At 41.1% G+C, this 57442-nt stretch carries 56 protein-coding genes (1 of these 56 cut by a window edge); 32 read left to right on the top strand and 24 right to left on the bottom strand.

Annotated elements, in window-relative coordinates:
- Positions 1-272, bottom strand: partial view of a PilZ domain-containing protein gene (locus FLL46_RS19360; protein ID WP_142933003.1) — the 5' portion only. It extends 97 nt beyond the left edge of the window; the window shows 272 of its 369 coding nt (coding positions 1-272); it begins with the start codon at positions 270-272; its stop codon lies beyond the left edge, outside the window.
- Positions 273-607: 335 nt separating this feature from the next.
- On the opposite strand from FLL46_RS19360, the gene ylqF reads away from it, so the two are divergent.
- The 4 genes from ylqF to FLL46_RS19340 all read left to right on the top strand — a co-directional run bounded on the left by ylqF (position 608) and on the right by FLL46_RS19340 (position 4748).
- A complete protein-coding gene (gene ylqF / locus FLL46_RS19355) occupies positions 608-1552 on the top strand; it encodes a ribosome biogenesis GTPase YlqF (RefSeq protein ID WP_142933002.1) in 945 nt (314 codons plus the stop codon).
- Positions 1552-1773, top strand: a complete 222-nt coding sequence (locus FLL46_RS19350) for a DUF3820 family protein (RefSeq protein WP_142933001.1) — start codon at positions 1552-1554, stop codon at positions 1771-1773. The genes ylqF and FLL46_RS19350 overlap by 1 nt, the downstream gene beginning before the upstream one ends.
- Positions 1774-2202: 429 nt before the next feature.
- Positions 2203-3681: a glutamate-cysteine ligase family protein gene (locus tag FLL46_RS19345; protein ID WP_142933000.1), complete on the top strand. Its 1479-nt coding sequence runs from the start codon at positions 2203-2205 to the stop codon at positions 3679-3681.
- Positions 3682-3722: 41 nt separating this feature from the next.
- Entirely contained in the window at positions 3723-4748 is a 1026-nt protein-coding gene (locus FLL46_RS19340; protein WP_168204245.1) for a M14 family metallopeptidase, read from the top strand.
- 21 nt (positions 4749-4769) lie between these two features.
- Here the strand turns inward: FLL46_RS19340 and FLL46_RS19335 are convergent, their stop codons facing one another.
- Positions 4770-6491: a peptidylprolyl isomerase gene (locus tag FLL46_RS19335; protein ID WP_142932998.1), complete on the bottom strand. Its 1722-nt coding sequence runs from the start codon at positions 6489-6491 to the stop codon at positions 4770-4772.
- A gap of 99 nt (positions 6492-6590) precedes the next feature.
- On the opposite strand from FLL46_RS19335, the gene ettA reads away from it, so the two are divergent.
- Positions 6591-8255 (top strand): energy-dependent translational throttle protein EttA, encoded by a 1665-nt coding sequence (gene ettA, locus FLL46_RS19330; RefSeq protein ID WP_142932997.1) that lies wholly within the window; start codon positions 6591-6593, stop codon positions 8253-8255.
- Positions 8256-8304: 49 nt separating this feature from the next.
- Here ettA and murI read toward each other — a convergent pair whose 3' ends face one another.
- On the bottom strand, positions 8305-9060 hold the full coding sequence (gene murI, locus FLL46_RS19325; RefSeq protein WP_281281995.1) for a glutamate racemase: 756 nt from the start codon (positions 9058-9060) through the stop codon (positions 8305-8307).
- A 201-nt stretch (positions 9061-9261) separates the two neighbouring features.
- Between murI and FLL46_RS19320 the strand changes: the two genes are divergently transcribed.
- Positions 9262-9885 (top strand): transglycosylase SLT domain-containing protein, encoded by a 624-nt coding sequence (locus FLL46_RS19320; RefSeq protein ID WP_246119357.1) that lies wholly within the window; start codon positions 9262-9264, stop codon positions 9883-9885.
- Between the two features lie 79 nt (positions 9886-9964).
- Positions 9965-11371, top strand: coding sequence for a 1-acyl-sn-glycerol-3-phosphate acyltransferase (locus FLL46_RS19315; protein ID WP_142932995.1), 1407 nt, complete (start codon positions 9965-9967; stop codon positions 11369-11371).
- 95 nt (positions 11372-11466) lie between these two features.
- On the opposite strand, the gene FLL46_RS19310 is transcribed toward FLL46_RS19315, so the two are convergent.
- Together FLL46_RS19310 and FLL46_RS19305 are read right to left on the bottom strand one after the other, a co-directional pair.
- On the bottom strand, positions 11467-13011 hold the full coding sequence (locus FLL46_RS19310; RefSeq protein WP_168204243.1) for an N-6 DNA methylase: 1545 nt from the start codon (positions 13009-13011) through the stop codon (positions 11467-11469).
- Positions 13012-13064: 53 nt separating this feature from the next.
- Entirely contained in the window at positions 13065-13679 is a 615-nt protein-coding gene (locus FLL46_RS19305) for a restriction endonuclease subunit S (protein WP_142932993.1), read from the bottom strand.
- Between the two features lie 1519 nt (positions 13680-15198).
- On the opposite strand from FLL46_RS19305, the gene FLL46_RS19300 reads away from it, so the two are divergent.
- The 3 genes from FLL46_RS19300 (at position 15199) to FLL46_RS19290 (ending at position 16962) form a co-directional block, all read left to right on the top strand.
- A complete protein-coding gene (locus FLL46_RS19300) occupies positions 15199-15528 on the top strand; it encodes a hypothetical protein (protein ID WP_142932992.1) in 330 nt (109 codons plus the stop codon).
- Between the two features lie 562 nt (positions 15529-16090).
- Positions 16091-16483 (top strand): hypothetical protein, encoded by a 393-nt coding sequence (locus FLL46_RS19295; RefSeq protein ID WP_142932991.1) that lies wholly within the window; start codon positions 16091-16093, stop codon positions 16481-16483.
- 161 nt (positions 16484-16644) lie between these two features.
- On the top strand, positions 16645-16962 hold the full coding sequence (locus FLL46_RS19290) for a hypothetical protein (protein WP_142932990.1): 318 nt from the start codon (positions 16645-16647) through the stop codon (positions 16960-16962).
- Between the two features lie 33 nt (positions 16963-16995).
- Here FLL46_RS19290 and FLL46_RS19285 read toward each other — a convergent pair whose 3' ends face one another.
- The 5 genes from FLL46_RS19285 to FLL46_RS19265 form a co-directional block, all read right to left on the bottom strand.
- Positions 16996-17682, bottom strand: coding sequence for a response regulator (locus tag FLL46_RS19285; protein WP_142932989.1), 687 nt, complete (start codon positions 17680-17682; stop codon positions 16996-16998).
- Complete coding sequence (locus FLL46_RS19280; RefSeq protein WP_168204242.1) at positions 17675-18061, bottom strand: response regulator; 387 nt, start codon at positions 18059-18061, stop codon at positions 17675-17677. The genes FLL46_RS19285 and FLL46_RS19280 overlap by 8 nt, the downstream gene beginning before the upstream one ends.
- Positions 18062-18355: 294 nt before the next feature.
- Positions 18356-18697 (bottom strand): hypothetical protein, encoded by a 342-nt coding sequence (locus FLL46_RS19275; protein ID WP_142932987.1) that lies wholly within the window; start codon positions 18695-18697, stop codon positions 18356-18358.
- A gap of 96 nt (positions 18698-18793) precedes the next feature.
- Positions 18794-19471: a hypothetical protein gene (locus tag FLL46_RS19270; RefSeq protein WP_142932986.1), complete on the bottom strand. Its 678-nt coding sequence runs from the start codon at positions 19469-19471 to the stop codon at positions 18794-18796.
- A gap of 48 nt (positions 19472-19519) precedes the next feature.
- A complete protein-coding gene (locus FLL46_RS19265) occupies positions 19520-20458 on the bottom strand; it encodes a bifunctional helix-turn-helix transcriptional regulator/GNAT family N-acetyltransferase (RefSeq protein ID WP_142932985.1) in 939 nt (312 codons plus the stop codon).
- A gap of 458 nt (positions 20459-20916) precedes the next feature.
- Between FLL46_RS19265 and FLL46_RS19260 the strand changes: the two genes are divergently transcribed.
- Positions 20917-21207, top strand: coding sequence for a hypothetical protein (locus FLL46_RS19260; RefSeq protein ID WP_142932984.1), 291 nt, complete (start codon positions 20917-20919; stop codon positions 21205-21207).
- 26 nt (positions 21208-21233) lie between these two features.
- Here the strand turns inward: FLL46_RS19260 and FLL46_RS19255 are convergent, their stop codons facing one another.
- Positions 21234-21674 (bottom strand): hypothetical protein, encoded by a 441-nt coding sequence (locus FLL46_RS19255; protein WP_142932983.1) that lies wholly within the window; start codon positions 21672-21674, stop codon positions 21234-21236.
- A gap of 75 nt (positions 21675-21749) precedes the next feature.
- On the bottom strand, positions 21750-23333 hold the full coding sequence (locus tag FLL46_RS19250) for a serine hydrolase domain-containing protein (protein ID WP_142932982.1): 1584 nt from the start codon (positions 23331-23333) through the stop codon (positions 21750-21752).
- 282 nt (positions 23334-23615) lie between these two features.
- Here FLL46_RS19250 and FLL46_RS19245 point away from each other — a divergent pair, with 282 nt between their 5' ends.
- Complete coding sequence (locus FLL46_RS19245; protein WP_142932981.1) at positions 23616-24023, top strand: BlaI/MecI/CopY family transcriptional regulator; 408 nt, start codon at positions 23616-23618, stop codon at positions 24021-24023.
- On the top strand, positions 24024-25226 hold the full coding sequence (locus FLL46_RS19240; RefSeq protein WP_142932980.1) for a M56 family metallopeptidase: 1203 nt from the start codon (positions 24024-24026) through the stop codon (positions 25224-25226).
- 69 nt (positions 25227-25295) lie between these two features.
- Here the strand turns inward: FLL46_RS19240 and FLL46_RS19235 are convergent, their stop codons facing one another.
- Positions 25296-27281 carry a methyl-accepting chemotaxis protein gene (locus FLL46_RS19235; protein ID WP_142932979.1) on the bottom strand — a complete coding sequence of 662 codons (1986 nt, stop codon included), beginning with the start codon at positions 27279-27281 and terminating at the stop codon, positions 25296-25298.
- A 483-nt stretch (positions 27282-27764) separates the two neighbouring features.
- Complete coding sequence (locus FLL46_RS19230) at positions 27765-29495, bottom strand: type IV pilus assembly protein FimV (RefSeq protein WP_168204241.1); 1731 nt, start codon at positions 29493-29495, stop codon at positions 27765-27767.
- A 1001-nt stretch (positions 29496-30496) separates the two neighbouring features.
- Between FLL46_RS19230 and glyA the strand changes: the two genes are divergently transcribed.
- The 7 genes from glyA (at position 30497) to nusB (ending at position 36688) form a co-directional block, all read left to right on the top strand.
- Positions 30497-31750 carry a serine hydroxymethyltransferase gene (glyA, locus tag FLL46_RS19225; protein WP_142932977.1) on the top strand — a complete coding sequence of 418 codons (1254 nt, stop codon included), beginning with the start codon at positions 30497-30499 and terminating at the stop codon, positions 31748-31750.
- Positions 31751-31905: 155 nt separating this feature from the next.
- Complete coding sequence (nrdR, locus tag FLL46_RS19220) at positions 31906-32361, top strand: transcriptional regulator NrdR (protein ID WP_142932976.1); 456 nt, start codon at positions 31906-31908, stop codon at positions 32359-32361.
- 97 nt (positions 32362-32458) lie between these two features.
- Positions 32459-33628: a bifunctional diaminohydroxyphosphoribosylaminopyrimidine deaminase/5-amino-6-(5-phosphoribosylamino)uracil reductase RibD gene (gene ribD, locus FLL46_RS19215; protein WP_142932975.1), complete on the top strand. Its 1170-nt coding sequence runs from the start codon at positions 32459-32461 to the stop codon at positions 33626-33628.
- A gap of 31 nt (positions 33629-33659) precedes the next feature.
- The gene (locus tag FLL46_RS19210; RefSeq protein WP_142932974.1) at positions 33660-34313 is read left to right on the top strand and encodes a riboflavin synthase; all 654 of its coding nucleotides are present in this window, start codon (positions 33660-33662) and stop codon (positions 34311-34313) included.
- A 196-nt stretch (positions 34314-34509) separates the two neighbouring features.
- On the top strand, positions 34510-35625 hold the full coding sequence (ribBA, locus tag FLL46_RS19205) for a bifunctional 3,4-dihydroxy-2-butanone-4-phosphate synthase/GTP cyclohydrolase II (protein ID WP_142932973.1): 1116 nt from the start codon (positions 34510-34512) through the stop codon (positions 35623-35625).
- Positions 35626-35770: 145 nt separating this feature from the next.
- Positions 35771-36235 (top strand): 6,7-dimethyl-8-ribityllumazine synthase, encoded by a 465-nt coding sequence (gene ribH, locus FLL46_RS19200; protein ID WP_142932972.1) that lies wholly within the window; start codon positions 35771-35773, stop codon positions 36233-36235.
- A gap of 6 nt (positions 36236-36241) precedes the next feature.
- A complete protein-coding gene (nusB, locus tag FLL46_RS19195) occupies positions 36242-36688 on the top strand; it encodes a transcription antitermination factor NusB (protein ID WP_142932971.1) in 447 nt (148 codons plus the stop codon).
- Positions 36689-36697: 9 nt separating this feature from the next.
- Here nusB and FLL46_RS27875 read toward each other — a convergent pair whose 3' ends face one another.
- Entirely contained in the window at positions 36698-36826 is a 129-nt protein-coding gene (locus FLL46_RS27875; RefSeq protein WP_281281984.1) for a hypothetical protein, read from the bottom strand.
- A gap of 154 nt (positions 36827-36980) precedes the next feature.
- Here FLL46_RS27875 and thiL point away from each other — a divergent pair, with 154 nt between their 5' ends.
- From thiL to FLL46_RS19175, 4 genes are all read left to right on the top strand, one after another.
- The gene (thiL, locus tag FLL46_RS19190) at positions 36981-37937 is read left to right on the top strand and encodes a thiamine-phosphate kinase (RefSeq protein WP_142932970.1); all 957 of its coding nucleotides are present in this window, start codon (positions 36981-36983) and stop codon (positions 37935-37937) included.
- A 58-nt stretch (positions 37938-37995) separates the two neighbouring features.
- A complete protein-coding gene (locus FLL46_RS19185; RefSeq protein WP_142932969.1) occupies positions 37996-38478 on the top strand; it encodes a phosphatidylglycerophosphatase A family protein in 483 nt (160 codons plus the stop codon).
- Entirely contained in the window at positions 38469-39164 is a 696-nt protein-coding gene (locus FLL46_RS19180; protein WP_142932968.1) for a retropepsin-like aspartic protease family protein, read from the top strand. Before FLL46_RS19185 ends, FLL46_RS19180 begins: the two co-directional genes overlap by 10 nt.
- Positions 39165-39277: 113 nt before the next feature.
- Positions 39278-39826 (top strand): GNAT family N-acetyltransferase, encoded by a 549-nt coding sequence (locus FLL46_RS19175; protein WP_142932967.1) that lies wholly within the window; start codon positions 39278-39280, stop codon positions 39824-39826.
- Here the strand turns inward: FLL46_RS19175 and FLL46_RS19170 are convergent.
- Positions 39768-40442, bottom strand: a complete 675-nt coding sequence (locus tag FLL46_RS19170) for a DUF3379 family protein (protein WP_142932966.1) — start codon at positions 40440-40442, stop codon at positions 39768-39770. The genes FLL46_RS19175 and FLL46_RS19170 overlap by 59 nt on opposite strands.
- Positions 40435-40947, bottom strand: coding sequence for a sigma-70 family RNA polymerase sigma factor (locus tag FLL46_RS19165; RefSeq protein WP_210418763.1), 513 nt, complete (start codon positions 40945-40947; stop codon positions 40435-40437). The genes FLL46_RS19170 and FLL46_RS19165 overlap by 8 nt, the downstream gene beginning before the upstream one ends.
- A gap of 196 nt (positions 40948-41143) precedes the next feature.
- On the opposite strand from FLL46_RS19165, the gene FLL46_RS19160 reads away from it, so the two are divergent.
- Both FLL46_RS19160 and FLL46_RS19155 read left to right on the top strand, forming a co-directional pair.
- Complete coding sequence (locus FLL46_RS19160) at positions 41144-41872, top strand: HvfC/BufC family peptide modification chaperone (protein ID WP_142932964.1); 729 nt, start codon at positions 41144-41146, stop codon at positions 41870-41872.
- Positions 41873-41998: 126 nt separating this feature from the next.
- The gene (locus tag FLL46_RS19155; RefSeq protein WP_142932963.1) at positions 41999-42850 is read left to right on the top strand and encodes an AraC family transcriptional regulator; all 852 of its coding nucleotides are present in this window, start codon (positions 41999-42001) and stop codon (positions 42848-42850) included.
- A 71-nt stretch (positions 42851-42921) separates the two neighbouring features.
- Here the strand turns inward: FLL46_RS19155 and hemL are convergent, their stop codons facing one another.
- The gene (gene hemL / locus FLL46_RS19150; protein WP_142932962.1) at positions 42922-44205 is read right to left on the bottom strand and encodes a glutamate-1-semialdehyde 2,1-aminomutase; all 1284 of its coding nucleotides are present in this window, start codon (positions 44203-44205) and stop codon (positions 42922-42924) included.
- A gap of 85 nt (positions 44206-44290) precedes the next feature.
- A complete protein-coding gene (locus FLL46_RS19145) occupies positions 44291-45313 on the bottom strand; it encodes an aspartate carbamoyltransferase (protein ID WP_142932961.1) in 1023 nt (340 codons plus the stop codon).
- 315 nt (positions 45314-45628) lie between these two features.
- Here FLL46_RS19145 and FLL46_RS19140 point away from each other — a divergent pair, with 315 nt between their 5' ends.
- On the top strand, positions 45629-46951 hold the full coding sequence (locus tag FLL46_RS19140) for a hypothetical protein (protein WP_142932960.1): 1323 nt from the start codon (positions 45629-45631) through the stop codon (positions 46949-46951).
- Positions 46952-47003: 52 nt separating this feature from the next.
- On the opposite strand, the gene FLL46_RS19135 is transcribed toward FLL46_RS19140, so the two are convergent.
- The gene (locus FLL46_RS19135; protein ID WP_425456749.1) at positions 47004-47474 is read right to left on the bottom strand and encodes a CopD family protein; all 471 of its coding nucleotides are present in this window, start codon (positions 47472-47474) and stop codon (positions 47004-47006) included.
- Entirely contained in the window at positions 47446-49227 is a 1782-nt protein-coding gene (locus FLL46_RS19130; protein WP_142932959.1) for a chloride channel protein, read from the bottom strand. The genes FLL46_RS19135 and FLL46_RS19130 overlap by 29 nt, the downstream gene beginning before the upstream one ends.
- 452 nt (positions 49228-49679) lie before the next feature.
- Here FLL46_RS19130 and FLL46_RS19125 point away from each other — a divergent pair, with 452 nt between their 5' ends.
- From FLL46_RS19125 to FLL46_RS19110, 4 genes are all read left to right on the top strand, one after another.
- Positions 49680-50384, top strand: a complete 705-nt coding sequence (locus tag FLL46_RS19125; protein WP_142932958.1) for a DUF6776 family protein — start codon at positions 49680-49682, stop codon at positions 50382-50384.
- 15 nt (positions 50385-50399) lie between these two features.
- Positions 50400-50912: a bactofilin family protein gene (locus tag FLL46_RS19120; protein WP_142932957.1), complete on the top strand. Its 513-nt coding sequence runs from the start codon at positions 50400-50402 to the stop codon at positions 50910-50912.
- A gap of 197 nt (positions 50913-51109) precedes the next feature.
- Entirely contained in the window at positions 51110-51475 is a 366-nt protein-coding gene (erpA, locus tag FLL46_RS19115; RefSeq protein WP_425456748.1) for an iron-sulfur cluster insertion protein ErpA, read from the top strand.
- 86 nt (positions 51476-51561) lie between these two features.
- Positions 51562-52404: an RluA family pseudouridine synthase gene (locus FLL46_RS19110; protein ID WP_142932956.1), complete on the top strand. Its 843-nt coding sequence runs from the start codon at positions 51562-51564 to the stop codon at positions 52402-52404.
- Between the two features lie 30 nt (positions 52405-52434).
- Here FLL46_RS19110 and FLL46_RS19105 read toward each other — a convergent pair whose 3' ends face one another.
- The 3 genes from FLL46_RS19105 to FLL46_RS19095 are packed head-to-tail and all read right to left on the bottom strand — an operon-like array spanning position 52435 to position 55385.
- On the bottom strand, positions 52435-52731 hold the full coding sequence (locus FLL46_RS19105) for a TfoX/Sxy family DNA transformation protein (RefSeq protein WP_142932955.1): 297 nt from the start codon (positions 52729-52731) through the stop codon (positions 52435-52437).
- Positions 52732-52736: 5 nt separating this feature from the next.
- A complete protein-coding gene (locus FLL46_RS19100; protein ID WP_142932954.1) occupies positions 52737-53936 on the bottom strand; it encodes an anhydro-N-acetylmuramic acid kinase in 1200 nt (399 codons plus the stop codon).
- Between the two features lie 45 nt (positions 53937-53981).
- Positions 53982-55385, bottom strand: a complete 1404-nt coding sequence (locus FLL46_RS19095; RefSeq protein ID WP_210418762.1) for a peptidoglycan DD-metalloendopeptidase family protein — start codon at positions 55383-55385, stop codon at positions 53982-53984.
- A gap of 338 nt (positions 55386-55723) precedes the next feature.
- Between FLL46_RS19095 and tyrS the strand changes: the two genes are divergently transcribed.
- Positions 55724-57019, top strand: a complete 1296-nt coding sequence (tyrS, locus tag FLL46_RS19090; protein WP_142932953.1) for a tyrosine--tRNA ligase — start codon at positions 55724-55726, stop codon at positions 57017-57019.
- Positions 57020-57442 lie beyond the last annotated feature (423 nt).

Below are 57442 nucleotides of genomic sequence, written 5' to 3'. Positions count from 1 at the left end.
TCCAGGTCGATATTTGTGCACATTAATCCCAGACCATTTTCGTTTTGATGCATTAACTCAAGTTCCATCGCAATCAATTCGTTGTCTTCGCCGAGTGGTATTTCTATCTGGTAGGTTGAACCGATTTCTGTATCAAATATCCCCATCAACTTAAGTAACACGCCGTGAAGTGACAAGTCGACAATCTGGCACTCTGTTTCAAGCTTGTCGATGGTCAAAGTTGCGACTGTGTTAAAAGCGACTCGATTAAATTGGCGGCGCTCGTCAATCATTGTTGTTTCTCTTTTGGGTGCTGTTATAAGCGATTGTCGATAGGGTAAATGTAGCACAATGTGAGCGCGACTGCTTGGATTGCTGTTTTTGAGATTTCTTAATTGCCGTTTTACTCGCCTTTTGCACACGGCGTTTAAATAAATGTCTCATTAATTGAGTTAGGGGATTATTTGGTTAAAACGGGCGAGTTGAAACCCAAGATTCAGAGGTGCTCACCTGACTGATAGAAGATGGCATTGTTAATAAAAATAACCGCTGCATTTTCTGATTAAGTTTCCCTCGAATATCCGATTTGTATAAAATGACCTTTTGGATCTAAAAATACGAACTGATAATGACCATCCAATGGTATCCCGGGCACATGCACAAGGCCCAGAAAGAAATCAAACAGGCCTTACCCAAAGTCGATTTAATTATTGAAGTATTGGACGCGCGTATTCCCTACAGCAGTGCCAATCCGGTTATTGCTGAGTTATCAGATTTTAAGGGAATGATAAAACCTGTTATTAAGATTATTAACAAGAACGATCTGGCTGATCCCGAAATGACCCGCCGGTGGTGCGAATACCTGGAATTACAGCAAAATACCAAAGCATTGCCACTCAATGGTCAACAAACCGCTGAACTGTCAAAAATCACAGAATTGGCGCGTAAGCTGGTGCCGGAGCGAGTTGCCCGCGAGCAACCGATCAAAGCGATGATAATGGGAATTCCAAATGTGGGGAAATCTACCATTATCAACGGTCTTTCCGGCAGAAAAATCGCTAAGGTGGGAAACGAGCCTGCGGTAACTCAACGTCAGCAACGAATTGATCTACCGAGCGGATTAACTCTGTTTGATACGCCTGGCATTCTCTGGCCTAAAATCGAAAACCAGCATAGCAGTTATCGCCTGGCAATTTGTGCGGCAATTAAAGACACCGTTCTGGATTATGACGAAATTGCTTTTTACCTGGTTGAATATCTCATCGCCAATTATCCCAGCAAACTAAAAGAACACTACCAATTGGATGAGTTAAATCAACAAACCATTGATATTATTGAAATGATTGGTCAACGGCGAGGTTGTCTTAAAGCCGGGGGGCGAATTGATCTGGATAAGGTGAGTAAAATTATTATCAATGAGTTTCGTAATGCCATATTGGGTCAAATTACGCTGGAAACGCCGCAAATGGTCGAAAAAGAGCTGATTGAGGTGGCGGAAAAGATTCGTTTAAAAGAAGAAAAACAAGCTGCCAGGAAAAAAGCAGGAAAAAAAACGGGTAAAAAGAAACGCTGATGTTTGAGCCGGAAAATCTTGTCAAAATCGCCAATATGAAAATGCCGTTTGGTAAATACCAGGGGAGAGCATTGATTGAGTTGCCTGAACCTTACCTGGTATGGTTTTCTAATCAGGGTTTTCCAAAAGGGCAGCTCGGCGAGCTATTGCAATTAACCCTTGAAATTAAGGTGAACGGTTTAGAAAAGCTGGTAACTCCTTTAATTGGTCGACAAATGTAGCAAACAGCCGGTTAGCAAGAGTCTGGCGTTTATAGACGCGCTTGGCGATGATTCGGCTGTTTTCCACCTTACCACAGCTCAATTTACTTGCTTGGTTTTATTGCGCAGGGCTACTTTGACGAGCTATAAGTCACCGTATTAGCCAAATCCGGCTTTGAAAAGCAAATTAGATGGGATTCTCTTGATTCAGATTAGTTTTTGCACTATTGCTCTAATATATTCTTGATTAAACAGCCCGGAGTTTGTACAAATAGTAAAGGGATGACGAAAACACAGAAATATTCACAAATGTTGCTGCTAGTCAAAAGTAGTAACCTGATAAAAGTACCAAATTAAAAGAATCTGGAATCTATAAAGAAACAACAGTTTAAAAACACGGATCTTAACAGTCGAGATCTTATAGAAAAGTGATCAGTCCGAGGGAAACTTATGGGTAGAGAGCTAGATGAAAGAGAATATTCCGCCGATGATTTTGAACAATTCAATCGTCGAATTCACGACCAGGTTGACATACTGAAGGAGGTTATTACCAGGCCGAAATTCGGCAAAGAAAAAACCTGCATAGGAGCCGAGCTCGAAGTCTATCTGATGGACGAACAGGGCGATGTTAGTCCGGTAAATCTTCAGCTGCTAAAAATGCTAAAGGATGAGCAATTTCAATCAGAGCTGAACAAGTTTAATCTCGAAATCAACTTATCTCCCGTTAAAGCCAAAGGAAAACCTTTCACTCAGATCGCCACCGAAATGTGTGAGAAATTTGATTACCTCTGGTCTGTCGCAGAAAAAATAAAAACACGACCACTCGCAGTCGGCATTCTACCAACGCTTCAGGAAAAGCACCTCACTAACGAATATATGACCGACTTAGGTCGCTACAAAATACTTGCTCGCGAATTGTTAAAACAACGTGGCGCACCATTTCATATTAAAATTGATGAAGGTGAGGAAGCCGTTGATTTTCTGACAACCGAACTTTGTGTCGAAGGGGCAAACACGTCATTTCAAGTTCACCTGATGGTTGAACCCGAGCGTTTTTCTAATACTTTCAATACGGCACAGCTGACCTTGCCAATGGCTTTAGGGGTTTCCGCGAACTCCGGTGTATTGTTGGGCAAATGTTTGTGGGATGAAACGCGTGTTGTGCTATTTAAGCAATCAGCGGACAGTCGCATGCCCGACGCTTCAGGGTGGCGGCAACCTTCCAGAGTCACATTTGGGCATGGTTGGGTTCGAAAAAGTGCTTGGGAGTTATTTTCAGAAACTGTTAACCTGTATCAACCGATATTTCCTGAATTATTTTCGGAAAAAAGCAAAACCAAACTACCGGAGTTACCGGAGTTAAACTTACATATGGGATCGACCTGGCCGTGGAACAGAGCCGTATATTCCCATCACGGAAACGGCCATCTCCGCGTTGAGTTTAGAGCGCTACCTGCCGGCCCGACTGCACTTGATATGGCTGCCAATGCGGCTTTTTCAATTGGTATGGCTGTCGGCCTGGAAGAAAAAATTGATGAATATATGTCGCGAATTCCTTTTCAATTTGCAGAGTATAATTTTTATCGTGCCGCTAAACTTGGGCTAGATGCCACGATATTGTGGCCACAGAATTACCAAAATAAACCAGTAGAAGTACCGATTAAAAATATTATCGACGATATGTTGCAAGTCGCTAGTGACGGTTTAAGTAAACTCGATGTTGACAGGGATGAAAAGGATAAATATTTGACCATTATTCAGCGTCGTTTAGCGACTGGAGTTACCGGGGCGCGCTGGACCAAACAAACCTTACGTTGTTTGAGAAAGTCGATGTCTAATGAAAAAGCTTGCGCTAAGTTACTCGATATGTACTTCGAAAATCAAATGGAAGGTCGCCCGGTTAGTGAATGGGATTGTTGTTGGAAATAAATACAAAAAAAATTTTAAAGGAAGTTGTAATGGGAGCGAAAATGAATCTGCTAAATCCGGAAGTCAAGTATTTTGATGATGATTTTCGAAGTCAGATTGAACCAACGGCATTAGGTTTTTTACGTCAACTGAATGGACTGACTATTTTCGATCTAAAGGGAAAAGATACAAGTCGCACCCGGGTGATAACAACTTTAATCCACGGCAATGAACCTTCTGGATTTATTGCCAGCCACTTGTGGCTACGCAGCAAAAGTGTGCCGTTAACCAATATACGCATTGTTATTTGTAATCCTGAGGCAGCACGTACAAAACCCATTTTTACCAATCGTTATTTGGCGCGCAGTCAGGATTTGAACCGCGTTTTTTCTGCGGCAGAGTCTGATACCTCAGAAGTGGCTAATCGGGCACGACAAATTAAACGAGTTGTGTCGGAGGTTTCTCCTGAAGCGATTATTGATATGCATAATACTTCAGGAGTCAGCCCAGCCTTTGGCGTCGCAGTTAACGATAGTGAGCAGGTGCTAGATCTTGTTTCTTTGTTCACGAATAAATTAATTCTGACTGGCTTGAGTATCGGTGCAATTATGGAAGAGTCATTCAACGCGCCGATTGCTACCATTGAATGTGGTGGCTCTAACGATATTTATTCACACCAGGTTGCAACCGATGGTTTACATGAATATTTTACTCGTGAAAATATTTTTGACCAACATGCCGACCGGGTGCAGGTTCACCGCCATCCTATTCGAGTTGAGCTGGTTGGTGATGCGTCCGTTGGTTTTTCCCATCATAGTTTACCAACCACAGACATTACACTACGTGCTGATATCGAGCAATTAAACCGGCAAATTACACCCGCAGGAGAATTTATCGGGTGGTGTTCACCCGAACAGGCTTTGCCATTAAAAGCGATTGATGAACAGGGTGTTGATCAAATAGAGCAACTTCTCGAGTTAAAAAACGGTTGCTTATTTGCCAAGCAAAATATGCATATGTTTATGATTACCACCACGCTTGAAATCGCTACCAATGATTGTTTGTTTTATGCCACGCTAGAAGAGTAGGCTTTTTAAAGCTGATATTCTCTATTCAACCAAAACTTTCAAAACTTTAACGCCATGAGTCATTTTCATCGCCACATCTTGTCCGTCGATAACCTTACCGAAAATGGTATAGCTTCGATCAAGGTGTAAGTTCCGTGCTGTGTTAATAAAAAATTGTGAAGTGCCGGTATCCTTACCTGCGGTTGCCATTCCTACAGTCATTGGTTCGTGCGCGAGAAAATTAATTTCTTCTCTGATTGTTTCGTCGCTAGAGCCGCTTCTGTCACCAATTGAATCGCCTCCTTGAGCGACAAAATTTCCGATCACTCGACTAAAGTAACTGTTGTCAAAGTTGCCCAGTTTCGCATTGTTTATAAAATGCCAACTGGTATAAGGTGCGTCTGCAAGCAATTGTATTTTAATGTCACCAATGGTGGTTTTCAGGGTGACTTTTTTTCGAGCTGCTTTGATTGCTAAAGTGTATGATGGTGATTGAGCTATTGATTCATCACTCGCATCGTCAGCCTTAAGCAGGCGCTTGGCGTAACGACTGACTTCCTGTTCCGGGTCTTTGGTAAAATGTTTGATCAGATTATCAAAATTTGAATCAGGTTTGTTTTTTAACATATCTAACAATCGGATTTTAACATACGGAGAAGGATGGCCGAACAAGTTAACGATCCAACTCATTTCTTCTTTCTTCTGCCGCTTAACCATTCCTGATATGGCTTCTACCACCATCGACGGCGTTTTACTTTTAAGTTGCTTTTTAAATAACTGCAACACTTCTTTAGTATTTAACTCAGAATCCGCGAGGACTTTTAATGCGGTTTGCGCAACAACAGGATTAGGCGATATGTGTAGTTTACCTAACTGAATTAAGGCTTGTGGAAACTGCACCAGGTTTCCTAATATGCGAGTGCTTTCTAACTGAACACCCAGATCGCTTGACTCAGATTGTTCAATTGCCCAGGCGAGAAGCTCTCGGTTAAGTGTATGTTGCTTTAATGTGGTCTTAGCAATCAGCTTGGCAAGAATAGCGGTGGCGTAAGGCGACATCTTTTTAAGGGTTAAGGGGTGTAAATCTTCAGCTGTAATAAAGGATTCAATTTCCGGCACTCTGGTCATAAATAGTCCAGCCAGCGCAGAAAAATCATCTCCTTCCGAGAAATGATTCAATACCTTGCTGAAGTCGATCTCAGAATAATTTTTGAGTTGTTCTCGGTGGAAGGTGGCTCCAATTGTCAAACATTGAAACAGGTAAGCTGCCGATTCTCTGGAAGTCTCCCGATCCAATCGTTGCATCATCTTGTTGAGTAAATTCTCTTCGCCTAACTTCCCCAGACTAAGGTATAGTTCTTTTTTTACCAGAGTTGATTTCTCTTTTTCTAATCTGGGCCAAAGGTGTTCGGCTGCTGGCTTATGTGCGCTTTGTCCGATTGCAAACGCGGCTAGCCTTCGAAGTTGCTCGTCTTTATGTTCGATAAATGGTAGAGCTTTATCCGCAGCGCCTTCGCCGCCAATTCTTCCTAAGCCCATCAATGAGGCCCTGACTATCTCCGAATCAGAATGCTGTAAAGCCTGATCAAAAACTGCAGAATTCAGGTTTCTTTGATCAACAAGTTCGTAAATTTGATGTATGATCGAGTCATTATCATTTATCGGTGAAGATTCACCAGAATCAGATGCGAGGTTAGTCGCCAATAATGTCGGTGATGACGGCAAGCTGATAGATAAAATGATTAGCAATAACGAAAGACGCATTTTGAGTTCCCTGATGGTTATTCTGTTTTTTATATTGTCTGACAATTGATGACAGGCTACAAGGTCAGGGCCGATGATTTTTAAAAGGTAACAATCCGCATGGCACAATACATTTATTCAATGAATCGGGTCAGTAAAATTGTCCCACCGCAAAAAACAATTCTGAAAAACATTTCCCTTAGTTTTTTCCCTGGGGCGAAAATTGGAGTTCTCGGTTTAAACGGGGCGGGTAAATCAACCCTGTTACGAATAATGGCCGGTATCGATAAAGACATTGAAGGTGAAGCCATTCCTTTGAAAGGGATCAACATTGGTTACTTGCCCCAGGAACCAGAGTTGGATGAGAGCAAAGATGTTCGAGGCAATGTTGAAGAAGGTATCGCAGAAATCAAGCAGGTATTGAACCGGTTTGAGGAAGTGAGTAACGCTTTTGCTGATCCCGATGCTGATTTTGATGCGTTGTTGAAAGAGCAAGCAGAGCTGCAGGATAAAATTGATGCAGTTGGCGGTTGGGAAGTTGATAGAATGTTAGATAAGGCTGCTGAAGCCTTGCGTTTGCCACCATGGGAGGCTGAGGTAAAACATCTATCGGGTGGAGAAAAACGCCGTGTCGCTTTGTGTAAATTGCTCCTGTCCAAACCTGACATGTTGTTGTTAGACGAGCCAACTAACCATCTGGATGCAGAATCGGTTGCCTGGTTGGAACGCTTTTTACAGGACTTTAAAGGTACCGTTGTTGCCATTACCCATGATCGTTATTTTCTGGATAATGTCGCCGGTTGGATTTTAGAACTTGACCGCGGTGAAGGGATCCCCTGGGAAGGTAATTATTCTTCATGGTTAGAGCAAAAAGAGAAACGCCTCGAAATTGAAGAGAAGCGAGAGACTGCTCGCATCAAATCTATGAAAGAAGAACTCGAGTGGGTTCGTTCCAACCCGAAAGGACGGCAAGCCAAGAGTAAGGCCCGTTTAGCCCGGTTTGAAGAAATATCATCACAAGATTATCAAAAGCGCAATGAAACCCGCGAACTCTATATTCCGCCGGGACCAAGATTAGGTAACCTGGTGGTTGAGGCTGACCATATCCAAAAAGGCTTTGGCGAAAAGTGCCTGGTAGACGACTTGAATTTCCGTCTTCCTCAAGGTGGCATTGTCGGAATTATCGGACCCAATGGCGCAGGTAAATCGACCCTGTTTAAGATGTTAGTGGATCTGGAAAAGCCTGATGCTGGTGAGCTGCGTGTTGGTGAAACTGTCGAGGTTGCCTATGTTGATCAATCAAGAGATAGCTTAAATGGCGATAACACAGTTTGGCAGGAAATCTCCGATGGTTCAGACGTGATCACCGTTGGCAATTACCAAGTTCCATCACGCCAATACGTGGGACGTTTTAACTTCAAAGGCGGCGACCAGCAAAAATTTATCAAGGACTTATCTGGTGGAGAAAGAAATCGTGTTCATCTGGCCAAGTTGTTAAAAAGCGGCGGTAACCTGTTGTTATTGGATGAGCCCACCAATGATTTAGATGTTGAAACTTTGCGGGCGTTAGAGGATGCGTTGCTAGCATTTCCTGGTTGCGCAGTGGTTATTTCCCATGACCGCTGGTTCCTGGATCGTGTAGCAACCCACATTTTGGCCTATGAAGGTGATAGTAAAACAGTTTGGTTTGAAGGTAACTACGCTGATTATGAAACTGATCGCAAGCGTCGTTTGGGAGCTGATGCGGATACGCCTACTCGGATTAAGTATCGTAAGATTGGTTAGTTGATTAAAAGTTCCTTGAGGAAGCTTGAGTCGGTATCAATGAAAATCGCTAAAAAAGATCGATGTCGACCTTTTGTTTTAATAACAAATTAAAAGTTTCCTGGGCTTTATCTGGCGCACTTGAAAGATAATTTATCCAGCCACTATCTGGCTGAGAATTTAAATTATTTTCAATGCGCCTTTTTACTTCTCTCGCAACAGGCATCGCACTTTCAAACAAAGTTACCTCTGGCCCCATAATCTGACTAATCACAGTCGTCAGAAATGGAAAATGAGTACAACCCAAAACTAAGGCTTCAACCTTCGCCTTTTTAAAAGGTTGTAATTCAGCTTCGATCATCGCCACCTGTTCAGTACCTATTTCTGGCGCACTTTCAACCAGCTCAACAAATAACGGTGAAGCTTTTTCAATAATATCGGCATGTTCGATAAAACGAGATCGCAACGCCTGATATTTCTGACTATCGAGAGTAGACTGCGTTGCCAATACGCCGACTTTTTCACTACTGGAAAATTCGACCGCTGGTTTTAAGGCCGGTTCAAGTCCAATAATCGGAATATCGTATTTTTCTCTTAAAGAATGAACGCCGGCAGCAGTGGCTGTATTGCAGGCTACAACGAGTGCTTTAACGGGGCGCTCAACTAAAAACTGAGCGATGGTGTGGACTCTTTCCTCAACAAATTGATTAGAGCGACTACCATAAGGTGTGTGTTTACTATCAGCGATATAGATTAGATTTTCGTTAGGCAACAACTCGCGGATAGCTTTTAATACGCTTAAACCGCCCACACCCGAATCAAATATACCTATTGCCTGATTATTAATAATGATTCTCCAGAGCGACTTGTCTTGAAAATACTTGCTCGAAAATGCGAATTCGCAGTGCAGATGACAATTTTGTTAACTTTTTTGAGATTATAAACCAAAGATTTAAATTTACGCTAATCCTTTGATATGATGAATGAAAATTAGAGTTTTCAAATTGTCAGGGTATTTGATTAATTAATGTTGGGAACAATTGATAGCATGTTAAAGGGGATTGTCATTACTGGCCTGGTCATAACACTGACGGCTTGTGCCACTTATCGGCCGAGTAACCCCAACAATATTTGCGACATATTTTTCGGTGAACCCGATTGGTACGAAGCTGCCAGAGACGCCCAGCATAAATGGGGTACGCCGATTTATGTAATGATGGCAATTATGCATCAAGAGTCTCGTTTTGTTGATGATGCACAGCCGGATCGCGACTGGTTTTTAGGCTTTATCCCGTTACCCAGAAAATCATCTGCTTATGGATATGCGCAAGCGCAAGACCCGGCGTGGGGAGAATATACCAGCCAAACCGGTAACTCTGGTGCTGATCGAGATGATTTTGAAGATGCTATTGATTTTATCGGCTGGTATACCGACGGTAGTCAAAAGCGATTGAAATTATCAAAATGGGATGCCTATGGTCAATATTTAGCCTATCATGAAGGACGAGGCGGCTATGCCAGGAAAACCTATAATAAGAAACCCTGGCTGAAAAAAGTGGCGGCAAAAGTGAAAAAAAGAGCGTCGAACTATAATCGTCAGCTAAAAACCTGTAAAAATAAACTGGATGATGAAGTTGATAGCTGGTTTTAAAATTCCCCTCTCTCTAACACTCGCGTAATACTGTTCTATCTGGAGTTAGAGAGAATATTACCAATAAAAGGGAAAAATCATGGATGCACCAATTACAATTCCTTTATGGCTTTTTTTATTGCTTTCGGTGGTTTTTGCGCTAGTTGTTATTAACAAGTTCTTTTTTCCCGGTATTCGCTGGTTTTTTCGCAAAAAAATAAACCTCGCCATTCACGAGCTAAATGAACGGCTCAACATCAAAATCCGACCTTTCCAATTAACCAAAAGACAGGTATTGCTAGACCGTTTAATCCATGACACCCAGGTTTTAGAATTTGTACAAGCTCAGGCGGTTGAAGACGAAGTGCCGCGAGAAGTATTAATGGAGAAAGTACAAAAATATGCCCGAGAAATTGTCCCGTCTTTCAACGCTTATGTGTATTACCGAATAGGGTTTTGGTTATCAAAAAAACTTGCAAAGTTGTTGTACCGTGTTCGTGTGAGAATTGAAGCTAAAACCCATCTCGCCAATGTGGAAGAAGATGCAACGGTAGTATTTGTGATGAACCATCGCAGCAATATGGATTACATTCTGGTTTCCTTTTTGGTGGCCGAAAGAATGACCTTGTCATATGCAGTGGGAGAATGGGCCAAAGTTTGGCCGCTCCAAGGATTAATTAAATCAATGGGTGCTTATTTTGTAAGACGAAATTCACGAAACCCTTTATATCGCAAAGTGCTAGAGCGATACATTGCGATGGCTACCCATGAAGGCGTTTGCCAAGCGGTTTTTCCAGAGGGCGGATTAAGTCGTGATGGAAAAATTCGTCCGCCTAAACTTGGCTTTCTCGATTATATGCTACGTCATTACAACCACGTTGAAGACCGCGATATTGTGTTTGTTCCTGTTGGTATTAACTACGACCGAGTTTTAGAAGACAGAACCTTACTACGAGCGCTAGATCCCAATGCCGAAAAACGCAGTAACTGGTACGCGATTAAAACAACATTTAAGTTCTGGTTACATAATATGAGGTTAGCTTATCGCCATCAATGGAAGCGTTTTGGTTATGCTAGTGTGAGTTTTGCCGATCCGATTTCAACTAAAAATTACTGTGAAAATAAATCGATTAACTTCTCCCGGTTAACGACAGAAGATCGATTTACTGAGGTGTCGCATTTGGCTGATTATTTAATGGAAGAAATTGAAAAAACTGTGCCGATTGTACCTGTTGTATTAATGGCCAGAATTTTCCTGCGGCATAGAGTGACCTCGGTGACGAAAAAACAGGCCAAACAAGAAGCTCGCGAGTTAATGGAAATTATTGAAACGAAAGGTGGCCACATTGTTTTTCCGCATAAAGACAAAGCAATTAATCTGGATGGGGCAATTGAAATGTTAAGTTTACGACACCTGATAAAAGTCGAAGACGATGTTTGTACCGTTTCATCAGACGCTATTCAGGTTTTGGAATATTATGCTGATTCTATTGGTTATTGGGAGTGATGCTATGACTAAATCCAACTGAATGTCATCTCGACCGCAGCGGCTGTATAATCTCTTCGCATTTTTACCGTTCCTTGGGAATAAAAGTTTTTGAGTTAGCCATAACCAAGCTCTGTGAACCCTTTCGCTATTTCGCTCTCGATTTCGCTTAGTCGTTTCTTCAATTTTTTCCGATCTTTCATCACTGCATCTAAGTCAATCTCTAATTTTTCTCTGCTAGTATCGATATATTGAGGAATATTCAGGTTGTAGCCATTCTGACGAACTTCTTCAACTGAAGCGACATACATAAATGTACTTTTCACAGAGTATTCTATTTCGGCTTCTTTGACTCTATTGATTCTTACAGAATCCTTTATCTTTTTCTCGGTGTTTGTTTTGCTAAAGTCAGATCTGATATGTTTGTGATAAGTATCAATAATTTGGTTAACGTTTTTTTTACCAAGCTTCCTGCGTCCATTAGCTACTTCGAATCTCCGGCTAAAGTCGATAAATAAAATATTTTTGGTTAAGCCATCGGCATGATTTTTTTTCTTTCGAAAAATTAAAATCGCGACTGATGCGTTACTCCCATAAAACAACTTTTCGGGGAGGCCGATAATCGCTTCCAACAAGTTTTCATCAACCAGTTTTTGACGAATATTTTCCTCTGTTGCGCCTCTAAACAACACCCCGTGAGGAACAATAATAGCCATTCGCCCAGTATCTTTTTTTAGTGTTTTTAACATATGAAGCACAAAACTAAAGTCGCCTCTAAGTTTCGGTGGGAGCCCCCGGCTAAAACGATTGTATTTGTCATTTTCTGCCATCTCAGCTCCCCAGTTTTCCAGGTTGGAGGGAGGATCTGCAACGACAATATCAAAACACTGTAAGTGACTTTCTTCATCTAACAAACGAGGATTTCTAATAGTGTCTCCCAATTTTATTTGATGTTCACTCGAGCCGTGCAAAAGTAAATTTAGTTTTGCGATAGCCCAGGTCTTCTTATTGATTTCTTGCCCATATAGGTCGAAAGCGCGGTCTCCCAATTGAGAGTTGTCTGCTGATATGAAGTGAGTTAATGTCAAACCATATCCACATGTAGGATCGCAAATACTCTCACCCGGCCTCGCTGCCAGTAGTTGAGCTAACAGCGATGAGATCTCCCGTGGAGTAACAAACTGTCCAATATGTTTTGGATTTTTTTCAATCGTTTTTCCAATAACATAATTTGCCGCATGACTAAAAATATCAACATAACGGCTTCTATTTTTATTAACTTCTGTTTCGATCCTCGAAAAGTTTTCAATGAGCTTCTTTAGCAACTGGTCTCGCTGACTGATATTTCCCAGTTTCTCCGAATTAAACTGAAATACTTCAAACACATTGATTTCAAGATCAATAAACAAACTTGGGTTAGTGGCAGTTAGTTGAGTTAAACATCGTTCAATTCGCTTGCCATTTCCTTTTTGCTTCCGCCGCCGATATAACTGGCGAATGTAAGATGTTTTTTCTGTCGATAGGAAACTCACACACAATACTGTCAGTAACAAACCGCAACAATCTTCCTCACTAACGCATTCTGATAAGTCATCAAAACACTTATCAAGCAGGGGATAGATGCGTTGCCGAGCTATATTAAATTTTGCTGATTCAGTCATACGACAATCCATTTAAATTTTTCAAACCTCTTGGTTCGCTTTTAAGCCAGCCTTTATGTGATTGCATTAGAAATACTTGGGAATTTTCCGTTATGTAAATCCTGCGCAATTTTATCCATTAATTGTTGAGAATTTTCAATGAGCTGTTGATAAGTCTCTTTCTCCCGTTGCAGTGAACTTTGAATATCAGCGATCTGTTTTTGTTGTTCAGGCGAAGGCAGGTGGATTAATGTATTTTCCAGCGAAGCCCGCTTAATATTTTTGGTAACAGAACCTGCAGACTCCTTAGCAAAATAATCCTGCGCAGGTAGCTGATTAAGTTGCCAGTTTAAAAACGTCGATAATACCGCTTCGCAGTATGATGGCTTAATCCTTAGAATAAAAAAATAGGGAGCACACACTGTATTTTTCGGCGGCGCTTCGTTTAGATGAAAAGCAAAATTTTTATTGCCACGGGCATTAAATAGAATATCCCCGGCTTGCAAAAATGAAGGTTCTCGTTTGCCGGTTAAATTAACACGATCAATTGATGACCAGTTTACCTTTTGATTGTTTGTAAGATCTTTTACTTGTATACAAAAAATATTCGATTCGGGGTTTTTAGGCAATTTTCCCCTGAATGGATAACCTGCTCGAATGTCAGCAACCTGTTTTAAAATCATCATCATTTCTTCCTGAAAACTATTTTTAAATACTACTTGACTGAGTAGTGGTGTCAATATATATTTTGCATAAATTTAAATGATGCAAAAAAGAAAACTTAAGAAAAAAACTTAAGAGCTGATCGTAAAGCAAAGAGCTAAAGAGTTAGCGCCAGTACAAAAAAACACGGAAAGAGGCTGGTGCCAATCTGAAAAGTAAAACTAAAGGGTGCTTACTCGATCAAAAGCAATAATAGTTAGTGCAAATATCGTAGAAAATAGTTTGATGGTGAGTCGAAAATAAACAATTTATTAATCAAAAAATATGAGTGCTTTGATGGAGCGATAAAGTTAATAAAAACCGTTCACCGTTGAAAAGACTAAAGTCAATTAGCGGGTTAAAGCTGAGCGAATAATAGACAAGTATCTCGTAAGGTAATTTCTAAAAATCAAAAACTATTAAAAAATATTTTTGCCAGTCAGTAGAAATAAAATAAGAATGCTTTTGCAAAAAATAAAAGACCGCGGCAATTTATTTTAGATGTTGTAATTTGAAAAAAATAACTAGAAAATCCTGTGCCGCATAACAATTATCACTAAGTTTTAGCGTTGGATTAAAGGTTTATTTGGCAGACAAAGCAAAGAAGAAAATGATTATTTTTTTAAAGCTGTCTAAGTTTTTGAGATAAAAACAATTGAAAAAAAACGGAGTAAACGAAGAATATAAATTGACTAAGTAGACAGATAAAAGTTGTTTATGATTTGAAAAAAAGAATTCAATTAAAAACAATTTGAATCCTATGCTGCATTAGCAATTTATGATAATCTTTCCTTGCTTGCGGTGTGTTACATTCTTGCAACTCGTTTAGAAAGATGAATTTTCGTTGTTGAAGTTTTAACCTCGAAATTCAATTGTCAAAAGTAAACGAGTTTAAGTTGGTAAACCGCCAACCAATGAAGCGCTCAATGAGTGCTTCAAAAGTTAGCGGCCATCTAAGGTCGAGGGCGGCAACCCTCAGTCATAGATTGGTCAAAGTTAAACTCTTATCATACGTAGGAGCCCAACAATGACGTTGTCACATTATATAACGTCGCAGCTAGCAGCGCGACCCCGGTTTCTCTTTTTACCTTCGCCCGTAACTTTTTGGGTATTGTGGTTAACTTCCTGTTTTTCCAAACAAAAATTCCTGATTTAGACCATTTTCTTCGAGTTTCAGAACGATTGTTTATTTAGTTTGAGTTTTCAAGCTGCGATTTGGCGCGCGTTTTATATGACGGCTAATAGCGAGCTTTGAGCTGAATTGGCTTGATGCACCGTGTCGAACGCCCACTGTGTCGAATGCCAAGTTTAAACAATTGTCGATACTGAAAATTTTATTTTGCCCGGTTTGAGAAGCCGGGGAAGCATGGATGGTGGTTTATTGACCAGGAATTTTTCCGCCGCAAGCACAACCTTTGTTCTTTTTTGGGGTCATTGCGTGGCTCTTACTCCTTCCATGGGAGTCACGCTAAGTTGTATGGCCTCCTTTTTTATCAAGGAAAAATAATGGAAAAACAAATTTTCGAGTTGCAATCTTTATTAAAGGATGCCCGAGACATCACTGGGATATCTGCTGAGTTTTTAATGACGTTTCTCAAGTATTTTGACAATGAAAGGGAAAAGCATCTGATTTATTCCCTGTGTTGCAATTTTTTCAGACTAGAGCACAGTTTTGAAATTGAGCTGCTTAATTTAGGAATTAATACCTTTGGTCAACCCCATAGTCCAGATGCGTTTCGAAATATTGGCTATGTGAATGTAAAAATTGTGGAAGTCATTCGTGAATACTTAAAAGAAAAGGAAGCTCGTATGCTGAAAAATCACCTGAAGTATTAGCAAAACTCACCGAGAATTGATTGATTATTGAACAGTATTCAGGTTGCTACAATCAAGATTTAATTATCATGTGGAACATTTATGGCTAATGTAAATTCGCAAAAACAATCAAAATGGTAACCCTTGTTCACAATTTATTCGTTTAAATTAGAGGATAAAAATTTGGCTTATCATCAGGTGAAACAAAAATTTTGATGAAGTTGATAAATTAAGCCTCGATATTACGAAAAACTTAAAAATTCTTATAAATCAGCGAATAATGTCCGATTTTTTTTAGATCATGTCCGATTTGTTATAGTGATTTCTTGCTGGAATGAGGTAATTTATAAAGCAGAAACAGTACGCAACAGGTCTACTTTAAGGCGGTGAATAAACCTCACCCGTTCAGTTGTAGTGTGTGCAATGATTGAAAATAAACCAAGCGACAGTGTCAGATATTTTTAATCGAAACGACTGTTGATGCTTCTACCTGGTTTCTGGCCATTGAGTGACTATTGCCTTTCCACTTACACACTCAGGGTAGTATGGTCAGACTTTTTTATGAGGAAATAGGGAAATAACAATGGAGAAATCAACGGCTGAAATTCAGAAGCTACTTAAGGATGCAAAGGAAATTTCCGGTATTTCTGCTGAGTTCTTGATGACATTCTTATTGCGTTTTGAAGATGATAGAGAAAAACAACTCATCTATTTGCTCTGCAGTAACTTGTTTCGACTGGAGCACCGCTTCGAAATTCAGTTGCTAAATCTTAAAGTCAACGCATTGTGCAATCAACCCGATCCAGACACATTTAGTAGCATCACCCGCGCTGTGGCAAGTCAGGAAACGGAAATTGATATTAGCACCGATGTCGGCATCGATGTCGGTGTTGTAGAGGTCATTAGAGACTATTTGAACGAAAATGAAATGAATTCTGGTGAGAACTGCGAGGTCGATAAAATTCTCAATGTCTAGTCAATTCTTAACCGCTGACATCACTATTCCTTGAAATAGTGACCCACTAAAAATCAATGACGGGCTGGTCCTGTTTATACCCTTTTCTGGCCATTGAGTAACGCCTGAGCCTTCCACATGGGCTACTCTGACAGTATGGCCAGTTTTTTTAGGAGATTGTAATGAAAGATCATATCAGTGAACTTCAAAAATTATTAAAGGATGCAAGGGACGTTACATGCGTTTCAGCTGAGTATTTAATGACACTTTTGATGTGTTTTGAAGACGAAAAACAGAAACATTTGATCTACTCTTTGTGCTGCAACTTTTCGCGTCTCGGACATAATTTTGAGCTGCAGCTATTGAAACTAGGTATTGATACGTTTGGAAAGCCCTATGATCCAGAGGCGTTTAAAAATACAAGCTATGCCGATGTCGACATCGTTGAAACCATGCGTCAATATTTGGAAAATGAAAAGGAGGCTTCATTGGTTCATTAGGGCTTATTGGCCTGGGCATTTATAAAACTGCCCCTAAGTGCTAATGTTTTCAATCTGTTTAATTAACAACCGAGTCCGCTCTAAAGCTTCTTGCGGGCGACCGGTTTTCAATGCTTTTTCGATGCCTTTGCATATTTTGGCAAGGTTATCGTGACCGTATAATGGAGCTGTTCCTTGCAATTTATGAGCGATCCCCTTAATTTCAGATAGGCTATTTCGGTCGAGAGCATCCTTGAGTTGCTGAGTAATTTGCGAGGCTTTTTCCTTAAACTCACTTTGTAGCTGCTGAACTTTTGCATCAAAAGCCGTTTGAACTTTGTCCATTTTCAGATCATTGCTATCTGTTGTCGGAGTACAAAATTCAGCCAATATGGTTTGTAGTTTTCCAGGTTCTATAGGTTTGGCCAGATATCCATCAAACCCTTTTTCTGAAAATTTATCTCGGCTTTTTAACTCTTCTTCGGCGCTGCAAGCAATGATAGGGTGTGTGTAGTTAATAGCTCTGAGTATTTCCGTGGCTTCAGTGCCGCTCATGGTCGGCATATTGATATCCATCAGAATCAAGTCGTAACTTTTTTCCAGTGCGACCTCAACGGCTTCTTCACCGTTGGTCACTGTTGTTGCGGAGAATCCCATTTCTTCCAACAACAATAGTAACATTGACCGATTCATCTCACTGTCATCGGCCACCAGTATTCTGTATTTTTTAGTATCAGGCATTCAGTTTTTTTATCGCATTTAGTATCTGCTCTGGCTCGAATGGTTTTACAACATAACCTGAAGCACCCAAACCAATTGCTTTTTTTACCGTGCTCACGTCACTACTACCAGTTACCATCACTACTTTTGCGTCTTTGTTAATTTCTTTAATTTGTTTCAAGGTTTCTAGTCCATCAGGGGCTGGAATTTCAATATCCAGAAACACGATATGAAGCTTATGTTTTCGATAAAGTTCAATGGCTTCTTTGCCCGACTTCACTGGTATGCAATTAATAACGTCAGTGGTTTCTAGAATAAGCGTTAGCATTTCCAGGCTTTCCTCGTCATCCTCTACGACGAGCGCGTTGATTTTTTTGGCGATGTTTTGTTGTGCTGACATGAGATTTCCGGTGGTAATTGTCATACAAAGATTATTCATTGAGTATAGTCGGGATTTAGTCTTTTTTGTGGTTTTGAAAAGAAGAAAATTGCAGCAATCCCGCCGTCAATTGACTGGAATCTCATATCGGAATAATGCCTGGCAGGTTAATCACGCAGTATTAATGGAATTAGAAAGAAAACTGAAATGTGGCAGATAAGGGGGGATTATTACGAAATCACTGATGGTTTGCCGCAAAATGAATATTAAAAATGATTCTATTTTCTTTGTGTAAACAGCTGTGTTCGTACGTTATTAAGCTATTAAGTTTAAATAGAGGTTGAAGAGCGCATAAATTAGCGTAATAAAATAAATGGTGAGTCCCGTCCAATAGGCTGAGACATTTTTCCGCGGAACCGCAAATCCAAAAAAGAAATAGTTAACGTTTGAGAGAAATTCGTCAAGTTCATTTTCACTTTTTGAGTGTTCCACCAGTTTTTTTATTTCACTAGAATGATGGGAAATTTTAAAGAAAAACATTAACGCGACTAACATCAAGAGAGGAAGTTGCAGATACCACGGCGCGCTGTAAATTGCTAAGGCGCTAATGCCCAGGAACTCACCATTGAGATTAATTTTTTCCTCTGGTACTTTCATTCTTCTCACTCACCGCTAATTCATTTATTGAACTCAGATGTTGGTTTTACTCAGGTGATTGACGAAACTGATAAGCATAGTTGACGAAATATTTTATCAGCTACTTTGGGAATAACGACATCGCTCAGTATTCTCATGCGGCTTGTGAGACTTTTGATTGAGCAGTAAAACTTCCTGGGTAAATGGTTGCTTATTCTCGTCTTCTTTCACTACGGCGTGAACGACGGCCTTTATATTAAATTCCTTAAGAAAATCTTTACTGAAGGCACCAATTGGCCAGCGTAAAAGAAATCTGGAGCCTTGTCCACCAATCGGCTGAGTGGAGGAGGGCCAGTTAAATGCCACATCCAGCTTTTTGCCGGACAATGCGTCGACATCTGACTTGAGATTTCGGTAAACTTGAAATTTGCTAAGAAATGACTCCCAGGTATTGGCGTCGGAATCGTTGTCAATTATTTGCACACAGGTTGAGTCGGGAGAGGTTGAAGATAAATAGTGCAGGCTGAGTTCTTTAACAACCGCAACGCCATTTCCCGTATTTTTCAAATAAAGCTCGTAGTAATCACCACTTTCAAAGCCGGGCCGCTTCAACTCAAAATGTACATAGGGGCGAATGCTCAATTCAGCTATTTTTTCTGACAGACGATTAGATTCTTCACTTGCCATTTGTTGAAGCACAAAGGCAAAAACTGAAATCCCGGTTGCTACGGTTGCGATAATGTTGGCCAGAGCGTTTTGACTAAGTACTTTTTTATTGTTCGTTGTAGTGTTCATTTTTAGAAAAAATATCTCAAATTTATCGTGCAATTGGCGGTAAATTGACTACAGATCTAGCTGCCAATATTCACCGTCTGTTTGCGGTCCAAATAATTCATGGGATTCTACCGCAATTGCTCGAAATCCAAAATGTTTATATATTCTTCTCGCGCTGATCAGTGAACTTTGAGTCCATAATTTTAAAGTTTGATAATTGGCCTTTCTGGCTGCTTCGACGCATTCTCCTACTAGACGAGTTCCAAGCCCTAGCCCTCTGGCTTCTGGCTCAACATAAAGCAGCCTTAATTTAGCGACCGAATCGCTTTCTTTCGCCAGGAAGACCGAGCCAATTATTTTGCCATTAGCTTCCGCAATCCAACTTTGCTCTTTGTCCGGGTCAAAATTTTTCACAAACTGACAGAGAATTTCTGCAGCAATGACTTCATAGTTAATATTCCAATCGAAGGCTTGTTGATAAAGTAGCATTTGTCGGTGAGCGATATGGCCAATATCACCTGGTTGCAAAGTGCGCAAATGATATTGTTGATAACGATCATTGGACTTACCTAAGATTTGTTCGATAGCATGCATTGCGTCGAGTAATGCGTTTTGTTCCGGCCTTGCTAGCTTGGCAAGTAATTGCTTCATTGACTGGTGAGATAAGTGGTTGAGTTTCTCAAATGCACGTTGACCTTTAGGTGATAGATACAACAATTTTTTTCGTGCATCTTCCGGGGAAGCTTTTTTAACTAGTAAGTCATTCGACTCAAACTCTTTTAGTATTCGGCTAAGATAGCCACGATCGATATGAAACAGACGCTGCAACGTTTGTGCTGTAATACCTTTATTATGAAACAGTTCGAATAGAACTCTGGCTTCGGTGAGAGAGAACTCTGAATCAACTAATCTGCTATTTAAAACGCCGATTTTGTCGGTGTAAAATCGATTAAACTCCCTAAAACCAAGGGTTAAAGCCTCCAGTTCGTTATCTGATTCGACATTCATCAAGCCAACCTCGCAAAAACTATTGGTCAGTAAATCATGGGATATTAAGTTGATTTTGTCAACTTTATTAGATTGCTCTAGTCAACTATATGCGATCCTATGCTCATGTTGACATTTATGCGACTAAAAATATCTCACTGTACAATTAATTGAGAATAGATTAATATTTGTACTCCTCAATCAAAGGATTTGATTATGGTTCCCTTCAATCGATATTCAAAATTGTTTAAAACCTCAATGCATGTTCCTGTATTTGGCGAAAATACGTTGGCTCAAAATTTATTCGACTCAAGAAAATAGCCCTTTAGTCGCTCGTATCAGGTTTTATCAATGAATAAAAGAGGATTGGCAGTGAGTACATAAGGAGAGTTTGGTTGATTTATTTTGGTGGAATTAATAGGGATTAGAAGGAGTCATTAATTCAAAAAAGTCGTATTAAATGAAAAAGGAGAGCTACGATGAGTAAACTTGCTGGAGAAATCAATATCCCCCCAAAAGGCAGAGCCGGCTGCGACGATAAGACAATTCTTGGAGAGTTTTCGAATCTTAATACGCCACTTTGTCTTTATCGAATTATTAATTTAGGTGACGAGAAGTTCGAAGTTCTGACCAACACTTCTGGGCTTCACGAAGCCTGCCCCAAAATGGGATATGACGTTTTCGCACGGAATATCGTGATAAGAAATCCGAGTGAATTTAAACCGGCGTTAGGCAAGTATGAATTATTGCATGTTATTGAGAAAAATTAATTGATCAGGTCAAAAGCAAAAAAGAGCTAGTCAATTTCAAGCCCTCGCTTATCGATAAGAATTTCATATCGAACAGTTTTGTCGACCACTACGTATAATTTCTTGTACTTCTCTGGCCAGGCTTTAATGCTAATATCGAAAGACTGGTAGCAAGATAAACCGCTTTCAGAAACCCTGTTGAATGCTGAGTCGACTGAAAAGGTAATTGAGCGCCAACCTCGATTGACCTGGGGATTAATGAAAACTTTCCCGCCAAAGTTAGATAGCGTAAAGATAGAATGGATGGCATTTTTTTCGGCTATCGCGTATGGCAGTATGTTTAAACGATCATCTTCAACATCAAGGCATTGACTTTCATCATACCGAACTAACAGCGGCCACTTTCCAAGTGGCGTATTTTCTATTTCATTCGCATTAAGGTGAGAGTTAGAAAAATAGATAATAAGTGTGATAATCAGAAACTTCATTTTGTCATCCTGTTAAATGTTTTCTTAGCTAATTATATAGTGGGCTCTGGTAAAAAATTGAAACTGAAGAAATATTTAGTTTGACCTGAATAATAAAGTTGACCGAACAAACCACCACAGGATCGCGACCGATGAACAAACGATAATGCCGATATAAATATCAGGTTGAAATAGGGCTACAGCGGATAACGGCGAGCCATAAGTACGGGGTAGCAATACCAGAAATATAACACTAATACTTAAGAGAAAGACGCTGGGGATGAGCAGCCGCTTTAAAATTTCTATTACTGAGAATGGTCGTGTCAATGGTAGTATTTTCTTATTTCGGAAGCGTCTTAAGAAATTGAGTGCGAAGAAAATGATCACTACCGGGATTAAAAAGATAAGCCACAATATCGTTTTCTCCATCGTTGATGCTTCTATTTTTGGCGTTGGCTTATCAAGAATAATATTCCCAACGCCTCGAAGAAGCGCGCTGACATTGTTTTGGCCAAAACTAGAATTCGCATTGACCAGAACGACAAATGCGATGTCTAACTCGGGTGAAAAGGCAGCAACTGCTTCATAGCCTGCAGATTCCCCAAAATGAAATAGCAAGCGATAGTCATCATTCTTGCTCACATACCAACCAAATCCATAGCCGCGTTTGGCGTTTGCATCCTGTGGCAAAATAGTTCGCTGTAAGCTCAGCTGAGAAAATAGCTGGCTGTCAGATGATAAAAAATTACTCAGATAATGAATCATATCTTCAGCTGAAGAATATAGTCCGCCCTGTGCGATGGTGACACGCCCTAATTGATCTTCAAAACGGGTCGGGTGCCCAAATCGAAACTGAAAGCCACTTGCTGGTTTGCCCGCGTTTTTATCAGTTTTGTGGGCAAAGCTATTACTCATACCGAGTTTTCGAAATATACGAGTCTCGATGATAGTTTCATAGCTACTCATTTCTATCGACTCTAATAAACTGGCCAGAATCTGGTAGTTCACATTTGAGTATTGGTAGCGGGTTCCCGGCATTGTTGATAGTTTGATATCCGACAATTCTTTTAGTGTAGATTGATAAACCGTTGGCGAATTTTCTTCACTATGTTGATTACGATTTCCTGCCAAGGTAGAGAACCCGCTCTCGTGGCTGAGTAAATGTTTGATCAATATTTTGTCAGAGTTCGATTTGTTCTGGGTTCGAAACCAGGGAAGGTAATTAACGACAGGTTTATCAACATCAAGTCGACCTTCATCAGATAATTGCATTACAGCGGCGGCAGCGAAAGATTTTGAGACAGAGCCCAGTTTAAATGGCGTCGTTGCTTCGACAGGTGTGCCCTGTTCATCTGCGACACCAAAGCCTTTGAGGACAACTGGCTTGCCTGACTCTAACACGCCAACCGCAACACCAGGTACATCGAGCTTTTTCATATTTTGGCTGATGAATTGATTGAGCTTGTTAACTTTGTCCTTAGTGACGATTGGTTTCTGTTTAGTAAAATTGTTGGTTGATTGAGTCGCTTCACTTTTGGCGTGAGCGACCGCGAAACAGAAGTAAATAATGGTAAGAACAATGGCTATTTTGGCAGCGAATTTATTGGAGGGTAAATACCTGTGGCAAGACAAGTTGCTGAAATTAAAGGAAAACATAGTGGTTTCGTTGGAGTTATTCATTTTTACCTCTCCAGAAATGTTGAATTAAAATAACAGTCAGCATTAATAGCGCGTACCAAAGTTGCCAGTGATGTCGTTTTTCTGTTACGTTTGTAATAGGTATGCTACGATAGGATTTCGGTTGAAGTCAACTAATAGTTTTTAACAGGATTCTCGATTTTCGTGAGGAGAGTCTGAAATTCGAATTTGGAGAGGAAAGAGATTCACATCATAAGTTTTACTTGAATAGTCCAGGTTAAGTAAGTAATCTACCTGTTACGTAAGTAACAATCAGGCGCGCACATGGCGAAACAATCACTTTCCGATCTTCCTGATCTCACAAAAAATGAATTGCAATTGTTAAATATTCTCTGGAAAAGCGAAGAAGGTTATTCGGTTCGAGAAGTTCATCAACAGATCGAACACGAAAATGGCTGGGCCTATTCAACCACCAAAACGACCATGGATAGAATGGTTAAAAAGGGATTATTAGATCGTAAGGATTTTCACGGGGTATTTCTCTATCAAGCAGCCATCTCGAAACCGGCAGGGTTAGCTCGATTAGTAAGCTATTTTATGAACGACGTGTTGCACATGGATAGCGGGGCATTAATGTCATTGTTTGGCAGAAGCAAGGCTTTATCTGAATCTGAAATTGACGAACTTGAGTCACTTTTAAAGCAAGGGCTGGAAAAGGAAAAGTCGAAATAAATGTTCGAACAAATACTTCAACAAAGTTATTTAGTGATTGAGTTTTTAATAGTCAACTCAATTTACGCTGTTTTATTAGCTTGCGTTGTTGTATTGACGAAATTAATTTATCCTAAACTTCCTAAAAGAATCGAATATGGTTTATGGTGTGTCGTTTTATTACGGCTGATTTTACCGAACGATCTGAGTTTTGAATATGCGATTTCCAGTTTTGTTAACAACTGGCTCATTTCCAATGAACAATTCCAGATATTCGCCGAGTCACACAAGGTTTCAACAGTGGGCGATATTATGCTGGGTGAGATAGCGCCAGGCGGAAAATTCGTCGATGGCAATTTATTAGTTAGTACTTCTCACATTGAACCTTTGCAAATATTTTTCCATGCGATTCCGGAAATGCTAATTGAAATCATGTATTTTTCCTGGTTAGGTATTGTGGCTTTAGTGCTGCTAAGGTATTTGTTTTTAAGAGTCAAACTGTTAAGAATGCTCAATCGCTCTCAACCCATCGTAGATTACACCGTGGTGTCCTGTGCAAATCGTTGGCGGTTAAACTTTTGGATCAAAGGACAGGTGCATGTAATTGCGGAGGATCAATATCTCTCTCCTTTTACTTTTTTCTTCAAAGCACCAATTATTTTTATTCCGAGAAAAATAATTACCTCTAAAAATGAACCTCTGATTGAATCAATCATTGCACATGAAATGGCGCATGTTAAGCGGTATGATTCACTTTGGTTGGTCATTCAGAATTTAATTCAAATCCTCTACTTTTTTAATCCTTTAGTTTGGATTGCTGTCCGCAGATTAAGTCAGCTAAGAGAAAATCTTTGCGATGAAATGGTGCTTTCCGTTAATCAGTTAAAACCTGCAGACTATGGTGACAGTTTGTTGAAGGTACTAAGGTTTAACGTCAGTGGTGAAATTCAAAGCGGATTGTTAAATGCGTTTTTGGGTTCAAAAAAACAGATCAAACAAAGAGTGAAAGCGATTGGAAGTTTTAAACCTTTTCAAAGTAGACCAACCTTAGAGTTATTTTGTGTTTTTATTTTCGCAATCTTGTTTTTACCCTTTGCTCATCAACCAACTTCTGAAATTGTGGTTAATCCAACTGAAATCATTTCAAAACAGAATGAGGATTCACCTTTTCCGGAGAATGTAGAGAAATATATTCAGTTGGCGAAGAAAAGTAGTAATGATTAGGGATGTTTGTATTCTTAAGTTGGCCTCCGTAAACCGAGCCTTGTTCATTGAGTAACATCCTCTACATTATTAACAAACCCACCGGCTAGCCGCTTGATTTAATTGAACCGCCAGGTTTTCCAAATTACGCGCTGTTTGTGCTACTTCTTTCGAACCACTCACAGCACTGAGCGAACGCTGTTCAATTTGGCTGACATTCGTATTAATGGCATTAGTCACACTTACTTGTTGTTCTGTTGCTGCGGCGACTTGTTGGGACATGTCATTTATTTCGTTCATTGATGTCACAATTTCAGAAAGAATACCTTCTAACTCTTTCGCGCTGTCTATTGTTTGTTGGGCTTTTCCCCGGCTTTCTTCAATGACTTCGAAAGCGTTATTAGCGTCTTCTTGTAGCTCACTGATTATTTTCTCTATTTCTTGAGTTGAGTCTTGTGTTCTTGACGCCAGACTTCTTACTTCATCGGCAACCACTGCGAATCCTCGGCCGTGTTCTCCTGCTCTGGCTGCTTCAATAGCTGCGTTTAGCGCTAACAAGTTAGTTTGATCGGCGACGCTTTTTATTACATCCATCACATTATAAATATTGTTGCTGCTAGCATGGAGTTTGGAAATCATTTCGCCGATTCTTTCTACTTCGTGAGTAAGGTTTTCGATGACCTCAACTGAATGAATGACCGCAGCCTGCCCATTTTGTGATTTTGAATTCGCCGAGTTAGTGGCTGACATTGCACTGGCGGTATTGCGTGAAACTTCTTTTACTGAGGCAGACATTTGTTCTATCGCTGTCGCTATTTGTAGTGTCTCATCTTGTTGTTGTTCCAGGTTGCTGGTTGAAAGAGAAATAGTTGAAGAAGTTTGCTCTGCAGAAGAGGCTAATTCTTCACTGCCGGTTTTCATTTGTCCTATACAATCGGAAAACCTTTCAATGGTGGTGTTAAGTGATACAGCAATCTGTCCTAGTTCGTCCTGCCCTATAACCTCCGCACGAGCAGTCAAATCAAACTCATTCCGTACTTTACCAATAGCGTTTTGTATGCTTCCAACTTGCGTGTTGACATTTTTGGCAATAAGAAATGCGCATCCTAATGCCACAAAAAATAATACGAAAGAAAAAGCAACGCTGGCTATTAGTGAATGATAGGCGTCGTCGTCTTGCGTTCTGATCGCGTTAATTAAGGTTTGTGTAATATGGTTTTCAACTTCTTTTAACAGATTAATTCTTGTGGTGGCGTGTTCAAACCAGGATTCTGCGCGAATACCAAATCCACCATTTTGGGCCTGGTTTCTTGCGATCTGGCGCATACGATCAACTTCGTTAATTGCAGGGTTCTGCATTTTTAGCATGTAATATTGTTTTTGCTCTTCTTCAGAAAACTGAAGAAAGATATTCAAAAAAGTTTTTTGCTCTGTGGTTAAAGTCAAAAATGAGTCTAATAAGTTGCCGCTAAATTGATCGGCCGCAAATGTATTACTCAACACCGCTCGCTCAACACCTGCTCTCTCTTTGGCCTCGATAAAGTTGTAGAAAGCGTTGGAGGCTTTGACAACTTCAGAAGTGCTATTGGCAACCAACAATGCTGAGATCCGTAATAATAAACGGTTCAACTGGGTATAAAATTGAATGGCCGGTCCCGATTCGATGCTAAGCTGAGTAATTCGAGTGCGTATAGACTGAAGATTTCCGAGTTGATGTCCAATATCACGCAATAGAATTGATAGCTCATGATTATCGGTTTTAAACTGTTTTTGGAAATTGGAATATTCGTTGAGAAAACGATCGGATGTTCTACGTTGTTCAATCAAGTTTGACTGCATTTTCTTTCCATCAGAGCCAATAAAGGCCGCGGTCATTCCTCGCTCTTTTTGCAACTCATGAACTAGTTTATTTGCCGCTTCGGAAAGCTCACTGTGAGTTAATACTAAGTCTAAAGATGACTTAGCCTTCGCGCTGTCGGATATGTTCGAGATGCTTAATACTAAAAAACCAACCAAAGGAAGCATAACCAGAATAATGAGCTTATATTTGAATTTGAGGCTGTTTAGTAGTTTCATAACTTCCCTTCTCGTTAAAGTTGAATACGATACGAGTTATAACCGGAAAATCTATGCTCCGGTCACTCCTTGAATGTCCTGGTTTATTTGAAAGTAGACAAACCCGAACTTAATTGCCTTCAATAAAATTAGAGCGAATGTGTTTTTTTGATTTAAATTCAGAGTGTCTTCAAACATCAATTTATTGAGAGCTGTTCTGAAATCATTTTTTACTATAGAACATTTTTTTTAATTTTTTTCAAAATATAAAAAAACAACCCAGCTTTAATCGATAATGAATATCTAGAGAATAAAAGGTGTTTTATAACTCTTTGAAAGTTAATAACTTAATGGCCGCTTTTCTTCGTGAGTTATCTAATAATTTTTTGCGCTAAAATATTCCTCCGTGAGATTTTTGGGCATCTAAGATAGATTTAGGGTGTAATGAACGCCCTGTGAAAAAGCTATATTTTTCTAATATTTTTTACGAAAATAAAGATCAAGTCAGGAGACTTTCTGATTCCAGATTTTTCCAAACTTATCATCTACTGAATTGATATCATAGAAATCTTCTTCTTCGTTAGAAATATTTTCTATCGCTTTATTTTGTGGTGATTGATTTTTGCTTGTCTTGTCTTTCTGAGTGTCTAACTTTTCGACAATATCAAGGTGCAAGTTGGCATCAATTTCTTGATAAATACTCTTCCGTAAATCAAGTAGTGCTTTGACCATTCTGCTATTGTCTGAATATTCGATCAGGTTTTCATTCACCAATTCTCGGGCCAAATCGTATCGTTGACAACGTAAGTAGAAATCCGCGGCAGAACGCAGGTAACTGATTTGTAATCCGGTTGATAAATTGGTTGGAATTGACAGGTCGTGAATTGAAGGCATATTGGTTCTAATTCGATGATCATTGTATGCCAGATCTTTTAATCTGTCTTGTAGATCAGAATCAAATTGATTAGCTTTCCAACGACCGATAACCCGGTTGACAATGAGGCCAGCAGTTAACGCGATTAATCCCCAAAGCAATAAGAAGTTCCAGGATAAATACCAGGGCGACGCTTCAGGAGTTGCATCTGTTTTTATTGGCTTCACGTCTTTTAACGATGCCAGGTTTTCGTTAGTTGATGAAATCGGCGCTTCCGATTTTGAAATTTGAGTCATCGTATAGTTAACAGAGTTTTGGTACTCTGCTCTTTCGAGTAGCGTTTCAATTTTTGCAATTTGCTGTTTCAGTTTCAGGTTTTCGGCGACTTGCTGTTTTAACCTGTTTTCTATTTCGGCTAATTGCTGGAAGGTTATATTTGATTGCAATAGGTCGGCTGGTCTGGTGTCGGTTTTTGAAGTTTTTTCAGCGGTTGTTGTTGCGGCATTTTGACTGACTACCGGTTTATCTGTTGCAGTAATATTCAACGGCTGGGTAACTTGATTCTCCGCTGATAATACTTCGGCTTGCGGGATTGAAAGAATGGCGCCTTGTTTTAACAGGTTAATATTGCCATTAATAAACGCATCGGGGTTAGCATCATAAATAGCCTGCATTTTGAATTGCAATGAGTGTCCACGTAGTTGCCACGACTTTGCGATCGACCAGAGACTTTCGCCTTGCTGGACGGAGATTTTTCCTTTCACCGGTCGCCCTTTCTTCAGATTTTTCTGAAAAGCTTTCGTTTGAATAGTGTTATCAGCTACATGGCTAATGGATTGACTTGAATTTTGATTGATAAACCGTTTACTTGCTGTTTGATATCTATCGGTCTGACTTGCTGAGTAGTTACTTGATGTTTGAGCGGTCTCATTAGTCACTGCACCTGTGCGGCTGTCCGGTAAGTTCATGAGCAGTGTCACTTCTTTGAAAAGTTGAACGCCTTGAAAGTTAATGGCCAATACAAAGTTAACCACAGGCTCCTTAACTGGTTTATTAGTTAAGACGACTAAGCGATAGCCATCATTCCATTTTTCAATTTTGTGACTAAGCTTGGGTAACCACAAAGGGTAATCCACACCAAGTTTCAGGTGTCGAGATTGATCTGCTAAAGACACTTTCATTTGCGTAATTTCGAACGCTTCTTCGGACATTGAAGTGGAAATAATGGGGATAGAAATATTGAGAGGTTGGTTAATGATAGCGTCGGAATTAACTGAGCCGAGCCCGATTCCCTGCGCTGTTAAGCTAACACTTGATAATCCCAATGAAACAGCTAAAGGCAACAAACGTAATTCTGCCATAATCATCTTAACTCCTGTTAAACAACGTTCCAGAGTGTGGTTCTTGATTGCTAAAGTCTGAAATCCACCCGCAAATCTCGAATAGAGATTCCGGTTTCCCATAAGATCAAGTATGGCTGTTATTTCACCAGTTTTTTGACTTGTTTTATATTATTTTGGCACCTGAGCATTCCTGTTTATTCCGTTTCAGACCAAGTCAGCGTTTAAGCAAGCTGTGAATGGAATGAGTGGTCAGTATCTGTAGTGCCGAAATCCTTTTAAAACAAACTCTTATTGCCTCAAATAATAAACATTCTCATTTTGGGTTATAAATGAGGATTTTATTATTATGGTAGGGCTTTGGTGCTGGTGATTTAAAGAGAGGAGTAAAAGTGACGAAACTGTTCGTGATTCTAAGATCGGTGACTGTATATTCTAGTGTTTTTGTTGAACAAACTCAGAACTCACGAAAAAACTGTAGTCGCTTTTCGTATTTATCTTGATGGCGTCTCCAATCTGTAAGCTTGAAGTGATATTTACGTTGCTGTGAAAAGGTTTATCTCCGGAATTACCAGAAAAGAAGTAGTTCCTTCCGAGACAATGTGCTCACCTTCTATTTTTGGAATGAGTTTTAGATAAAACGCTTCGTTCGATAAAACCTTACTGGAAGCTTCTCTCAAAAATGTATATGCCGTTCTGCTTAACGACTGACTTCAAATATAGGAGTAAGATTATTTTTGGATTGGGCATGCTGATTAGAAATTCTGATTATTCTCAATTTTTGCCTCTATCCCGAAGCAGGAAATCAAGATAAACAGGCCTAATATAGCCCAAATCTAAGGCATTTTAAATTCTAAAACGATATGTTATTAGGCATTTTAGGGAGCGACATACCGAGATTATTCCGATACAATACGCGCAAAAATTGAACGCTGTTTTTACGCCCGGCGACCTCTGCAGGCCTACTCAAGGGGATGCGGTGATAGTGGCGATAAAACTCTCTCACTTAGGAAATTAATTTCATGTTAGATAATAAACAATCAATCGCAGAATTTGACCCGGAATTATGGCAGTCGATCGAAGCTGAGAAACAACGTCAGGAAGAGCATATTGAACTGATTGCTTCTGAAAACTACACCAGCAAGCGAGTCATGGAAGCACAAGGTTCAGTGTTGACCAATAAATATGCTGAAGGATATCCCCACAAACGCTACTATGGCGGTTGTGAGTTTGTTGATATTGCAGAAGATCTGGCAATTGAACGTGTTAAACAATTATTTGGCGCCGACTACGCAAATGTTCAGCCACACTCTGGTTCGCAAGCAAACTCTGCGGTTTACATGGCGTTGTTGAAGCCTGGTGATACGGTACTGGGAATGAGCTTAAGCGAAGGTGGTCACCTGACTCATGGGTCGCCCGTCAATTTCTCAGGAAAAATCTACAATTCAATCCAATATGGTCTCGATGAAAACGGCTATATCGATTATGAGCAAGTGGAAGCTTTAGCACTGGAGCACAAGCCTAAAATGATTTTAGGTGGTTTCTCAGCTTATTCTCGCACCGTCGACTGGGCACGTTTTAGAGAAATTGCCGACAAAGTTGGCGCCTACTTTATGGTTGATATGGCTCACGTTGCGGGTTTAATTGCAGCCGGTCTTTATCCTAACCCAGTACCTCATGCTGATGTTGTTACTTCAACAACCCATAAAACACTTGCTGGTCCTCGAGGCGGAATTATTTTAGCCAAGGCCAATGAAGAGTTGCAGAAGAAATTCAATTCAGCTGTTTTCCCTGGTGGTCAAGGCGGTCCATTGATGCATGTTATCGCCGGTAAAGCGGTAGCCTTTAAAGAGGCATTGGGAGATGAATTTAAAGCGATTCAACAGCAAGTATTAGTGAATTCCCGTGCAATGGTAAGTGTACTTCAAGAAAGAGGTTACAAAATCGTTTCTGGTGGTACTGATAATCACCTGTTCCTAATCGATCTGATTGACAAGGATATTACCGGAAAAGACGCTGAAGCGGCGCTGGGTGAAGCTTATATTACTGTTAACAAAAATACGGTTCCTAATGAGCCTCGTTCACCGTTTGTAACCAGTGGTTTACGTATGGGAACGCCTGCGATTACTAGTCGTGGATTTAAAGAAGCTGAAGCAACCGAGCTCACCGGTTGGATTTGCGATATTCTAGACGATATCACCAATAAGGAAGTGATTGCCGATGTTAAGCAAAAAGTACTTGCTTTAACTGCGAAATTTCCGGTTTATCAAAAGTAACGAACCATTAAGCAATATAAAAATTAAGTGATATACTGGGGTCTGTTTATCTTTCGTTTAACGTCACTGCCGATAAACGAAAGATAAACAGACCCTAATGGGCCGTCCTGAATCAGTCAGGACGGCCTTATTTTTATTGGTTATTCGGAGCCTCCATGCGCTGTCCATTTTGTTCGTTTCAAGATACTAAGGTTATCGATTCAAGGTTAGTTGCCGAAGGTGATCAGGTTCGCCGTCGCCGGGAATGTATTGAATGTGGGGAAAGATTCACCACATTTGAAGGGGCTGAACTGGTGATGCCTCGTGTGATTAAAAGTGATGGGAGCCGTCAACCCTTCGACGATGCAAAGATGAAGGCCGGTGTTTTGAGAGCGGTAGAAAAAAGGCCCGTTTCCGTTGAAGATGTTGAAAAGTCTATTCTTAGTATTCAATCCCACTTGAGAGCGATGGGAGAGAGAGAAGTATCAGCGCAAGTCATCGGTGAATTAGTCATGGACGCATTGAAAAAACTCGATCAGGTCGCCTTCGTTAGATTTGCCTCGGTTTATCGTCGTTTCCAGGATGTCAGCGAGTTTCGTCAGGAAATCGAACGGTTAGAGTCAAACGACTAGATTTTAACGACTGGATTTTTACGACCAGTTCATTTGATTGTTTATCGTTGGTAAACTGTCGCTGAATATCGATAAATGATTCTCAAAAACATTGCCTATGAACGCCAATTTCCCATTAAAAAAACAGACTAACTGGACATCATATGATCGAGAAATGATGTCTTTAGCCTTGAATCTCGCTGAAAAGGGACAATATACAGCAAGGCCAAACCCTATGGTTGGCTGCGTCATTGTAAGAACTGATAAACAACAGCCGGAAATTGTTGGGCAAGGGTGGCATCAAAAATCTGGATTACCCCACGCCGAAGTTAATGCATTATCTGAAGCAGGTGATAAAGCGCGAGGAGCGACCTGTTATGTCACCTTAGAGCCTTGCGCTCATTATGGAAAAACGGGTCCTTGTACTCAAGCGTTGATAGACGCCGGTGTGAGTAAAGTCATTGCGGCAATGCATGATCCAAACCCGTCGGTTAGCGGCAAAGGATTTAAGCTCTTAATGGATGCAGGTATTACTGTGGAATATGGCCTGATGGAAGCACAGGCACGTAAGTTGATCAGAGGGTTTGTCTCGCGCTTTGAAAAGAAGCGTCCCTGGATAACTTGCAAATTGGCTATGAGTCTTGATGGACGTACAGCACTAGCCGATGGTTCTAGCCAATGGATAACAGGGAGTGCGGCGAGAGCAGATGTTCAGAAATTGAGAGCCAGGCAGGATGCTATAATTACTGGAATTGGCACGGTGCTGGCTGATAATCCCAGTTTGAATGTGCGAGCTCAAAGTGATGAGCCGACCACTGACGAAGATGATTGGTTTTACCAGGCTTGCGATATTGGCTTTTCGCAACCAGCCAGAATTTTATTAGACCGTGAAAAACGGGCGCAGGTGAAGGCTAAGATATTTAATGACGACGCCCAGGTATTTTGGCTCAGTGATAACTTTGCTCAAATTCAAAAAGAAAATCATCTGACACGATTGTCTGGCTTTGAGTCATTGTCTGAAATGTTGAAGTATTTTGCCGAACAGCAAGGCATGAATAATCTGTTATTAGAGTCTGGCCATCAATTAGCCGGCGAGTTCTTAAAGCAACAATTAATAGATGAGTTAGTCGTTTATGTAGCACCCAAGTTAATGGGGAATCAGGCGATGGGATTATTTGATTTGAACATCAATAAAATGCAGATAACGCCCGAGTTACATTTGTTGGATTTGCGCCGAATTGGTGATGATATTCGGCTGACTTATTCATTTGAAAGTAATAACAGTTAAAAGCGAAAAAAGAGTTCGAGGTAATAAGCCAGTGTTTACAGGAATCATTGAAGCGGTTGGTAAGATTGAAAAAATTGAAAGTAAGTCTGGTGACAAACGCTTTACAATCAATGTCGGTAAGTTAGATATGTCTGATGTTGCATTAGGCGACAGTATTGCCTGTAACGGCGTTTGTTTGACTGCCATTGAATTTGATGAACATTCTTATGTAGCAGATGTCTCTGGTGAAACGCTGGGGTTGACCTCTTTAGCCAATATCGCAGTTGGTAGTGAGGTTAATCTTGAAAAAGCGCTCACACCAACAACACGTTTAGGGGGGCATCTGGTTAGTGGCCATGTTGATGGAATTGGCGAGGTAATCGCGATAAAAGATGAAGCGCGTAGTATTCAGTACGATATAAAAGCGCCAGCAGAATTAGCAAAGTACATCGCCAAAAAAGGCTCTATTACCGTTGACGGAGTGTCCCTCACGGTTAATGAAGTTGAAAAGGATGTATTTAAACTCAACCTGGTACCACATACCTTGCAAGAAACCACGGCGAAAAATTATCAGATTGGTACTAAAGTTAATCTTGAAGTAGATTTAATCGCACGCTACCTCGAAAGACTGTTATTAGGACAAGCTACCGAGTCAGGTTCTAATATTGATTACCAATTGTTAATGAAAAGCGGGTTTGTGAAATAGCGATTTGAGGAATATTACTTTGTAGACTGGGGTAAACCTTGGCTGATTCTCAGCAGCCAGAATTGTTTTACCTGAGCAGTAGCCAACGATTACAAGGTAGTGATAGGTAAGTAGTGATAGGTAAGTAGTGATAGATAAGCAGTAATAGATAAACTTACGATAGAAAAAGTAACAACAGATAAGTAATACGAAAAATATGCAACTAAATACAGCTAAAGAACTGATTGAAGATATTGCCGCCGGTAAAATGGTCATTCTGATGGATGACGAAGATCGGGAAAATGAAGGCGACCTGGTGATGGCTTCGTCGATGATTCGTCCGGAAGATATTAATTTTATGGCGCGATATGGCCGTGGGTTAATCTGTTTAACACTGACTCAGGAAAGATGCGAACAACTCCGTTTACCACTCATGGTAGGGCGCAACTCGGCTTCTTTTGAAACTAATTTCACTGTATCGATTGAAGCGGCAGAAGGAGTTACCACAGGTATCTCTGCAGCTGATCGAGCACGTACTATTCAAGCTGCGGTTGCAGCCAATGCCCAACCAACGGATATTGTGCAGCCGGGCCATATTTTCCCAATTATGGCCAAGCCGGGTGGTGTTTTGAATCGGGCAGGGCATACCGAAGCCGGCTGCGATCTCGCGAGGCTTGCCGGTTTAGAACCCAGCGCGACGATTGTAGAAATTCTCAACGAAGATGGTACTATGGCGCGCCGCAGCGATTTGGAAAAAGTCGCTCAAACCCACGGTCTCAAAATTGGTACCATTGCCGACCTGATTGAATATCGAATGAATACTGAGCACACGATTGAACAGGTATTGTGTGTTGACTGGCCGACCGAATTTGGTGAATTTAAGTTACATGTGTTCAAAGATTCTATCGATGGACAGACTCATATTGCTTTGGTGAAAGGTGATATCAAGCCAGACGAGCCGACGTTGGTTCGAGTCCATGTTACGGACATTGCAACGGATCTGCTTGCCAAAGAAAAGAAAAGCCAGGGAAGCTGGACTATTCAGCGAGCCATTGAAAAAGTGGCGGATGCAGGCGAAGGCGTGGTTGTTTTACTGGGTAATCAATCGTCACCAGAGTCAATTATTGATAGAATAGCGGTTGTTTCCGGTCAGAAGGCTGTTAGCCAAAAAGCACAGGCTCAGGCGAGTCGAGCATCACGTACGGTGGGTATCGGTTCACAGATTTTGATGGAGCTGGGAGTTCATAAAATGCGTTTATTGAGCCCAGTCAAAAAATATCGTGCATTATCGGGTTTTAATCTAGAAGTGGTTGAGTTCATCGAAGACCATTAAGTTTGTTGGGCTCACATTCTGTTGAGTTCAAGTGATGTTGAGCTCAATTAAAGTAACGAATGTGACAAATAAAAATTTTTAATGATTGACCAGGAAAATTACTCCTGGTTTCAGGCTTGGTGCTTGGGGAAAAGAGAGAAAAACTATGAATACAATTGAAGGCAACATGATCGCTAACGGCAGTAAATTCGCATTATTAGTGGCGCGTTTTAACAGCTTTATTGTTGAAAGTCTGGTTGAAGGAGCTATTGATGCGTTAAAGCGTCATGGCGTTGCAGAGTCTGATATTGAAATTATTCGCGTACCGGGTGCATTCGAAATGCCGATTGCTGCGCAGCGTATTGCGGCGCAGAAAAAGCACGACGCGATTATTGCTCTTGGTGCTGTTATTCGAGGCGGTACGCCGCATTTCGAATATGTTGCTGGAGAGTGTGTAAAAGGACTATCGCAAGTTTCACTGAATGCCGGTGTTCCGGTGGCATTTGGTGTATTAACTGTTGATAGTATCGAACAAGCCATTGAAAGAGCCGGAACCAAAGCCGGAAATAAAGGCGCAGAAGCCGCACTAAGTGCTTTGGAAATGGTTAATCTGTTTGAACAACTGGGCTAATTATTCATGATTCAAAAGCCATCAACGCGCAAAAAGGCGCGTCGCTATGCCGTTCAAGGGATCTACCAATGGCATTTAAGCGGTAATGATATTAACGAGATTGAACTCCAGTTTCTGGAGACAATTAATCAAAACAAAGTTGATATTGAGTATTTTCGCGATATTTTGACTAACACGTTAATCAATGTCACTGAAATAGATGAAATATTAACACCATACTTCGACCGAGAGTTTGACGAGGTCAATCCTGTTGAGTTAGCGATATTGCGTTTAGCAAGCTATGAGTTGAAATCCAGGATGGATATACCCTACAAGGTGGTGATTAACGAAGCACTTGAGCTGACTAAAACTTTTGGGGCGACTGATGGTCATAAGTTTGTTAACGGAATTTTAGACAAACTGGCTAAACAGCTGCGCCCTCTTGAAGTTAAAGCGAAGGCCAACAGGCCCTAATTAATCGATTTATTTTCTGGCAGTTTTCCAACGGTTTTGCTGATGTTTAGTTCCGGCAAACGCTAATTTATTAACTGTCGAATATTTTTCAATGTATTGAATCTGGGCGATAGTCGGTTTGTTAACTTGAAGTTGCATACCATTAAGCTGCTACAAATTTTAACTGACTGGCTGAATAAAATGAAAATCAATGGGTGATCGAGGCGCTTAAAGTTGTGTTTTTGATACCATTTTTGATACCAGATTTGATAATAAATATTTCGACCACAGCTTTTCATTCGAAAGGAAATCAATGAACGAATTTGAAATTATCGAAAGTTACTTATCTGTGAAAGGAGCAAAGCGTAAGGATGTGCTCAAGGGAATTGGAGATGATTGTGCGTTGTTGAAAGTCCCTCGCGGCCAACGGCTTGCAGTTTCCATGGATACGTTAATTAGTGGTGTCCATTTTTTACCTGACTCTAACGCTGCTGACATAGCACATAAAGCGGTTGCAGTGAATTTAAGCGACCTGGCGGCTGCCGGCGCAGAGCCGGCGTGGATTACTTTGTCTTTGTCATTACCTGAATACAATGAAATCTGGTTACAAGATTTCAACCAGGGATTAAAACGAATTGTTGAGTTTTTTGGTGTTCAGTTGGTGGGCGGAGATACCTGTCGTGGACCATTGTCAATTACCATTCAAGCCCACGGGTTTGTACCCGAAAACGTGTTTTTAAGTCGGGACACAGCGCAAGCCGGTGAACTTATTTGCGTTACCGGAGAAATTGGAGATGCAGCGCTAGGGTTGTTAGTGGCAAAAAATGAACTAAATGTACCACCGGCCATGGCGAGTGCGCTATTAAAGAAATACCAGACACCCTACCCAAAAATTGCAGCAGGCATTGCGATTCGCGGTAGAGCGACATCAGCCATTGATATTTCTGATGGCCTGCTCGCTGATGTTAACCACATTAGCCAGCAAAGTGGCGTTGGTGCATTGCTACGCTGGGAGCGAGTACCTCTCTCACAAGCGGCCCAATCGATTGATGATGAAGCTTTGCGAATGCGCGCGGCATTAACTGGCGGTGACGATTATGAACTTTGTTTCACTGTGAATGAAGATGAGCTGGAGGCAACTAAAACTGCGCTGGAAATGGTGGGAACTGATTGTATTCCAATAGGGCGCCTGACGGGAAAACCTGGCGTTAGAATGTTGCACCACAAAGAGGAAATTCAGCTGGACGAGCTTGGTTATCAGCATTTCTAGCTGTGTAATGTCGATTTGGTTTGGTGGCCAGTCGAGTTAAATAATTGATAAGTCATTTATGAGTAAACCTGTACCCGCAAAATTTGTATTTAGTCATCCAGTCCATTTTTTATCATTTGGATTTGGTAGTGGGTTGGCGCCAAAAGCGCCTGGTACTTTTGGGACTTTAGCCGCCATTCCATTATACCTGTTGGTGGCGGAATTAAGCTTAGCTTACTATCTGTTAACCTGTGCCCTGGTTTCATTAGTTGGAATTTACTTTTGCCATCACACTGCAAACCGTTTAAAAGTCCACGATCACCCTGGAATCGTTTGGGATGAAATAGCCGGCTTTTTGATTACCATGATAGGTTTTGCTGCGACCTGGCAAAATCTGTTGATTGGGTTCGTTTTGTTTAGAATATTTGATATTCTGAAGCCATGGCCGATAAAATGGATAGATAAACATGTCAGCGGCGGTTTTGGTATTATGCTCGATGATTTAATTGCCGGTGGTTTCGCGTGGTGCTGCCTTTATGGGGTGAATCATCTATGGCTTTAGTGCAAAGAAAATTGTTATCGCTATTGTTATCAAGTTTGACCTTTCTGCTAATTGTGTCAGTGCAAACAGCGACAGCGGAAGAGGAAGAGCTTCGCGTAGTGGCACTATTTAAAAATGCAGCCATGGTTGAGTACGCAGGAAAGCAAAAGCTTTACCGAGTTGGTCAAAATCTTTCACCTGATATTAAACTGATAAAAGCCGACACCCATTTAGCGACTTTCGTGGTGAATGGAAAACAAGTCGAGCTGGGGCTTGATAAACCTTTCGGTTTTCATGCGGGCGATACTGAAGCAGCCAACGCAACGCCAAATTCTAAATCAGCGCAAATATTAAGAAACTCCTTTGGAATGTACATGACTGCCGGTTTTATCAATGGCGTTGGGGTTCAGTTTTTGGTGGATACTGGCGCCTCTCAAGTGGCAATGAATGAGAGTGTCGCTAAAAGAGTTGGGTTACTTTATAAAATGTACGGAACTAAGATCGGCGTTTCAACTGCGGCAGGTGTTGTTGGCGCATGGAGAGTCACATTAAATAAAGTGAGGGTTGGTGGCATTGAACTGCCAAATGTTGATGCACTGGTGGTGGAAGGTGCAGGCCCTAGTGAAGTGTTGTTAGGCATGTCTTTCTTAAATAGAGTGAAAATGATCGACAATGGACAATTGTTAAAGTTAGTAAAGAAATACTAAAGCTTAGCATAAACAATATTCATTAATTATTCATTTCGGCGTTCATAACATTTCTGCATCCATCATGCTAACTAACGGTTGTTCATTTAAATCAATCACTATTTCAAACCGATATGTCGTACATCGCAGAAAGTCATCGAATTTACCTCGCCAAATTCTCCGAACTGGATGTTGAAGGTTTTTTCCAGCTCAATGCTGATCCTGAAGTCATTCGCTACACTGGAGACGCGCCGTTTAAAAATAAAAAACAGGTTGTAGAGTTAATTGAGGCTTACGATCATTATCAAAAGTACGGTTTTGGCCGTTGGTCTGTCTATTCAAAAAAGACTAACGATTACCTTGGTTTTTGTGGGTTAAGATTTTCAGATGATAGCCAGGAAGTTGATATTGGTTTTCGCCTGCAACGTCGATTTTGGGGACAAGGATTTGCTACCGAGGCTGCGAGGTTGTCATTGGAAATCGGCTTTAACCAATATCATTTATCTTCAATTGTTGGACGAGCGATGAGAGTCAATCAAAACTCCCACCGGTTATTGGAAAAAATAGGATTTACCTTTGAGAAAAACTTTACGCAATTGGGCAAGCCTTGGGGACAGTATCGGCTTACGCGTCGCCAATTTGCTGAAAAAAACGTTCAACTAAAGACAGATCTTCAGCGATAACAATTAAATTATTGGCCAGAGTTTTACGCATTTTTCCTACAAATCGGTCGTCACCAAAACTTTTATTATCTTCTACCGCTATTGGCGTCAATAAAAGTGTCACTGGTTTTCCGTCAATTTCGGCGATGATGTGCATTGCGCTTTCACCACCAAAACCACAACGGCTGGCAAACACTACTTTTTCCGGGAGCGATGGTAATGAGACGCCGTATTTTGCCAAACGCCTTTCAATCTCATCACGGGCAATTGGATTTCCTCCGGTTAAATATTTTTCTTCATGGTAAACATGTTTAAGAGCCTGCTGCGTTAAAGAAGATTGCGAGTAGTCCGTTGTCATAAAACTGAGCATCGATAAAATGCTGATTGAAGCCGCCAAAGCCCAAAGCGAAAAAATGTTGCGACGTTTTTGTAGCCGTTGGTTAAGCAATATTTTTTCTGACAGTTGTTCTGGAACGGGCACTGAAAAAGCACCGAGTAATTGGCGTTCAAAGTTTTGATCTGCTTTTAATTGAGCCAATTCTTGTTCGCTCATGTTATCGGGCGATTGTTCGTCAAAGTTTTCTATATGTTGCTTTGGATCCGCAAGCTGACGTCTTTTCTTCTCTAGCTCATCCATTGTTTTTACCTCGAATAGATTGCGTTTGCGACATCTGCCGTTTCAATTCGGCACGTGCTCTGAATAATCGTGTGGAGACGGTGTTGCCATTCAATTCGAGTACCTCAGCGATTTCTTCGGTAGATAACCCGCCAATAACTTGTAATGCAAGTGGTTGACGAAAGTTATCCGGTAGTTGAAATATTGCCCGACGCAGCAACATTGTTTCTATATCGTCTTGATTTTCTGCAATTTGCTCTAATTGCCATTCTTCGCTGAGTTCAACCATGGGGAGTTGCTTTCGCTCAAATCGGCGCGCGTTTTCTCGACTCAAAATGGTATAAAGCCAAGGTTTCGCGGCATCAATGTCTTTCAGTTGATGCAAGCTCTTCCAGGCTCTGGTAAAGGTTTCCTGAACCAGATCTTCCGCCGCAGCCCTGTTTTTAGTGTTCCAATACGCATAGCGATATAGAGGTTGATAAAAACTTCTGACCAAGCTTTCAAATTGTTTATCTTTAATTGACACTATTTTTAGATTGCCCTTAATCGAATGAACCGTGCTTCACAATAATAGACCTGCAAAGGCCAGAGTTTCTTTCACTGGGTTGAAAAAATATCCATTAAACGAAAAAAAACAACAGAATTTGAAAGATTTTGCTCTAAGTCCCGGTCTTTATCGTATACAACAAATAGATGTAGCATCGTTACCAGCGAGTTTGCAGATGAGTATAGCAACCTTACAGGCGTTTTCTGCTCGGTCAGAGACTATCCAGCAGGAAAATTTAAAACGTCATATTGAGCATAAAGGCACACCGGGTTTAGTCGGTACTTTCGGGGTGGAAGCAATGATGATCCGCTATCCGGTTATTTTTGAATTGCTCGGCGATAAGAAATTTCACGAAGTTGCTGAGAGTTATTTTAATTCAAGGGCCTCTGTTTTCACTGATATTGATGAGGTTGGCGATGACTTTGCGGCATTTCTGAGTGACCATCATGGCCTGGGTATATACCCTTACCTGTCTCGAATTGCCGAGGTTGAATGGTTGACGCAAAATCTAGAAATGCCTGAAGAAATACAAAGTTCCTGGTGGGAGCATCTTAAAAATCTGTTTAAGTCTGAAACTAACTTTAAGGTCAAATTATCGAAAAATGTTCGTCTCGTGAGATCTTATCATGGTGAAATTGAAATTTGGCTGTCGCATCAGACCATCAAAAACCAGTTCACTAAAAACAGGGCAGAATTACTGGTTAATCTCACAAGTAATTACTGGCTTTTTCAAAAAACGGCTGAAGGTGTATCTGTTACGCCATTGACAGAGGAGGTGTTTAAACTTTGTCGTGATATCAGCCGCGACTGCTCGATTAAAAAATTAAGCGATACTTATAGTTATCATACCATCAAGAATACGCTGGCTTCCCTGGTCCATGGAAATCTTTGTCATATTGTTTAACTCCATTCGTTATCTGTCATTTTATATTGATTCATCTATCAATTAGAATATTCATTTTTAGCAAGTTTGGAAAAGTAAGTCCGAACAAAAGTCGGTAATCTCCTTAACGAAAGTTTCAGCATATTGATGGATAAAAAATTGAAGCATCTCGAAAGAATGAAGCGGGTGGAAAAGTATATTGAAGAAAACCTTGATAGTGAGTTGTCGCTAAAAAAGTTATCCCAAATAGCTTGTTATTCCAGCTTTCATTTTCATCGTATTTTTAGCGTTTATCTCGGTGAAAGCGTTTATGCGTACAAAAAACGCCTGTTGTTAGAGCGAAGTGTGAAACAGTTAATTCACTCCGATATCTCAATAACTCAAATTGCTTTTGCCGCAGGCTACGAAAATCAGCCTTCGTTTAATAAAGCGTTTAAAAACTGCTTTAATACCACGCCGTCAGAATGTCGTTTAAAGAAACTTTCATTAACTCGATCTAATCTAGCGATAATGGAGATGAAACTAATGAAAGCTGAAATGCGTAGCCTAAAACCAATTTCTGTACTCAGCGTGCGTAAGCGTGGAGATTATTCAACTGCGGCCGGTGAGGCGTGGAATATCCTCATGAAATACACTTATTCGAATCGACTGATGACTAAAGAAACCGAGTTGATTGGTATTTCTCATGATGATCCTTCTGTCACTACACCTGATAATATTCGATATGATGCTTGCGTTACTAACGAACAACTGGCTGATGGAGAAGGCGAAGTCGTGGTGAACGATATTGAAGGAGGATTGTATGCGGTGTTTTTACACAAAGGAAGTTATCAAAATTTAAAAGAAAGCTACGCCTCGATTTTTCATCGTTGGCTACCTGGCAGCGGATACCGTTTGCGCGAGTTGCCGCCTTTTGAAAAATATCTTAACCGTAATCCCAGCAGGACAAAACCTGAAAATCTGAGAACCGAGATTTATATTCCTGTAACCAAAAACTAGGGAAAGTGTTATATCTCTAAACAGCATTGTTACCCCGGGGAGCTTTTGCTCCCCGTAAATACTATTAGCTGTTACTTAAGGCTGGCAAAAGCTTTGTCTGCAGCTTGCAGCGTTTTTTCCAGCGTTTCCTGGTTATGTGCCGCGCTGATAAACCCGGTTTCGAATGCTGAGGGTGCCAGATAAACACCTTCGTCTAACATGGCGTGAAAAAATTGTTTAAAAGCATCCTGGTTTGAATTAACCACTTGTGAAAAACGTGTCACCGTTTTTTCTTCGGTGAAAAAGAGTCCAAACATGCTACCAATATGGTTGGTCGTAAACGGCACCTGGTGTTTGTCAGCCAACTTCTGTAGTCCGGAAACCAATTTCTCACAGTAGTCATAAATCGGCGCAAAAAAGTTTTCCTGGCTGAGCAATTCGAGTGAAGCTAGGCCCGCACTCATTGCAACTGGGTTGCCGGATAGCGTTCCTGCTTGATAAACCGGGCCGGCCGGCGCTAAGTGTTGCATGATTTCTTTTTTACCGCCGAAAGCGCCAACAGGCATACCACCACCAATTATTTTTCCTAGTGTCGTGAGGTCTGGGGTCACTCCATAAAGTTGTTGTGCTGTTCCTGGTCCGACTCTTAATCCGCACATTACTTCGTCAAAGATAAGTACTGCCTGGTGTTGATCACAGAGCTCTCTGAGTCCCTGTAAAAAGCCATCAACTGGTGGCATACAATTCATATTACCTGCAATGGGCTCAACGATGATTGTTGCGACTTCTCCGGAATTGGCTTCGAGTAATGTTTTGACGCTGTCCAGATTATTAAACTCTGCGGTTAGTGTATGTTTGGCAAAATCAGCTGGAACGCCAGGTGAGGTAGGCTCACCGAGGGTTAACGCGCCAGAGCCTGCTTTCACTAATAGACAGTCGGCGTGGCCATGGTAGCAACCTTCGAATTTAATCAACTTATCTTTGCCGGTGAATCCTCTGGCAAGTCTGATCGCAGACATCGTCGCTTCGGTACCTGAGCTCACCATACGAACCTGTTCAATTGAAGGGATCAGCTGACAAACTTTTTTCGCCATCACTAATTCAATTTCTGTCGGTGCACCAAAACTGAGTCCATTTTCGGCAGCTTTAACAACGGCTTCTTTGATTGCAGGGTGGTTGTGACCGTGTAGCATCGGTCCCCAGGAAGCGACATAATCGATGTACTTTTTGCCATCAACATCAGTAAAGTAAGCACCATTGGCCTTTGCCACAAAAACTGGTGTACCACCCACACCATTAAAGGCGCGAACCGGAGAGTTAACCGCGCCGGGAATATAATTTTGTGCCTGATCAAATAGTTCAGTTGATTTTTTCATGATTTGTTTTGCCTGAAATTTAATTTGTGGGTTTTGCAATTGAATTCATTTTTCAAATTTAACGATTCAATTTTAGTCACTCAATTTATTTAGCCTTATTATTTAAACCAACGTGCCAATTAACCGAGCGCTCGTATTGGTGGAGCTGATTTTCAACACCAAGTATGCAGGCGAACAAAGCCATTCTCACCAATATGCCATTGTCAGTTTGTCGAAAAATTGCCAGACCCGGTTCAGCATTTAAGTCGTTATCCAGTTCATTAGCGTCGTTTCTTGAATCTCTGGGGAGTGGATGCATGATGACTGCGTTGGGTTGGCAGTGTTCGGAATAGATTTTCTTATTTAGCCGGAAATAGCCGCGATAACGGTTAGCCTCTTCTTGCGAGCTAAATCTTTCTTCTTGAATACGCGTTTGATAAATCACATTGGCCTGAGGTAAACCTTGTTCCAGACTGGTGCCAATTTCAACCTCGTGACCGGCGTTGGTCAGGATGTCGACATATTTCGTTGGCATCGTTAACGCTTCAGGTGAAATCAGTTGAATTTTTAATCCTCGATAAAGCCCAAGTAATTGGCAAAGTGAATGAACCGTTCGGCCATGTTTTAAATCACCAAGCAGGGTCAGACTCAGTTGTTGAACATTTTTTCCCTGACTTGCCAGTTCGTTATGAATGGTAAATAAATCGAGTAGCGCTTGAGTTGGATGTTCATTGGCTCCGTCACCGCCGTTGATGACTGGAACTCGACTACCTTGTGCAAATTCTGCCACCGAACCAGGTTGTGGGTGTCTCATTGCAATAATATCGCTGTAGCCTGACAAAACCTGGGCTGTGTCGTAAAGAGATTCGCCTTTGGCCAGGGCTGAGTTGGATAACCCGGTGGTTTCTCTGACTTCTCCACCCAGCAAGTTAAAGGCGCATCCAAAACTAACGCGGGTTCGAGTACTGGGTTCGAAGAACATATTACCTAGTACCGCACCTTCTAATACGCGGGTGACTTTTTGTCGCTCGGCGTAAGGTCGCATCGATTCGGCAACAGTAAATAATTCGTTGATTAAGTCCAGGGAAAGATCTTTGACAGATAACAGGTGTTGGCCTTTTAGTTTCACGGTGAATGCCTCCAGTGAAAAAGTTGCGCTATTTTAGTCTTTTTTAAGTTAGCTGCATAGGCTGGTTGGCCAGGTTATTTGGATAATCCGGGTTAAAATAATCCGCCGCTGATTGAAATAAGTTGTTGAAATATATTCGACTTTACGTTGTATTTCTTCGACTGTTGAACAATGTCGCATCGTTAACTTGATGAAAATGTTCTAATATTAGTCGTAAGTTAGACTTTTACCGTTGCTCAGCGTTAAAGCGGTGCTTGTATTGTTATTGACAATAAAGCGCCAGAACTCAGTTAATTAACCAAGAAAAAAATAGATATGTTGAGATTCCTGATTAAATTTTTATTGCTGGCTATCGTGTTAACTGCAGCCTCAGTGCTAATTGCAGAGTGGAAGTTAAAGAAGGATATTGATGCATTCGCGCGCGCCATTCAGCCTTTTGTCGAGTTTGATTATGAGTCGGCAAACATTGGGTTGACAGGAGAAATTCGCCTTCATTCAATTACTGCGTTTGTTGAGCCGTTGGACGTGAATGTTGAAATTGGTGAGTTACGATTTTCTGCCGGTAATTTATACGAGTTGGCGTTTTTAGAATCGGATATTCGCAACAACAAACTACCGGAAAATGTACAACTGAAAGTCCGCGATGTACTACTTCCCTTTACACCTTTGTTGACACGCAGTTTGCAAAGCAATGCGCCCCCGGCCAGTAACGATATATTGGAAACCGCTTATTGTGGTGATGTCGAGCGAATTGGAATCAGCGAATTTGAGGCGATGGGTTTTGATTATCTGGCTTTTTCGACTGAATTTTTCTACCTGTTAGATAAATATAGCGGCAGTGTTGTTCTTAACGGGACTATTGATGTTGAAGATGCGTTTAAAGTTGACTACCAGGTCAATGTTGGTGGCGTGATGGCATGGTTGGAGTCAATTGCGCAACGTGAGATTGGTCAGGCCCGCCAGGAAGTTGTGCTACCTGATTTAAGCCTGTTGGAGATACGCGCGCAGGATAAGGGCTACAACCAGAGAAAAGCACAATACTGTGCTTTAAAACAAGATACCACTGTTGAAGATTATTACGCTCAGCACCCCAAAGAACTTGAAAAAATCCTGAATGAGTCGGGCATTCAACTTAGCGAAGAATTAAAGTTGTTGTATCCTGAAAGTATCAAACCTGAAAGTGAAATTTATTGGTTCTTTCAACCGAAAGTCAATTTTGAATTTGCCGGAATAACCTATTACTCCTATGAGGAATTACTCGATTTGTCGGGGTTTCGGTTAGCCATTAATAATAAATCGGTCAAACAATTAATGTCGGGTTGGTCTTTTGCGAACTATAGCAATATTGCAGAGTTAGTGGCTAAGGAAAAACGACGGCTCAGTATTGAAGCGAATAACCAATATGAAACGGTTCTTGTTTCTAAGTCTTATCAGACAGTGCCATTATCTTCTGCCGGTAATTACATTAATTTTCCGGTTAAACTAACACGTGATGATGGTCATTTATACGAAGGTAAACTGATAAAAACCTCTGATAAAAGCTTGTGGGTATTGATCCGCTCGGCCCAGGGAGAGGCAACTATTCCCGTGGCCCGTAATAGAATCATTCAAATTGAGGCATATAAAGTCGTGCTCTAGTGTGTGGCTTTCGAGTAAAAAATTAAGTATTTCTGGACGGTGACAGTTCTAATTAAAATGCTTTAGTCACCGCTAAAATGACCACTGCGAATAGAATTAATACTGGAAACTCGTTAAAAAAACGGTAATACACATGGCCTTTGGTTGACTGGTTTATAGTGAATTTCTTCAAATAGTGGCCGCACAAAAAGTGGTAACCAATCAATAGTCCAATCAATGTCAGTTTCACGTGCATCCATCCCATCTTTAGTAGCCCGGCGTTCAGATACAGCATCCAAATGCCAAGCCCCACGGTAATAAACATAAATGGAGTCACAAATCGGTATAGCTTACGAGCCATGGTAAGAAGATGATTGTAAGTGTTTTGATCGTTAACCATCGCCAGGTTGACGTATATTCTGGGCAGGTAAAACAGTCCCGCAAACCAGCTTGTGAAAAATATGATGTGAAATGCTTTCAGATAAAGATAGAGCATGACTTTATTCGAAAATTCCTTAGCGTTTGTAGCTGTAGTGTGACTCAATAACTTCTCGGGTCAGCACGCCATAAATTTTATCTGTCATTGGGCCGGTGGTTCTGAAAATATAAACGGCATCTACCGTTTCGCGGTCCATGGTATCTAATGCCTCTTCCAGATTTCCCTGGAGGTAGACTGAAGCAATATTTTGTCGATCAGCCGGAATCTTCATTAAGTCGACATCGGGCTTGTCATCTTCTAGGAACATTTCTCCGGCTTCTTCAGCCGCTTCTCGTTGTTCTGCTTCTAACTCTCGTTTTTCCAGAATGTAGCGAGCCAAATCATTGGCTGCCATCAGGGAAATTGGTACTTCATCTTGTTTGATCAAAATCCAGCGAGGCGTGTTTTCAAGCACATTTTCTGCTTCCTGATAGGTGATGGTCCTGTCATGAACGGCAATTTTTCGCTCCATCAGGCCGGCAACACCGACGCTTCGTAAAAACTGTGATAGTGGATTCACCTTCAATTCCAGTCCCTTCACACGCATTTGTGAATGGAAAATAGAAGGTTGTTTAAACAATTGTGAAACCACGAGGTTGGCGATTACCAATGACAACATGCCGGGCAGTAAGATGTTCGGATTATTAGTCAGTTCAAGTAATGCCATCAAGGCCGCTAGTGGCGCCTGCAGTACAGCGCTCATCATCGTGCCCATTCCGACCATTGAGTAGAATGCGTAGTCTGATGCATATTCCGGAAACAGAATGGCACCAATTGAACCGATCGCGCCGCCTATCATGGCACCGATAAACATTGACGGCCCGATGACGCCACCGGGCAATGACATTCCTGAACAGATAATTGTTGCGAGAAATTTTCCGATAAAAGCAATCAGTAGAATTTGTAACGGCAAGCTGCCGTGTAGCGCCGAGTTGACTGTGTCGTAACCGATGCCCATGACTTGCGGAGCGACAAGCGCAATCAATCCAACGCAGGTTCCGGCGGTACCGCATTTAACCCAGCTGGACCAGTTTTTGGCTTTAATTGAGACCATTCGGGTTGCTTTGATAAACAGGCTTGCGAAGCAACCAATAATAATTCCCAGCAAAATAAAGTAAGGGATTTCCCACAAAGACTCTAATTCTAAAGAAGGCACGATAAAAGCGACGTCATTACCAAACACGATTCTCGATAAAATTGCCGCTGAAACTGACGATAATATGAGTGGAATAAAGCTGGTAACCGCGTATTCCATCATGACTATTTCCATGGCAAAGATAACGCCTGCCAAAGGGGTGTTAAAACTGGCGGAAATTGCCGCTGCGGTACCGCAACCGACCAAAATTCTAATACTGTTATTGGGAAGTTTCATTTGTTGACCGAGCCAGCTGCCGGCAGCAGATCCCAAGTGTATGCCGGGACCTTCTCGACCAACTGACTGACCACTGGCAAGCGTCATTCCCCCAACCAAAAATTGAACAACCGCATTGCGCCAAGGGATGTAACCCTGGTGAAAGGACATCCGTTCCAATACGTGACCGACGCCTACCTGACGGGCTTCTTTGCCGACCTTATGGAGTACGAAACCAACCAGGAAACCACCTACCAGTGGCAGCGACAGGCGAAACCACCAGGGGGTCATTTCAAAGTCAGTCAGACCCTCTCCACGATGCCAGAGGACAATTCCACTTTCGATGAAAAGACGAAATAAAATAACCACACCGCCTGCTAACAGACCACTCACCAATCCCATTACAGCGAGAATTGGTAAAGCATTCAGACTACCTAGTTTTAGACGTATTGTTTCAAAAATCGACATTGACGTATTTTTGTTTTTAAGCTTTCGGCCGACTTTCGCTATCCGGCGAGCTTACCTGTTGTGGTTTGTTTCGAGTTATCGGGTTTGGCGAAACTAAAGCAATTTATGAATAAAAGGAGTTAGTACTATCAGTTACTTAGTTTACCGTAGTTGATCGTTATATTTCAGGTAACCTATACGCATTTATCACTTATATCAGTATCGATAATTTCCGATAAATGTCGAAACAACTTAATAAATACAAAATTAACTCGATAAATATTGAATTAACTAATATTTAAATCATTTAAAATGCTAATTGACTTTAAGAATAGAATATAACCTATTGATAAAAAAGACAAATAAAAATATGATTTTCTGCGATTTCTGTTTGAATTTAGAGTTTTAAGGTGGGTTTTAATATCTATTCGAGTTAAACTAGCAGAAAATATTATTAAGTAAGTATTGAGTCTATGTCTGAACCTCAGTTAATTATTACGCAAAAGAAATCACTCTTCTGGTATTTCGCCTGGGGAGTGCTGACGGTTTTTTTGCTTTATCTGAGTTTTTACGGTGGTCGTTACCTGGCAATTGAAGAGCAACAGGAAACGATTGAAAAAGCAGCCTGGCTTGAACAAAAACTGGCTGAGTATCAACAGGCTTATCAGAAAGCCAATGAAGATCTGGTGATGCAAACTCAGTCAGCCAAGGTTGATACCCAGTCTAATCAGCAATTAGTTGATTCGGTAAAACAACTTCAGGAGACCCAGCGTCAATTAGAGGCTGAGTTAAAGTTTTATCGGAATATTATGGCGCCGGAGTTAGAGCAGGAAGGATTGACGATTGCCGAGTTTGAATTAAGTAAGCTTAATCAGGGTGAAACCCCACGGTTTAAGTTAGTGCTTACTCAAGCTGGACGTCAAGAACAGTTTTTAAAAGGTGAAGTTGAGCTGAAATTACATGGCCAGTTAAATGGTAGTCCTACGGTTTACGAATTTCGTGAACTCGGTACTTTCCTGCCGAAACATTTTCAGTTCCAATTTCGATATTTTCAGAATATCGAAGGTAATATTGCCCTTCCCGAAGGGTTCATTGCTCAGCATGTGACAATTCAAGCGAAAACGAAAGGTTTACGTAAGAACCAGACTGCTGAAAAACAGATCGATTGGAATATCTAGTAGGAGATTCAATTCATGTTAGGTCGTAAGAAAAAACAGTCACCTAGAGCAAAAGCAGGCGCTGCTGACACACTGATTAGTAAAGAAGCCAAAATTTCCGGAAATATTAATTTTACCGGCGTGCTTTATGTTGATGGTTACATAAAGGGTGATGTCACAGCTGATGAATTTGAGAATTCATTGCTGACCATAGGCCAAAATGGTTTTATCGAAGGCGAAATCAATGTGCCTCATATCATGATATTTGGACGCGTTAAGGGAGATGTTCATGCACTTGAGCACGTTGAACTCATGTCTGATGCGCGTATTGAAGGCAATGTGTATTACAAGTTAATTGAAATGGCAATGGGCGCTGAAGTGAACGGTCAGATGGTTCATAAAGAAGAAAAGCCTAAATTGCTTGGACACCAGCAAAGCAAAGATAAGAGTAAGAACGAAACAAAAAACAAGAAAGATAACAAAGTTGCTCCGCTAAGTACTGGTGACAAAAGCGAAACTCAGAAGGAAGCCAACGCCGCTGATTTGTAATCGTGGTGTTATGATGAGAGATGTCGCTAAGCAAGATTTATGGGTGAATGTTTGGCAAAATGCTTGATTAGTACAATAAATGTACAAGCGCAATGATAGTGTTGCGCTATAATGTATCTTTTTAAGATTTGCGTTCGAGCGTGCTTTGGTCAATAATTCCCGCCATATCCGAGTAGTCCGAAAGAGATGAATTCTAAATGAGTGTTGCTATGTCAGACTCAGGTGTTGCGAAAGTTAGCCCGATAATTTTTACTCAGGCTGCCAGTAATAAGGCAAAAGAGCTGATTACTGAAGAAGAAAACCCTGATTTAAAACTACGCGTCTATGTTACTGGTGGCGGTTGTTCCGGCTTTCAGTATGGCTTTAGCTTTGACGAAGCCCAGGCTGCCGACGATATGGTCATTGAAAAAGATGGCGTTTTGCTGGTGGTTGACACTTTGAGCTTTCAATATCTGGTTGGTTCTAAAGTCGATTACCGAGAAGATCTTGAAGGTTCCCGGTTTGTCGTTGAAAACCCTAATGCGACGACCACCTGCGGTTGTGGGTCGTCCTTCTCAATATAATATTTCCCTGGCATTCAGTCTCGATAAGTTTTGGCTCTGAATTTTACGATTGAGTCGGGTTGGCTTAATGGATTTATTCGAGCGATATGATAGAAAGAAATTTAAAATTTGAAAAACATTTTCAAATTACTTCACCAGATGTGCCGCTGATCGATCATCTGAAATTAAGCTGTCCTCAACTTTCCAAACAAAAATTGAAAAATGCGCTGCAATCTGGCGCCGTGTGGTTGGGGCGAAATAAAAGTATTAATCGAATCAGGCGAGCCAAAAAAGTCTTACACGTTGGAGATGAAATCCACGTGTATTATGATGAAAACATCCTTTTGGCAAAATGTTCTGATGCTGAGTTAGTGGCCGATGAAGCGCTCTATAGTCTATGGAACAAACCACAGGGCATGTTTTCTCAAGGAACAAAGTGGGGTGATCATTGTTCTATCGCACGCTGGGTCGAGCAAAACGGTTTTCCTCAAAGACCTTCATTCCAGGTTCATCGACTCGATCGGGCAACAAGTGGTCTGGTATTAGTGGCCCATAGCAAAAAAGTGGCGAGCCAGTTGACTGGAATGTTCGAAAATAGAAAAGTTGAAAAGCGCTATTACGCGAGAGTAAACGGAAAATTCGAGGCTAGAGACATTCCATTAAAAATTGAGACTAAAATTGATGGTAAAAAGTCAGTTTCCGTTGTATTAAGCGCGCAATATGACGTTGATGATGATCAAAGCCTGCTATTAGTCGAAATTAAAACCGGACGTAAGCACCAAATCCGTCGGCATTTATCTGAATTAGGTTTTCCAATTGTGGGTGATCGTCTATACGGAAATTTGAGTGTCGACTCAAGTAAAAGCGAATTACCCGATCTCCAGTTAACCGCCTGCTATTTGGCATTTATTTGCCCTGTTACCGGTGAACATAAAGAATACAAGCTGTGATTTGTTGTTATGTCTTAGGATGGCTTTGCATCAGGTATTGTTTTGCATCAAATCGAGAAATTCCCGCTGAGATTCTAGCTCGATTAATAACTCACCTTTTCGCTTTTTGTATTCTGTCCAATGTTTGTTTTCTAAAGCGCCCAACATCGCATAAAGAAAGTTGAGGCCAGGTTGGTAGTCTTCAAGTTGTGATAACTCAATAAAACAATTCATGGCACCTTTTTTATTGAGTTCAAACAAATTGGTCACTTTGATTCTGGCGAGTTGCCTGGCGCTAACTGGCCCGAGGTTACGAAGCTGGCTAATGGGCGTTGCCGGCGAATTCATGATTTCTAAGGATGGTAAACCGCACCTAATACTTTCGCTTCTGATGCACCTGTCACCGAAGGTAAGTTGCCGGGCTGTTTCATAATTCGTTGTCTGGCGAGCCAGGCAAATGTCATTGCTTCGAGATAGTCACCACTGATTCCAATTGAATCTGTTGCCAGAACTGGGGCTCCGACATGAGTTTGAATCCTTTCAATAAGGAAATTGTTATGGGTTCCGCCGCCGCAGGTAAAAACCTTGTACCCATCCAAATCGAGCCGTTGAATCGAGTCGCTGATGGTTATTGCCGTGAATTCTAATAGCGTTCTTTGTATATCCGCAGGCTCGTATTTTTCTTCTGTCGCGTTGAGTTGTTGCCATAACCACTCAATGGAAAAGTATTCTCTTCCGGTACTTTTAGGTGGCGGTAATTCAAAATAGGGATCTTTGAGCAATTGTTTGAGTAATGAGTTTTGAACTTTTCCCTGAAGTGCAAATTGAGAGTCTTTGTCAAAATCGCAATCGGCTTCTGGGTGATTATGTAAAAACCAGACATCTAACAAAGTATTAGCTGTGCCGGTGTCAAATCCGATGACCTCTTTTGATAAGTCTTTTGGTAATAGCGAGATGTTGGCGATGCCGCCAAGGTTAAGGATAATTCGATTTTCTTTCTGAGTCCGCATCACCGCATTGTGAAAAGCCGGAGCTAGTGGAGCACCCTGGCCGCCAACTGCGATGTCCATTCTTCGAAAATCGGAAACTGTTGTAATCCCGGTTTGGTAAGCGATTACGTTCGGGTCACCAATCTGAATGGTAAATGGAGAATTTAGCGCTGGTTGATGGCGGATTGTTTGGCCATGGCTGCCGATGGCTATTATTTGATCTTTCTGGATGGACGGGACTTCGCTTTCTTGATGCTGCTCAAAAAAACAGTTTACCGAATCTGCAAATACAGCGCCCATTTTTTGGTCCAATTCACCAAGTAACTCGATCCTATGTTCAAAATGCTGCAGGTGGTTTTCCTGGCTGCTCAAGCTGCAAAGTGAGCGAAGGTTCGCTTTAATATCATTATCTATTGGATGTAGATATGAGGCGACCAGACGGCATTGATCGCCACTGAAATCAACTAGCGCAACATCAACGCCGTCAATACTGGTTCCACACATTAGACCGATGTAATAATGTGGTGTGGTTTGCTCTTGTTGCTTAGCGTCTTTTTTGCTCATATTTCAATCGAATCTGAATCGGCCTGATTTACTCTTGTTTGGCACTTAAGGGGCGACATTATTAGATGAGTCAGAAAGTGTGTTTCGAGTCACTAACTGATTAATCCACGGCGCAGTTTCGGTGGTAAAGCGTTCTTTTTCTGATTTCGCAATCGGTTTTGCTTGAGGGAGTTTTACGGTTCTCGGGTTTCTGTGAACGCCATTAACAACAAATTCATAGTGGAGATGCGGCGCTTCAGCTAAACCAGTAGCACCAACATAACCGATAACTTGTCCTTGTTTGACGCGTTTATTCTTACTTACTGCGCGCCTGGACATGTGAAGGTATTTGGTCACGATCCCCTGACCATGTTGAAGAAATACGTATTTACCATTGTATTTGGAGTAGCTCGAAGCAATCACTTTACCATCACCGGCGGCCCGAATAGGGGTACCTGTGGGCGCCCGATAATCGATACCTCTATGTGCCTTCCAACGCTTAAGAATGGGGTGAAACCGTTTAGGTTTAAAGCGCGAGCTGATATATGAAAAGTTAAGTGGGGCCCGCAAAAATGCTTTTCGCATGCTGAGACCTTCAGGTGTATAAAAATTGGTCTGATCTTTAGAGTCGGTATAGCGGACAGCAGTAAATTTTTTCCCCTGATTAACAAATTGTGCAGCGATTATTTCGCCGTTGCCAATTTTTTCTCCTTCCATAAATTTTTCCTGGTAAAGCATGGAAAAAGAGTCGCCTTCTCTTATATCGAGAATAAAATCAATATCCCAATCGAAAATATTGGCTAACTGCATCACTTGTGTATCAGTTAGTCCTGCACTTTTTCCTGCGGCAAAAAGAGAGCCAGTAATAGTTCCTGAGGCGTAGGCCGTGCGAAATTCAACCGACTTGTTTTCGATTCGGCTGGCGAGTTTATTATCTTCTGATTCGATATATAAGGTTCTTTGTATATCAATCGCATATTTGAGTGCGAGTAATTGACCTTGTTGGTTCACTTGATAGGCAATTGCTTCTCCAGGCCTTAGCTTTTTGAGCATCTTGGTGTTGTCATCAAGTGTGATCACCTGATGCAGTTGTTGAGGAGTCAGCCCAATCCGTTTAAAGATTTTTGAAAGGTTATCGCCTTTTCGAACCGATTCTATCTTCCAGCTGGTTTTTTCAATCGCCGGAATATCAGCTTCTTTAGTTTGCGCATCTGTTTTTATTTCTAGTTGTATTGATATTGGGTCGCTGTAAGCTTTCTCTTGTGAAGCCACACTATCAAGTTTTTCTTCCATAACCATAATTGATTCATTATCAGGTTCTGAAGGAGACAAACTAAAAGCTAGTAAGGCGATGATGATTGCGGCCGCTAGAATTATAAACGGGTGGGTCAGCCAATCTGGAACAGGCAGGTGAGCTGATTTTCCGAAGATCTTTTGGTTATTTTGTGGTTTGTAGTCTTGTTTTATCATACAACTTTTGTTTTATCATACAACTTTAAGTCAGTTCCGTATAAAATGCGCGCATACGATAACTTTTTGCACAACCGGTGTCTAGATTAGCTGACTTTAAGTTTTTTCAGGCTCGATATTTTCTATCTTGCCCTGACCTGAAATAATCTTCATTAATCCATACCGGTTAATGATATCTGACTTTGGAGTTTGCGCAAAATTCCTCGTTAGACAAAAATTTAAGTTCATTTTTCATTGGCCTTAGATTGCGAGACCACAATTTCTATTGTGTTTAATGATGTTAAGTATTGTAAGTCGCTTAATATGAGTATTTAAATAAAAACGCTTTTGGTAAATATATGTCAAATCAAAATTTAATCCAGGAATTATCCTGGCGGGGAATGATTCAGCAGATGACTGCTGAAGATGAGTTGGAAAATCATCTGGCTGAGGGAATGAAAGTTGTTTATTGCGGCTTTGATCCAACGGCAGATAGTCTGCATATTGGAAGTTTGGTTCCATTGTTAGCTTTAAAGCGTTTTCAAGAGTATGGACATAAGCCTATCGCCCTGGTCGGCGGTGCAACCGGACTTATTGGTGATCCATCGTTTAAGGCAAGCGAGAGGCAGCTAAATTCAGAAGAAGTTGTTGGCGGATGGGTTGATAGCTTGAAAAGACAGGTGAGTCGATTCATCGATTTTGATTGCGGAGAAAATTCGGCGGTGGTTGCCAATAACCTAGATTGGACCAAGGGAGTCGGCGTGCTTTCTTTTTTAAGAGATGTGGGTAAGCACTTCTCGGTCAATGCCATGATCCAGAAAGAATCGGTAAAACAACGCATAGAAAGAGAAGGGGCTGGAATTTCCTTTACTGAGTTTACCTATATGATTCTCCAATCATATGATTTTGCTGAGCTAAATAAACGATATGACTGTAGCATTCAGATTGGTGGGAGTGACCAATGGGGAAATATCACTGGTGGCATTGATTTGACTCGTCGGATGAATCGCCAACAGGTTTTTGGCATGACATTACCGTTAGTCACTAAATCTGACGGCACCAAGTTTGGTAAGACCGAAACAGGGACCATTTGGCTAGACCCCAATAAAACCAGCCAATATGCTTTTTACCAATTTTGGCTTAATACTGCAGATGCAGATGTCTACAAATTCTTGCGATACTTTACTTTCCTCGATGAAGAAGTGATTGTTCAAATTGAAAAGGACGACGAAGCAGCGCAAGGGCGACCTTCGGCTCAGGGGATTCTCGCAAAAGAAGTCACTCGCCTGGTTCATGGTGAAGAAGGCCTGGAGGCGGCAGAGCGAATTACCAAAGCATTGTTTTCCGGCGCCTTTGGTGAATTGTCTGAACAGGATCTTTCACAATTAGCATTAGATGGATTACCCACTACTCGCTTAGAAAAAGGAGAGCGGAGTTTATTAGAAGTATTAGTGGAGACTGGTTTAGCATTGACGCCCCGCGGTGAAGTGACTATTGGGCAGGCTCGCAAACATATCCAAAGTAATGCAATCAGTATTAATGGTGAAAAAGAAACCAATATAGAAGCTAAGCTTGATAATAGCAGCGGTTATTTTGGGAAATACCATATATTAAAAAGAGGAAAGAAGATCTTTCACCTTGTTGAATGGGTCTAGTATTTTCTCTTTGGTTAAAAAAAGCCTCTTAATTGAGGCTTTTTTATGCAATAACACAATATTTTGACGGTTAAATGACCAACCTTAAAAAAAGTTAATAAAAAGTAAAAATAAAGGTTGCGCGATAAATTGTAGGGCCTATAATGCGCGTCCGCTTCGGGGGGAAACAGGGAGTTTTCAGACGGAGATGGGTTGCTGGATTGAAGCTTTAAAAAAGCTTAAAAAATTCAGTTGACAGAGGCAAGACGCACTGTATAATGCGCGCCTCGCTCAAGGGTTAAGGCTTCGGCCAGGCACTTGAAAAAGTCAGGGATTTATTTGAGTCTAAAAAGAATCAAATAAAGTGTTGACAGCGGTTAAGCGCACTGTATAATGCGCGCCCACTTCGACCGAAAACGCAGTTTAAAGTTGAAGTGAAGTTAG

The organism is Aliikangiella coralliicola (genome assembly GCF_007004725.1).
Lineage (GTDB): Bacteria > Pseudomonadota > Gammaproteobacteria > Enterobacterales > Kangiellaceae > Aliikangiella > Aliikangiella coralliicola.
The sequence above is the reverse complement of the archived record's forward strand: the minus strand, read 5'-3'. Positions and strand labels throughout refer to the sequence as shown.

Excerpts from the sequence above, each read along its gene's own strand:
- ylqF (WP_142933002.1), top strand. The coding sequence starts at position 608 with ATGACCATCCAATGGTATCCCGGGCACATGCACAAGGCCCAGAAAGAA.
- FLL46_RS19350 (WP_142933001.1), top strand. The coding sequence starts at position 1,552 with ATGTTTGAGCCGGAAAATCTTGTCAAAATCGCCAATATGAAAATGCCG.
- FLL46_RS19345 (WP_142933000.1), top strand. The coding sequence starts at position 2,203 with ATGGGTAGAGAGCTAGATGAAAGAGAATATTCCGCCGATGATTTTGAA.
- FLL46_RS19340 (WP_168204245.1), top strand. The coding sequence starts at position 3,723 with ATGAATCTGCTAAATCCGGAAGTCAAGTATTTTGATGATGATTTTCGA.
- FLL46_RS19335 (WP_142932998.1), bottom strand. The coding sequence starts at position 6,491 with ATGCGTCTTTCGTTATTGCTAATCATTTTATCTATCAGCTTGCCGTCA.
- ettA (WP_142932997.1), top strand. The coding sequence starts at position 6,591 with ATGGCACAATACATTTATTCAATGAATCGGGTCAGTAAAATTGTCCCA.
- FLL46_RS19320 (WP_246119357.1), top strand. The coding sequence starts at position 9,262 with ATGTTGGGAACAATTGATAGCATGTTAAAGGGGATTGTCATTACTGGC.
- FLL46_RS19315 (WP_142932995.1), top strand. The coding sequence starts at position 9,965 with ATGGATGCACCAATTACAATTCCTTTATGGCTTTTTTTATTGCTTTCG.
- FLL46_RS19310 (WP_168204243.1), bottom strand. The coding sequence starts at position 13,011 with ATGACTGAATCAGCAAAATTTAATATAGCTCGGCAACGCATCTATCCC.
- FLL46_RS19305 (WP_142932993.1), bottom strand. The coding sequence starts at position 13,679 with ATGATGATGATTTTAAAACAGGTTGCTGACATTCGAGCAGGTTATCCA.
- FLL46_RS19300 (WP_142932992.1), top strand. The coding sequence starts at position 15,199 with ATGGAAAAACAAATTTTCGAGTTGCAATCTTTATTAAAGGATGCCCGA.
- FLL46_RS19295 (WP_142932991.1), top strand. The coding sequence starts at position 16,091 with ATGGAGAAATCAACGGCTGAAATTCAGAAGCTACTTAAGGATGCAAAG.
- FLL46_RS19290 (WP_142932990.1), top strand. The coding sequence starts at position 16,645 with ATGAAAGATCATATCAGTGAACTTCAAAAATTATTAAAGGATGCAAGG.
- FLL46_RS19285 (WP_142932989.1), bottom strand. The coding sequence starts at position 17,682 with ATGCCTGATACTAAAAAATACAGAATACTGGTGGCCGATGACAGTGAG.
- FLL46_RS19280 (WP_168204242.1), bottom strand. The coding sequence starts at position 18,061 with ATGTCAGCACAACAAAACATCGCCAAAAAAATCAACGCGCTCGTCGTA.
- FLL46_RS19275 (WP_142932987.1), bottom strand. The coding sequence starts at position 18,697 with ATGAAAGTACCAGAGGAAAAAATTAATCTCAATGGTGAGTTCCTGGGC.
- FLL46_RS19270 (WP_142932986.1), bottom strand. The coding sequence starts at position 19,471 with ATGAACACTACAACGAACAATAAAAAAGTACTTAGTCAAAACGCTCTG.
- FLL46_RS19265 (WP_142932985.1), bottom strand. The coding sequence starts at position 20,458 with ATGAATGTCGAATCAGATAACGAACTGGAGGCTTTAACCCTTGGTTTT.
- FLL46_RS19260 (WP_142932984.1), top strand. The coding sequence starts at position 20,917 with ATGAGTAAACTTGCTGGAGAAATCAATATCCCCCCAAAAGGCAGAGCC.
- FLL46_RS19255 (WP_142932983.1), bottom strand. The coding sequence starts at position 21,674 with ATGAAGTTTCTGATTATCACACTTATTATCTATTTTTCTAACTCTCAC.
- FLL46_RS19250 (WP_142932982.1), bottom strand. The coding sequence starts at position 23,333 with ATGAATAACTCCAACGAAACCACTATGTTTTCCTTTAATTTCAGCAAC.
- FLL46_RS19245 (WP_142932981.1), top strand. The coding sequence starts at position 23,616 with ATGGCGAAACAATCACTTTCCGATCTTCCTGATCTCACAAAAAATGAA.
- FLL46_RS19240 (WP_142932980.1), top strand. The coding sequence starts at position 24,024 with ATGTTCGAACAAATACTTCAACAAAGTTATTTAGTGATTGAGTTTTTA.
- FLL46_RS19235 (WP_142932979.1), bottom strand. The coding sequence starts at position 27,281 with ATGAAACTACTAAACAGCCTCAAATTCAAATATAAGCTCATTATTCTG.
- FLL46_RS19230 (WP_168204241.1), bottom strand. The coding sequence starts at position 29,495 with ATGGCAGAATTACGTTTGTTGCCTTTAGCTGTTTCATTGGGATTATCA.
- glyA (WP_142932977.1), top strand. The coding sequence starts at position 30,497 with ATGTTAGATAATAAACAATCAATCGCAGAATTTGACCCGGAATTATGG.
- nrdR (WP_142932976.1), top strand. The coding sequence starts at position 31,906 with ATGCGCTGTCCATTTTGTTCGTTTCAAGATACTAAGGTTATCGATTCA.
- ribD (WP_142932975.1), top strand. The coding sequence starts at position 32,459 with ATGAACGCCAATTTCCCATTAAAAAAACAGACTAACTGGACATCATAT.
- ribBA (WP_142932973.1), top strand. The coding sequence starts at position 34,510 with ATGCAACTAAATACAGCTAAAGAACTGATTGAAGATATTGCCGCCGGT.
- ribH (WP_142932972.1), top strand. The coding sequence starts at position 35,771 with ATGAATACAATTGAAGGCAACATGATCGCTAACGGCAGTAAATTCGCA.
- nusB (WP_142932971.1), top strand. The coding sequence starts at position 36,242 with ATGATTCAAAAGCCATCAACGCGCAAAAAGGCGCGTCGCTATGCCGTT.
- FLL46_RS27875 (WP_281281984.1), bottom strand. The coding sequence starts at position 36,826 with ATGCAACTTCAAGTTAACAAACCGACTATCGCCCAGATTCAATACATT.
- thiL (WP_142932970.1), top strand. The coding sequence starts at position 36,981 with ATGAACGAATTTGAAATTATCGAAAGTTACTTATCTGTGAAAGGAGCA.
- FLL46_RS19185 (WP_142932969.1), top strand. The coding sequence starts at position 37,996 with ATGAGTAAACCTGTACCCGCAAAATTTGTATTTAGTCATCCAGTCCAT.
- FLL46_RS19180 (WP_142932968.1), top strand. The coding sequence starts at position 38,469 with ATGGCTTTAGTGCAAAGAAAATTGTTATCGCTATTGTTATCAAGTTTG.
- FLL46_RS19175 (WP_142932967.1), top strand. The coding sequence starts at position 39,278 with ATGTCGTACATCGCAGAAAGTCATCGAATTTACCTCGCCAAATTCTCC.
- FLL46_RS19170 (WP_142932966.1), bottom strand. The coding sequence starts at position 40,442 with ATGGATGAGCTAGAGAAGAAAAGACGTCAGCTTGCGGATCCAAAGCAA.
- FLL46_RS19160 (WP_142932964.1), top strand. The coding sequence starts at position 41,144 with ATGAGTATAGCAACCTTACAGGCGTTTTCTGCTCGGTCAGAGACTATC.
- FLL46_RS19155 (WP_142932963.1), top strand. The coding sequence starts at position 41,999 with ATGGATAAAAAATTGAAGCATCTCGAAAGAATGAAGCGGGTGGAAAAG.
- hemL (WP_142932962.1), bottom strand. The coding sequence starts at position 44,205 with ATGAAAAAATCAACTGAACTATTTGATCAGGCACAAAATTATATTCCC.
- FLL46_RS19140 (WP_142932960.1), top strand. The coding sequence starts at position 45,629 with ATGTTGAGATTCCTGATTAAATTTTTATTGCTGGCTATCGTGTTAACT.
- FLL46_RS19130 (WP_142932959.1), bottom strand. The coding sequence starts at position 49,227 with ATGTCGATTTTTGAAACAATACGTCTAAAACTAGGTAGTCTGAATGCT.
- FLL46_RS19125 (WP_142932958.1), top strand. The coding sequence starts at position 49,680 with ATGTCTGAACCTCAGTTAATTATTACGCAAAAGAAATCACTCTTCTGG.
- FLL46_RS19120 (WP_142932957.1), top strand. The coding sequence starts at position 50,400 with ATGTTAGGTCGTAAGAAAAAACAGTCACCTAGAGCAAAAGCAGGCGCT.
- erpA (WP_425456748.1), top strand. The coding sequence starts at position 51,110 with ATGAGTGTTGCTATGTCAGACTCAGGTGTTGCGAAAGTTAGCCCGATA.
- FLL46_RS19110 (WP_142932956.1), top strand. The coding sequence starts at position 51,562 with ATGATAGAAAGAAATTTAAAATTTGAAAAACATTTTCAAATTACTTCA.
- FLL46_RS19105 (WP_142932955.1), bottom strand. The coding sequence starts at position 52,731 with ATGAATTCGCCGGCAACGCCCATTAGCCAGCTTCGTAACCTCGGGCCA.
- FLL46_RS19100 (WP_142932954.1), bottom strand. The coding sequence starts at position 53,936 with ATGAGCAAAAAAGACGCTAAGCAACAAGAGCAAACCACACCACATTAT.
- FLL46_RS19095 (WP_210418762.1), bottom strand. The coding sequence starts at position 55,385 with ATGATAAAACAAGACTACAAACCACAAAATAACCAAAAGATCTTCGGA.
- tyrS (WP_142932953.1), top strand. The coding sequence starts at position 55,724 with ATGTCAAATCAAAATTTAATCCAGGAATTATCCTGGCGGGGAATGATT.